A 57,671-nucleotide genomic window follows, 5' to 3' on the forward strand; every position below is an offset into this window, starting at 1 on the left:
CTTTACTAAAACCATTTCTAATGCTGAGATGATGCGTAAGGCCGTCATGATGTTTAAAGACTCCTACATGCTGGATTTTATTAATGTGGAGGAGATTGGTGTGCGTGACAGTATTGATGTGGATGAGCGTGTAGTTGAAAGGGAAATAGTGAATAAGGTGAAGAATTTCATCATGACTATAGGGCGCGACTTTACGTTTATGGGAAACCAACAGCTGTTGGAGGTATATGGCGTAGAGCAGTTCCCCGACTTGTTGTTCTTCAATCGCGAGCTGAATGCTATGGTGGTGATAGAACTGAAGACAGGTGAATTCAAAACCAGCTATCTTGGTCAGCTGATGGGCTATCTTACTATTCTGGACGAGAAAGTCAGAAAACCACATGAGAACCCTAGTATTGGTATGGTATTGTGCAAGTCGGCCAATCGTGAGTACGTGGAGTTCATGATTCGCGACTATTCAAAGCCAATGGGTGTGGCTACTTATAAAACGGCTGATGATATGCCAGAGAAATTCCGTAAAGCATTGCCTGATATTGATGCTTTGAAGAAATTGATGAGCGAAGGGCAAGATAAGGATGAATAGATTCTAATTGTACTGAAATCGGTGCATTTAACTAAGATATATGGATAGAAGTAAGTGGGAATATAAGAAACTTGGAGAGGTAGCTAAGTTTGTCGGAGGAGGAACGCCTTCAAAAGCAAATGAGGATTATTACACTGGTAATATCCCCTGGGCAACCGTGCGTGATATGGTGAATTTTAATCTATCGAAAACTGAATTGTGCATCACAGACCAGGCAGTCAAAGAAAGTGCAACAAATATTATTCCTAAAGATACTATTATAATTTCAACTCATGTAGGGTTAGGTAAGATATGTCTGTTAATGCAAGACACAGCGATCAATCAGGATTTGAAAGGTGTAATCCTCCCTCAATCAGTCGATAAAATGTTCTTTGCTGCATGGTATAAAAGTATTGCAGATTATGTCATATCTAATGGAAAAGGCGCAACCGTCAAGGGGGTGACTATGAAATTTGTAAATGACTTGAAGATTCCTATACCACCTATTAATGACCAGCAGCGGATTGTGGCGGAGTTGGATTGCTTGAACGAAATGATTGCTTTAAAGCAAGAGCAGTTAAAGGAGTTCGATAAACTCGCTCAGTCTATCTTCTATAATATGTTTGGGGATCCTGTTACTAATGAAAAGGAATGGGATGTTATTGAATTAGGGGATAAATGTGAGGTGACATCGTTTAAAAGAGTACTAATCGAGGATGTCGTTGATTCTGGAGTTCCTTTTATAAGAGGTACTGAATTAATGGCACTAAGCAAGGCTACTAAAGGTGAAAAAATAGAATTTACTTTATTCATAACACCAGAACATTATGAGCAAGTAAAAGCAATATCTGGCGTTCCCGCTGTTGGCGATTTGCTTATTCCATCAATTAATTCTGAAGGAAATATATGGATTCTTGACACTGACGAACCTCGATATTATAAAGACGGACGAGTCTTATGGGTGCATGTAAATCACGATGCTTACACAAGTGAAGCGTTGAAATTTATTATGCATATTTTGCTTAAGAAGACTTATTCTGTAATGGCCACAGGTGCCACATTTGCAGAACTTAAGTTATTTGTGTTGCGAGAACTAAAGACAATTCTTCCCCCTCTCGCTCTGCAGCAGCAATTCGCTGAAAAGATTCAGGCGATTGAGGCACAGAAGGAACTGGTAAAAAAGAGCATTGCTGAAACTCAGCAGTTGCTTGATAGTAGAATGGATTATTATTTTGATTAAGATATTTTGAATATTATGAATAAGGAACAAAAAATACATGAAGAAATGATGCGTATGAAGGTCAATAATGCTACGATGGACATTATACGCGCAGTAAAGGTACAAGGTCTTGATCCGCAAGCAACTATTGTCTCTATCGTGAAAGCTTCGGCAGTTCTTATAGAGGGCTACGCTTCTATAGGCGGAGATGCTGATTCGTTAGAAATGATGATGAAGGAAATGATAAGGCCTGCGAGGAAGGAAGCGAAAAAGATGTATAAAGACGCGAAGGATTTATTTAAAAACTAAACGTGCAATGTCCCAGGTATGTCCTAAGTTGTAAATAGATAAATAAAACGATAACGACTATGGCTAAAGAACCGACTATGTCGCTTGGCTCGTCCAAGAACTTCGACTACCTAAAAGAACTGCCGCTATTTACGACGCTGTATAATCAGTGCGACAAAGCGGAAAGTTGCTGCAAGACTGACCCAGATAAATCGGCAATGGCTTGCAGACGTTCATTAGAGTGGACTGTCGACCTGATTTATCGGGTACAGCATTGGGAAGTAGCGCCCCGTGCAACGCTCTTTGAAAAGGTAAAGGACTCGAAGTTTACCGATTTTATCAATTCGCGCGATTTGATGCAGAAACTGCATTTTGTGCGCAGCGTGGGCAATCGTGCTGCACATGCCGGCGGTGTGTCGAAAAAGGATAGCGAGTACGCCGTGATAGATATCTACTACTTTGTAGGCGACGTGCTGATGCTACTAGGCTACATTGAGTGTTATCCTAAGTTTGATAAAGCGCTGATTCCTGATAAGGGTACACCAGTAATGGTGATTAGTGCTACCAGCGAAGAAATAGCCAAACAGCAGGAAGAGGCTGCTAAAACAGCTAAACCCGTAACTACTCCTGCATCGCAGGTGGTGGTAGCGCATAATCCTGAGAACCTATCCGAAGCCGAAACACGCAAGTTGTATATCGACGAGATGCTACGCGAGGCAGGGTGGGAGATATCAGAAACCGATAATGCTATCGTGAGCGGAAAGGCTTGCATCGAAATCGAGGTGCATGGTATGCCAAACGCATCGGGCATAGGTTATGCCGACTATGTGCTGTTTGATACCAACGGTATGCCTTTGGCTGTAGTTGAGGCTAAGAAAACAACGGTGGATCCCATAGTGGGCAAAGCCCAAGCCGAACTCTATGCCAAGTGCCTGGAGGCAAAATATGGTGTAAAACCAGTAGTTTACTATACCAACGGATTCGAAACCAATATCATCGACGGATTGGGTTATCCAGCTCGCACTATCTACGGTTTCCATAGTCGACAGGATCTTCAGAAACTGATACAGAAGCGTGGCCGTCAGGATATCATCGATATGCAGGCCAAGGACGAGATTGTGAACCGTCCATATCAAACCAGAGCCGTAAAACGTGTCTGCGAGCACTTTAATCTGAAGCATCGCCGCGCATTGCTGGTAATGGCTACGGGTACAGGTAAAACGCGCGTATCTATAGCAATGGTAGAGGTGCTGCTGCGTAACAATTGGGTAAAGAATGTGCTGTTCTTAGCTGATCGTACAGCACTGGTAGAGCAGGCTTTTGGTAAGTTTAATACCTATCTGCCTGATGAGACCAAGTGTAATCTGTGCGACCCGCTGCAAGGCCGCAACCTTGATGCACGTATATTGTTCTCTACCTACCAGACGATGATCAACTTCATCGATATCGAGGAGAAGACATTCAGTGTAGGTCGTTTCGATTTGATTATCATCGATGAGGCTCACCGCTCGGTATTTGGTAAGTATGGTGCTATATTCGACTATTTCGACTCGTTGCTGGTAGGACTTACCGCCACGCCACGCGAGGAAATCGACCGCAGCACCTACCGCCTGTTGGAGCTGGAGGATGGTGTGCCTAACGATTATTATGAGTATAGCGAGGCCGTAAGAGATGGGCATCTGGTAGATTTCGAGGCTCTTAGATACGATTCAGATATCCTGAAGCATGGTATCAGATACAACGACCGTACGGAAGAAGAAAAGGAACAATTAGATACCATCTTTGAGGAAGAGGGTACTGGCGAACGCGATATCGACAACAACGAGATATTCCGTTATATCTATAATACAGATACCATCGACAAGGTGCTGCAGGAACTGATGGAAAAGGGACTGCGTGTGGATAGCGGCGAGAATATAGGTAAGACCATTATATTTGCTTACAACCATAAGCATGCAGCAAAGATAGCCGAGCGGTTTGCTGTACTGTATCCGCAACTGGGCGCTGACTATTGCGAGGTAATCGACTATCAGGAAACTCAGAAAAAGTATTTGCTTGGTGAGTTTGAGAAGGTAGATCACGAACCACGTATAGCCGTAAGTGTGGACATGCTTGATACAGGCATCGATGTGCCCGAAATACTGAATCTGGTATTCTTTAAACCGGTACACTCGAAGATTAAGTTCGAACAGATGAAGGGACGTGGAACCCGACTGTGCGAGAACCTGTTAGGACCAGGCAAACATAAGGAGAAATTCCTGATTTTCGACTTCTGTAACAACTTTGATTACTTCGACGAGAATCCGAATGGTGCCACTACTTCAAGGCCAGTATCGCTTACAGAGCGTATTTTCGGTATGAAGTCGGATATGACTTTGCTGTTGCAGCGCGAGGGTAATAAAGACTTTGAGCGCCAGCTGCATAGTGAGATGAAACACGAGTTATGGCAGCAGGTAGATGGGCTTGGATTTGAGCGAATACTGGTGCGTAAGAATGGGGCAGAGATCGACCCGTTCCGAGCCGAAAAATATTGGGATGACCTGAAGGAAGCCGATATCGCTGTACTAAAGCATACCATCGGCCCATTGCTGGTAGCTTCGGGTGACGAAATGGCTATGATGCTGGATGTGATGATGTATGCCTGCGAACTGGCATATCTCAGAAAGGTAGCTATGCCATCAGCTGTTGTCGAGAAACTTAAGCAACTGTGTTACTTCTTGAAAGCTAAGAAGAGTAACATCCCACAAGTAAGAGAGCAAATGGCAACCTTAGATGAGGTGATGACCGACGAGTTCTGGCAGAAGGCTACGCTTGAGGATATGGAACGTGTGCGCAAGGTGCTGAGGGAACTGATGCGCTTTGCCATCGATAAGAACGATAACAAAACGTTTGATGTTGACATCAAGGATATCATAGATGCCCCACGCGTAGATACGCCTAAACCACAGAATGTAACTTATAGTCAGAAAGTGTTCGACTATCTGGCTGAGCATCGCAACGACGAGGTGTTCCAGAAGATATATAATATGGAGCAGTTGACTATTGCTGATGTACACGAGCTGGAGCGTATCATGTGGGAAGAGTTAGGTAGCAAGGAACAGTATGAAGAATACTGCAAACGAGAGCGCAAGATATATGGTGGCAATGTAGCTGCATTGATTCGTTCGCTGTGCGGTATCGACAGGGCAAAGGCTCATCAGAAGTTCTACGAGTTTATCCGTTCTGAGCAGCTAACAGCCATACAAGAGGAATATCTGGATAGCATACTGAACTATGTATGTGCCAATGGCGATATGGAACGCCGCACCTTAGGTCAGGATCCGTATCGTGAGTTTAACTGGCAACTGGCTTTTGGCGACAATCGCGCCAAAGTGGCCAACTACGTAGATTTTATGCACCATCTGATAGAGGGCGTCATACCATACCCCAAACTCGACGAAGAAACCTCTCTCCCCATGGCCGCCGAAGAGTAAGAATAAAAAAGCGAGGAGCGAACATCACTGTTGGCTCCTCGTATTACTTAAACTATAAAATTGAATTAATCAACCATAAATCTTAACTAATGCTCAGCGCATCGCTGCGAATAATGGGCATTAAAACAAATTCCTAGGTGCAAATATAATACTATTTTTTGAACCATCAATAATTAATCGGGAAAAATTTTGTTAATTCTATTAAATTTATTACCTTTGCATTCGTATTAGTAAACCTAACTTAAGTTATTTATTGAGAGTTGTTAACATGTTGAATTACTTAAAATCAGAAAGGAGGGCAAAGAGATGATGATAACATAAGATTTTCCGTTTAATATTTGGGCGGAAAGTCTTTATTACGAAAGATGCACCGCCTGTGATAAATGTATGAAGACTAATATCAAACCTATTCTATAAAAGCTAAGACTGAATAAAATGAAATTCAAGGTCTTTTTCGTCAGGTATGTACAAAGCATGCCTGATCTCTTCGGGAATGTCGTGGCCGTAGATGGTACCGATGCTCTCAAACCCGTGATTGTCAACGACTTCTTGAAACGCAAGGAGCTAACTTTTATCAACCCCAGAAATGGAAAAACCTATCACCGACATTATGCCATTATGCCTCAGGGTGGAGTGGCTGTGATTGATGTGGGAAAATATGTGGATGGCAACTTTGTGTATGCTACCGTAGGCATTAATCTGAGCGGTAACCAGTACCAACCATATATAGTGATAGGATGCCACCATAAAGAGTTTAGCGATACAAACCTGATAGCTAATATGGTAACACAATCGCTTAACTGGGCGCTGGCTGGTACCAATACAACCGTAAAGCTTGAGGCCTGCCATAAGCCAATAGCCTGGGAAAAGGATATCTTGCATTCGTATATGAAGGGTATGGATAACCGTATGTTTAACCCCATGAATGTTTTTGGATATGAGATGCTTGAAGAGCGGTTTGAAGAAATCGGTAAAAGTAAGGGGCGACCAAGAAAATCGATTAATATAGACGATTATCTGCCCAAGGCTATGCGACAGAAAATTAAAGACTGGCTACATGAGGAGACTGATCAATATCAGTATCCGATTGATATGATGAGGGCTATAAGAGTTCTGTTTGAACTGGAGATTATTAAGAGGCCTACTTACGAGGCATTTGTGAGAGCGTTTGATAAAGAACAACTGATAGCGCCATCGACCTATAATAGTTATATGAACCTGAATAATAATCCCTATGAACACGATGCTACTTACGTAAGTATGAAAGCTGATGCAAGGAGAAAGTTCTTTCTTGATAGCGTTTGATAGCGTTTGATAGCATTTAATAGCATTAGATAGCGTTTAATAGCGCTTGATAGCATTATCCATTATTTCATATTTCGCTATGAAATGATGGATATTTTTTGTTTTATTTTTAGCTGGATACTTTACTTTTGCAAGCGGATTTCCAACCATTAGTAATAATGTCTAAGCAGAAACATGTGTGGGCCTATTCTGTTTCGCAAACGTGAAGCAAGAATGAAACAAATTGTGATAGAAATTGAGGATGAGGCTTACGAGCCTTTTATGGGAATGTTGCGCCTTTGTCCTGCTGCAAAGGTGGTGGGCACGAACAGCTTTGCTGAAACACGCGATGTGATTGATCGGTGTTTTGCTGAAGCTATTAGGGAGTTGCAAGCCGATAAAAAGGTGTATAAGCGTCCCAGCGACCTGGCTTACATCATGATAGGTGTAAACGATGGTGCTATTAATGGTGTGGATTATTATCTAACGCCTGATGACTTTACTGGCTATCTGTTACAGGTTGGTATTAATCAACTGCCTAAACGCTCAACAATCTACAATAAGGTGAATGACACCGTTGGCAAATTTCCTGATTGGAGCTTTGTACATGATGTGAAACCTAAAGAAAAGATAAGGAGAAAAAATCTGTTTTTGCGTTTTTCGAGTGCTTTCGGAAGGGCTAAACGCCAAAAGTTGGACGGATTTTTGGACAAGTAACCGAAAGCTGGACAGGTTTCTGGACAATCGAAAAAACGGCCATTGTCGGCTCGAAAACTTGCTATACTTTTGCCGACGGAAATCAGATGATAGTCGTCTGATATGGTTTAAATTAAAGAATAAAAAATGAGAAAGAAGATGAACATTATCGGTTACTTTACTGTACCGATAAAAGTGATTGAGGGTGAAATGAGTTGCGATCAGGACATCGACAGCTACGCACTCAACGTTAAGGATCTGTTGGACCAACAGGTGAGTCAAGAACTGAGTGAAAAACTTACTGAGATGCTACTTGGTTTTAATGAAGATGTGCAACTGGAAATGGTTGAGAACATGCTTAGTTTTATCTGTGCTAAGGTGCTGCACACTACGGGGTGTTATTCGGTTGATACAGCATTGGAATTGTGCTATAAGTGGATTGGCGAGGAGCTAGGAATAGCTACCAGCGGGTTCGGTAAACTGATGAATAAGCTGATTTAACGATGGCGGAGAAGAAAATTAGAATAGAAGGCCGGGTGAAACGGATAGAGTATCTGAGATACCTGGCTAATGTGAGAGCTGAAGAACACCAGGCGGTGGATATGGGATACCGCATCACGCGCAAAAGTATCGAAGAGATTAGGGAGGAATTCGTTAGAGTTTCAAATTTTGATTCAATCTATTTGGAAATTTAAAAATGTAACAATGAAATAATGTAACAATTTTAAAAAGTAAAAGAATTATGAACACAATGATTTTAAGAGTGAAAAAGTGCGGGGTAATGACTACCGTACAGAGTGAGAAAAGTGAGAATGGCGTACTTGACAAGCGTACACTGGTACTGCAGATGTTGGGTGGCAAGTATGAGGACAGCTTTGTGGTAACAGCCCTGGGCAGTTTGGCCACCATCGAGTGGACCGAGGGCGAGTTGGTTGCCTGTAGCATGAGCTTCAGAACCCGAGAGCACAACGGACAGGTGTACATGGACGTGATTGCGAACGAAATCCAAAAGATTAAACGTTGAACATTAAACATTAAAGATTAAACATTAAAGATTAAAAAAGTTATGTATTTAAGTGAAGCAATTAAAGCAATGGAGATGAACCTCCGCAGCACATGTATGATGCTGGAGGCTGTAAGAAACAATCAAGTGGACAAGGCAATAGATTATGACTGGCTGCCGATGCAGGACCATCTGGCCTTGTGTATTCCAACGATTACTATTAGCGAGGAATCAAGTGTGGAGGACTGCTTAAAGTACCTAGGTCAGCTGTACAAAGGGCTTACCAAAGCTATGGCCCACTATAAGAAGGGCAATCGTATAGTAGGAGATGTGGATCGCAATGTAGTGTATATGGTTGACATGCTGTATGGGTTAATAGGGCACCAGTTTAACGAGGACTATGTGAACTGTGCCAGAGAGTGTGTTAAGGCATATAACCAGACACCTATCGATCCTAACGAAGAAAAGAACGATGAGAACGCTCGTATCTGGCGACGCAAGGTGCTTGATAAGTTCGGTGTTATCCTGAAGAAGTACGATATCGACATTACCGAAAAAGGTGAGTGGAGTATCAGAGAGGGGTATCTGGTGGAATGGTTAGATAGAAAGTACTGGAAATAAACAATTTTGAGTTGAGGTGAGGAGGATATTCTCGAGTAAATGGCCAAAGAATCCGAAACTTCTTCTCGCTTTAAAACTCAAAAACAAAATGAAAACAAATAACAAATTAAACAAGACCGTAACTGTTAACGGCATGATGGCCGTTACAAAGAGTGATTTAGAAATGGATTATGTGCAGTTTTTGCCTGATAATCCGAGTATAGGACAAGTGGAGGCTTTTCGTGGTCGTGGATTAGGTCAATTGTTGACCAACGGATCATTTGAGTTTGTGAGAACCAAACGATTGCGCCATAAACCTGAATTCAAAGGTGGTTACGCCAGTTTGTCGTTTGGCGCAGATGGCAATGATCGCGTAACTTTTGTGGTGCCTAACGAACTGCGCGCCCAGTTGCCAACCATCCTGCGAAAGGGTATTTGTCCAATCATTAAACACCTGCAAAAGAAAGGATTTAGTAAATGATTTACCGTATCATAAATAAGGGTAAGAAGTTTGCTTATCTGGTAAAGAATCGTGAAGATTTCTTGGCGCTTAGAAACACCAAGGAGAATCTGGAGAACTTAGCCAAAGCGCGCAAAGGCGATGAGAAAGCTAAGGCCCAATTGGTGCAGTTTGCCTACAATATCGGTGTGCTAAAAAGTTCGGCTTTGGCTGGTTGCAAGAGCATTGGTAGCTACTTTTTTCATGATGTGGATTGCTACGATGCTGAACAGAGTGCAGCGATTGCAAAGCAGATATTGGCCAAGAAGGATGAGATTGGCTTGATGATGCTGGAGAAAAGTGCGAGTGGAGGATATCATTTGGTTTGTAAGCGCCAGCCTGGTACTACTCTTCTCGAGAATCAAGTGCGCATTGCGACCATTCTGCAGATTGAGATGGATACTAACGTGCATGATTTGCAAAGGGTGGTCTATTCGACTAGTGGTGATGAAAAAGATTTACTTTATCTTGACGACGAGCTGTTTGGTGAACCGATGACGGTTGAGGAGTGCGAGGCGGAATATGCTAGATTGAAAGAGCGTGAACGTAAAGGTGAAGAGCAGGTGCCGGCTGGGGCTAAGAAGGCGAGGAAGCACTATAAGCCTTGGACTGAATTATTAGCAACGGACAACAGGACTAACAGGTCTGATTCTGCTGCTGAAAATACTACTGAAGAAAAAATCCTAAAGTCCTGTAGTCCGTTGCAAAATAAACCAATCGATGAAAGGGTAAGGTTTGTGATGGAGGCGGTTTTGAAGGCGAAGGGGCTGGAGAAGTCGGACTTTACGGATATTGGCGGTAGGCATAATGCGGTGAAGATATTCCTGAGTGGCTGTAACCAGTTATTAAGTAAGGAGGAGGCAAACGGAGCTTTGGCGGAACTGATGCCCGAACATTGGGCCGATGCGAATGTACAGAAATGCCTGAGTGATTTTTATGCCAAGTATTACAATCCTGAACGAAAACTGAATAAGGATGAAGAGGCAATATTTACGAAGAGTAGGAGACTGGGGGATGATAAAGAATCAGAAGTGAGTGATCGTTCTGCTCCTATTCCTCCTGAGATGCCGGCAAAACTGCCGAAACTGATTAAACTACTTACCAAGAATACCCCCAACCAATACAAAGCTGCGGTGGCGCATGCGGTGTTTCCATCGCTTGGAACACACTTGAAAGAAGTGGAGTTTGAGTACACCGATTACGTGAAGCATGAGGCCACGCTGATGAACTGTCTGATGGCGCATACGGGCGCAGGTAAAGGCTGTATAGATGAGCCCATCCGCCACATTATGGCCGATATTAAAGCCCGCGATGCCGAGAACACCCGACGTGAAGCCGAATGGAAAAAGGATTGCCAAAAGAAGGGCGCCAATAAGGACAAGCAGGTTCGCCCCGAAGGACTGGTGATACAAGAGATTGATCCCGATATGACCAAGCCTGCATTGGTTACCCGTATGGACGAAGCTGAAGGCCACTTTGTATATGTAAAGCTGAACGAGATTGACCTGTTTGAGCAGCTGAAAGGTCAGACTGGCAAGCAGCATTTCCAGCTGATGTGCTTGGCTTTCGATCCAGGTGCTGAGTTCGGTCAAACACGTATCGGTACACAGAGTGTAACTGCCAGACCTAAGTGTAGGTTCAACTGGAACGCCTGTACTACCATCCAAAAAGGTCGTCGCTTCTTCAGTCGTGTACTCACCGATGGTCCTATCAGCCGAATTAACTTCTGTACCATCCCTGAGATGGAAATTGGAGCTGAACAACCTATCTATGGCAAGTACGACGAGGCGTTTGATGCTGAGCTGAAAACGTATATCGACAACCTTGTGTCGGCTCATGGTGTGGTGGATTGTCCGCAGGCATTCAAACTGGCTAAAAAGCTACAAGAGGAGTGCGCTGAATTTGCCCGATTGTCGCAGGATGAAACCTACTGGAACCTGTCGCATCGTGCCATTGTGATAGCCTGGTTAAAGGCCTGTGTGCTGTATGTGGCCAATGGCTGCCAATGGGAAAAGACGATTGAAGATTTTGTCCGTTGGAGCCTGCAGTACGATCTGTGGTGCAAAATGCAGTTCTTTGGTGAGGACATTGAAAAAGCCAACCAAGAAGGCGAGCGCATAGGAACTCGAGGCCCTCGTAATCTGCTGGAGCTGTTGCCTGATGAGTTTAGATTAGAAGATATTCAGCGTGTGCGCATCAAGCAGGGTATGTCTGGTGATAAACATAAATGCGGTCAGATGATTCGTCAGTGGGTTCATCGCAAATATGTGTTACAGGTGACAGATGACAGTTTTGTTAAGAGCGAAAAGTTTAGGAAACGTTAAACATTAAACATTAAACATTAAAGATTAAACATTAAAATGGAACAGATAGTACAATTGAATAGTAAAGCAAACCTCTCCGAGCACTTCTTGCTCGGGGAGTTCACCAGGAGTAAGTATCCTGAAGTGTATAACATCCCTAGTCATGAGGTTATAGCCCATTTGAAGAACCTCTGCACTTGGCTGGAGGTTTTGCGAGAGAAAGCCTCGCAACCTATCATCATTAACTCGGGTTATCGATCGCCGCAGTTGAATCGGAAGGTTGGTGGAGCACCCACTAGTAATCACTTAACGGGATGCGCTGTAGATATTCGTACTTCGGGGTATGAACAGGCGATAGTGTATGCGGCCATCCTCATCAATTATGCTAAAGAATCGCAGCAGGAGTTTGATGAACTGCTGATAGAGAAGCGCTCGGCTTTGCCGCTTGGCTCGTCCAAGAATCGCTATGGTGCCGTGTGGCTGCACTTTGCGGTTAGACCGAAAGATAATCGGCATAAAGTGAATTTTTTGACTACATGATGTAGTAATTCCGAAGAAAGTAGTAATTTTGCAATCGAAAAATTATTTATCTAAATTAATGAGACGAAGAATATTATTACTATTCATCATACCTGCATTCCTGCGCGTTTTTGCGCAGGAATCGCATGGATGGGAGACGTACTTGAATCAGGTGATGACGGCTGAGGATGCGGCATCGGAGGGGTGGCAGCAGACGTACGATCTGCTGAGCGACCTGGTGCAGCACCCCATCAACATTAATACCGCCACACGTGAACAGCTGGAGGCCATCCCCTTTTTGTCGGCACAACAGGTAGAGGAGCTGATGGCCTACCTGTACCGCTATGCACCGATGCAATCGACTGCCGAACTGCGTATGATGACACTGTTGACACCTGCCCAGCGCGAACTGCTGAGCTACTGCGTTTATACAGGTGATAGCAAACCCAAACGCTACTTACACCACGAACTGACAGCCACCGCCAAGCTGCCACTAAGCAACGGGCACTGGTTTCGCTACCAGCTGCAATATGGCGACCGGCTGAAGGCGGGGCTGGTGGGTGATTTGGATGCTGACGAACCCTTTATGAAGGGCCCCAACCGATGGGGATACGACTACTATGCACCGTATGTGCAGCTGAACCACTGGGGACGTATAGAGACACTGGTGCTGGGTAGCTACAGAGTGAGCATGGGTATGGGCTTGGTGATGAACAACAGCTTTAGTTTAGGCAAGATAGCCATGCTACAGAACTTGGGGCGCAGCACAAACACCTTGCGGGCACACGCCTCGAGAACGGAGAACGCACTTCAAGGTGCAGGTATAACCCTGAAGTTAGGGCGCGGTTGGCAGACTACTGCGTTTGTGGGGTATGTGCCGATGGATGCCACGCTGAATAAGGACGGTAGCGCACGTACGATACTAACCACTGGCTACCACCGTACGGAAGCCGAAATAGCTAAGAAATATAATTTGCACGCCCTGAAAACGGGTGGTAGTGTGCGTTATACGGGACATGGACTGCACATAGGGCTGAACGGGCTTTACGTGCATCTGGACCGGCCGCTGCAACCTAACACCAAACAGCTATACAACCTGTATAAACCGCAGGGCAGTAGTTTTGTGAACATGAGCACGGACTACGGCTATGCCAATAGCAAATGGTCACTGAACGGTGAAACGGCTGTGGATGGGCACGGGCATATAGCCACTATCAACAGTGTGAGCGTGGCGATGGGTAGTAACCTGACGCTGATGGCACTGCAGCGCTATTACCAGTACCGTTATACCTCGCTGGATGCACAGAGCTATAGCGATGGGGGCAGCGTGCAGAACGAAAGCGGCGTGTATGTGGGAGCTACCTGGCAGCCATCCTCTAAATGGCAGGTGGCGGCTTATGCCGACTGGGCTTACTTTCCGTGGGTAAGGTACCGACAGCAGGCGGGTACTTACACAATGGACTATCTGCTACAGACAACCTATACCAGCAGCCGCTGGAAACTGAGCGGCAGGTACCGACTGAAAGCCAAGCAACAGGAACACCGCACCAGACTGGCAGCTGAATACAACTGGGACTGCGGCTTGGGTATGCGCACCCAGCTGGATGGCAACTATGGTGCGGATGGAGGAACGGAGATAGGTGCTATGCTGAGTGAGAGCATGGCCTACACTTATAAGTGGTTGCGACTGAACGCTGGAGCGGGCTATTACCATACGGATGGTTATAATAGCCGACTGTATGTGTATGAGAACGGACCGCTATATACCTATGCCATGCAGCAGCTGTATGGCGAGGGCGTACGTTATTGGCTGATGCTACGCGCTAATGCAGGAAAACACTTGCTGCTGACTGCCAAAATGGGCGTAAACAACAACTTTGAACGCGAATCGAAAACGGATATGATGCTTCAGCTGCGGCTTAAGATCTGATGATAGAGCTGATAAACCTGGCCGGCGACATCGGTGCCAGCGAAACGCTGCACATAGGTCTGGCTGCGCTGGATGCGGGCCTCGCGATGGGCTGAACCAATCAGCGAGCGGCGGATGGCATTGGCCATACCTAACACATCGCCTGGCGACACATAGATGTTGTCGGGGCCGCCAGCCTCTTCGAGACAGGAACCGCTGCAAGCCACTACTGGCAAACCGCAACGGATGGCCTCGATGATAGGTATGCCGAAACCCTCGTAAACACTGGGATAAACAAACACTTCGGCCATAGCATAAAGGGCGGGCAGGTGCTCGTCGGGGACACCATGCAGGATACGTACACGCTGCTGCAGGTTCTGACGCTGTGCGTAGGCCATCACCTTATGGGTGTAATCGGTGGGGCGGCCGATGATGACCAGCGACACATCGGAGGGCAGATAGAGCAGCGCCTGAACGGCCTGCAGCACATTCTTGCGCGTTTCGATAGAACCCACATTCAGGATGTAACGCTGGGGTAACTGGTAATGCTGGGCTACCTGCTGCAGCACGGCGGCATCGGTCTCGGCACCGAAACGCTGGGCACAACTCTGGTAGATGAGCGAGATTTTCTCGTCGGGTACCTGACCGTACTGGATGATATCGTGCTTGGTACGCTCGCTGATGGCAATGATATGGGTGGCCTCGCGCAGGGTGCGACGGAACTTCCAGGTGTAGAGCTTGACATCGATGGGATTGTAAAACTCAGGATGGCGCAGGAATATCAAATCGTGGATGGTAACTACGCTGGGGATGCCGCTCTGACTGATGCCAAGGGGCAGTTCGCCCGATAAGCCATGATAGAGCTGGATGCCATCGCGCTTAAGATCGGCTACGATACCCTTGGTACGCCAGTAGGCGTTGCCCAACGGCCATCGTTTGTTGGCAAACTTAAATGCTACATTGGGGCGCTCTATGATTTGGTTGCGCAGAGGGGCGCGACCGGCATCTGGGGCATAGAGGCTGAGCTGCAGGGGATACTGGGCCAGATCGTTGACCAACGTGCGGCCATAGGCACCAAGGCCTGTGCCGTTGCGAACAATGCGCTTGGCATCGAAACCGATATGAAGGGGCGTGTTACTCATGATAATACTATTGCTTTTTAAAGTGCTTGAATACAAAACGAACCATGATGAAATTGGCGGGCACAGCGATGGCCAGTACTGCCAATGGGGCCACAGCACGACTGAGACCCAACCACAGGAAGAAATTGAACAGCACGATGTGCAGCACGTAGTTGACTGCATGGGCGCCGCCAAAACCTATGCCGTTGCGGGCTGAGGTTTTTTCGCGGAAGGTGAAGTGGGCCGACAGGTAGTAGTTGACTAAGAAACTAACGATATAGCCCACCGTATAGGCAATGTTAACCTCGATAAAGTGCTGCAGCAACCAGTACACACCGTAGTGGATGGCGGCGGCAGTGGTGCCCACAATACCGAAGCGAACAATCTGACCAAATGTTTCCTTTTTATCCATGAACATGAAATTTTGGTGCAAAGATACAAATAATTCGGTATAATTGTGTACCTTTGCACCAAATTATACCAATTATTATCATGATACTATTGAGTTTTGATACCGAAGAGTTTGATGTGCCCCGCGAACATGGCGTGGATTTTACATTACAACAAGGTATGGAAGTTTCGAAGGAAGGCACGCGCCGCATATTGGACTGCTTGAAGCAGAACGGCGTGAAGGCTACCTTTTTTTGCACAGGCAATTTTGCAGAGAATGCACCCGAACTGATGCAACGGATTATGGACGAAGGGCACGAGGTGGCCTGTCATGGCGTGGATCACTTTGAGCCGAAAGAGACTGACTTTGCCCGATCGAAGGAAATAGTGGAACGGGTAACCGGACGAACGGTGTACGGCTACCGACAGCCACGTATGTTCCCCGTGGTGGAGAGCGAAATAAAGCGTGCGGGCTATCGCTATAACTCGAGTTTGAACCCTGCGTTCATTCCCGGCAGATACATGCATCTGACTGAACCCAGAACCTGGTTTATGAAGGATGGGGTGATGCAGATACCGGCTTCGGTAACACCGCTGATACGATTCCCGCTGTTCTGGCTGGCACTGCACAACCTGCCACAGAGCGTGTACCACTGGCTGGTGAGAAGGGTGCTGAAGCACGATGGCTACTTTGTGACCTACTTTCACCCATGGGAGTTTTACGACCTGAAGGAGCACCCCGAGTTTAAGATGCCCTTTATTATCAAGAACCACAGCGGACGTGAGATGGCTGGGCGACTTGACAAGCTGATAAAGATGCTGAAAGCCCACGGCCACGAATTTATAACTTACACGGAATTTACTGACAAGCAACTATAAGATAACAACAAACGAATGTATGAAAACGGTAACAATTATACTGCCTGCCTATAACGAGGAGTCGTCGTTCGAGCTACTGAAAGAACGGATGGGCGAGGTGCTGAAACAGAACCCGGACTACAACTGGGAGTTTCTGCTGGTAAACGATGGCAGTAGCGACCATACGCTGCAGCAGATGATGCGACTGCACCGCGAAGACCTGCATTACAACTATCTGGACCTGAGCCGCAACTACGGCAAGGAGATAGCGATGATGGCTGGTTTTGACTATGCCAAAGGCGATGCCGTAATAGTGATGGACGCCGACATGCAGCACCCGATAGACGTGATACCCGAGATGCTGCAATACTGGGAGCAGGGTTACGACGACGTGTATGCCACCCGACAGGACAGTAAGGAGAGTTGGCTGAAGCGTAAGACATCGCACTGGTACTACGAGGTGCTGCAATCGGTTACCAAGGTGCCCATACAGAAGGATACCGGTGACTTCAGACTGCTGGACCGCTCGTGTGTGGAGGCCTTGAAACAGATGCGCGAAACCGAACGTAACACCAAGGGTATGTACTCGTGGATAGGATTCCGCAAAAAGGGCATCGGCTACAAGCAGCTGGAGCGACAGACGGGTGAGAGCAAATGGAGCACACGCGCGCTGATGCACCTGGCACTGAACGGTATCATGTCGTACACCACCGCACCGCTGCGACTGGCATCGGTACTGGGACTGATCGTATCGTTTGCGGCTTTCCTGTATCTGATATACATTATTGTGATTACCAATTTGTATGGCGAGCCGGTTCAGGGTTATCCTACGATGATGGTAACGATACTCTTCTTAGGTGGCATACAGCTGCTGAGCTTGGGCATCCTGGGTGAGTATGTGGCAAAGATTTTTAATGAAGTGAAGGGCCGACCGGGCTACTTCCTGAACTCGTATAATGGCGAACGAAACCATGTGGCAAAAAATTAAGCATATCAAAAACAAAGAACAGATATTATTTTGGTTGGGACTGATTATCATGGTGGCAGCAACTGCCATCGAAACGCTGCGTGGCAGGGCCAGCAACTACTATGTGTATAGCGATGCCACCAGCATGTTCTGGCACGGACTGACACCTTACACCCAGCAGTTTATTACCGACCATGGGCGCTATTTTCTTTATACACCCGTGTTTACCACCCTGTATGCACCTATCCTGCTGCTGCCCAAATGGTTAGGGCCGTTTGCATGGAACGGCATGCTGTATGCCCTGATGGTAACGGCCATCAGAACGCTGCCGGGCGAGGTGAACAAATACCGCACTAAGATTTTCGGATTCCTGCTGTTGCTGATAGTGCAGGGCACCTTCTGTTTTCAGTATAACCTGGTGGTGTGCGCGCTGTTCCTGTTGGCCTTTACGCTGCTGGAGCGTAACAAGCCGCTGTGGGCGGTACTGCTGATTATGATTTCGGCTACCACTAAGATTTATGGCGGTATAGAGTTGGCGCTGCTGTTGTGCTATCCCAAAATGTGGCGTAACCTTGGCGCTGCGGTGCTGATGGGCGTGGGATTGCTGTTGCTGCCAGCCTTGAACCCGATGTTTGAGCACCCGCTTGACCTGTACCGACAGATGGGCGAGATGCTGACACAGCACGGCGATTCGGGTACCTGGGCAGGACTGCTGTTTGCACCCGTACTGCGCGATGTGCTGCTGCCAAACATGCGAGCCATACAGTTGGGTGTGCTGGCCGTATTGGCTGCCATCTTCTTCTGGAAGTACCGTTTGTGGAACAATTACAGATTCAGAGTAACGGCCTTAGCAGTGATGATGGGCTACGTGATACTGTTTAGCGACAGTCCGGAAACACATACGTACCTGATTGCCTTGGCTGGCTACCAGATGGTGTTCTGGTTGCAACCCAAACGTACCACGATAGACTGGGTGATATTCTGGCTACTGTTCGTAAACTTCTGCATCTTCCCTGTAGATGCACTCTGTCCTGTAGCAGTATATAAATTCTTCCACAATAACTTCTGGTTTGATATCTATTGCATGACGCTGGCCTGGGTGCGCATGGTTTGGGCTGTGGTGAAGGCATAATCCTTGGTGAGCATCTCGTAAATGAGCTTAAACCAGATGATAGCTACAGGCAGGGCCTTGAGCGAATAGGGCTTGATGAGCTGGCTCCATACTACCTTTGGAAAGAGGTCGGATGGCGACATCGACGTGATGATAAAGGCGAAGATGATGAGTGCCAGATCGCAGCGGTTGCGCTGCCAAGGACTGGTGAGATACCAGATGGCTACACCGGGCATGGCGATGATGTAGCTGTACGACTCGGAACCGGTGCTGAACAGCACAATCGTCATGAGCGCTGAGGCTACGGCTGCCAGGCGGAACCCCTGATGGCGATACTGATCGAGTCGCAGATAAGGCAGAGCGAAGAGAATGGCACCAGGCAGGATAAGCCAGATATCGTTGTAACTGGCGATGCCTGATATCTTACGTACCATACCCAATAGTGAGATGTTCTGACCGGCGGCAAACTGGTTGAGGTCGTTCTTATGTACCAGCACATCGTACCAGGCACCGTACTGGCCGCACACGTAATCGAACCCGAATACGAACATGGGCAGTACCGACAGAATGACCATCCAGGCTACAAACCAGCCTAAGAACTGGCGCTTATGGTGCGAGAAGGGGAAGAACGCCAAGCCCGCAATACCGTAGATTTTGGTGACAGTGCCCAAGGCGATGAGAAACGCCGCCCAGCAATCCTTCTGCTTCTGGGTGAGGTAATAGGTGAACAGGATGCAGGCTAAGATGAGACTGTTGCTCTCGGAATCGAGTATGCAGGTATAGGCTTCGACGGCCACAAACCACAGGATGAACAGCTGCTGACTGCGGGTGAAGAACGACTGGCGTATGCTCCAATAAGGCACAAACGTGATGAGCAGCATCCAGATCAGTCGGCCTAACTGATAGGGCAGCACTGCCATGGGTGCCATGAGCAGCGGGAAGAGCGGTCCGTATAGAAAATAATTACCATCCTCGGGGTAGATAATATACAGTGGCATTTGTTGCCAGGCATGCCAGAACGAGTGGTAGAAGATGGAATAATCGAGGTCGAACTTACCCTTGAGCCAAATGCGCAGCCAAGGGATGATGGCCATGATGAGCCATACGAAAAACACGACACGAAAGTCGGCCAGATAGTGTTTAATCTTAGAGGTTAATACAGATAGTTTCATGATCAAAAGGTAAATAATTCTTTGCAAAGGTATAAAAATTTTAGTAGTTTTGGTATAAAAAGCTAAAAAAATTGTAACTTTGCACCCAAATAAAATAAATTATGGAGAAGGAAATGAATTTTCTGGATAGAAATGAGTTTAATTTCGAACCCAGTGAGAAGGTGGTAGAAGCTATCCGCAATTTTGACCCAAAGACATTGTGTTTTTATACCCGCATTTACGATCAAGGCAAGAAAAGCGTTGTATCGGTAAAGTTGAGCGAGATATACGGCGTACCCGAAGAGCAGGTACTGCTGGCTTATGGTGGTGAGGACATTCTGAAGAATGCCATTCACTACTACCTGATGAAAGGCGACAACAAGAAAATACTGATACCCGAATACTCATGGTGGTACTACAACAAGGTGGCTGCTGAGTGCTACGGTACCTTTGAGATGTACCCCCTGCACGAACAGGAGGATACCTTTGCCTATGATGTGGATGAGGTGATAGAATATACCAACCGCATTCATCCCCGTATGCTGCTGTTGGCATCGCCTAACAACCCCACGGGTAACTGCTTGACACCCGAGGAGATCGGACGTATCATGGAGAACATCCCCAGCGATACAATGGTGCTGATAGATGAGGCTTATGCCAGCTTTATTACCAGCGATACCGACTATATCGCACCACTGGTAAACAAATACCGCAACCTGATTATATCGCGTACGCTGAGTAAGTTCTACGGACTGCCCGGACTGCGTTGTGGCTTTGGCTTTATCGGTGCCGGACACGATCATTTTGTAAGCTATATCAACAAGTACTTGGGTTACAACCGCTTCTCGGAGGCTGTGGCTTTGGCTGCGCTCGATAGCGATGAGCACTACCGTAAGGTGGCCGACGATATGGAGTGGGGCCGACAGCTGTACAAGAAAGCACTGGGCGACAAGCCTGGCTTTAAGGTGTATAAGAGTGTGGCCAACTTTATCCTGATAAAATATCCTGTAGAGATTAAGGAGGCCCTGCAGAAGGCGCTGGCCGACCAGAACTACAAGATTAAGTTTATGAGCGATAAGGGCCTGGAGGAGTGTGTGCGTATTACCTTGGGTCGCAAGGAGCAGACACAGGTTGTAGTGGATACCATACTGAGAGTAATTGAACATTGACCATTGACCATTGAACATTATGATAGGTGTGATATTGGCGGCGGGAATGGCCAAGAGACTGCGCCCGCTTACTGACGAGAAACCCAAATGCCTGCTGGAGGTTGGTGGTAAAACGCTGTTGCAGCGTACGGTTGACGCGATGATAAGCGCCGGCGTAAAGGAGTTTGTGGTAGTAACAGGCTATCGCGAAAACATGATTCGTGAATTCCTAACTGTCAATTATCAATTGTCAATTATCAATTATATCGACAACGTCGATTTTGAGCATAACAACAACATTTTCTCGTTGTGGCTGGCCATGCAGAAACTGCACGGACAAGAGGTGCTGCTGATGGATAGCGACATACTGTGCGATCCAGAGGCTGTGCGCCGTGTGGCCCGTAAAACCAACCCCGCCTTGGCCATGCAGCAGCACGAGCTGGGCGAGGAGGAGATGAAGATTGTGGTTGACGAGGCCGGACGTATTACTGAGATAAGCAAAACCTGCAGTCCTGCCGACGCCATTGGCGAGAGTGTGGGTATCGAGAAGATGACACCCGCCTATACCGAGGCCATCTATCAGGAACTGCGCAAGATGATATTGGATGAGAACCTGATAGATATCTTCTACGAGCGCGCCTTTGAGCGACTGATTCCACAAGGACATACGTTTGAAGTGGTAGATACCACCGACCTGTTCAGTTACGAGCTCGACACCCCCGAGGACTTGGAAAAAGCTTCGGCTGCATTACCAAAAGAATTGTATTAATATGGATAAACCTCTGTTCTCGATATTGATCCCTACCTGGAACAACCTGAAGTTCCTGAAGATTTGTGTGGATAGCATCCGCAAAAACTCGACGTATCCGCACGAGATTCTGATTCATGTGAACGATGGTAGCGACGGCACGCTGGAGTGGGTAAAGGCCGAGGGACTGAAATATACGCACTCGCCCGAGAACATCGGTGTGTGCTTTGCACTGAACGGTTTGCGCCCATTGGCCACCACCGACTACATACTGTTTATGAACGACGATATGTATGTGTTGCCCGACTGGGATAAGAACCTGTACGAGGAGATAGAGCGTATCGGACATAAGATGTTCTTCCTGTCATCTACCCTGATTCAGCCACGCCCATTCTTCTGTAAGAGCGTGATTGCACCAGCCGACTTTGGACAGACCGTAGAGACCTTTGACGAACAGAGACTGCTGAACGAATATAAGAACCTGCCACACTACGATTGGAAGGGCGCTACATGGCCACCAAACGTGGTGCATAAGGATATCTGGGACTTGGTAGGCGGCTACTCGATTGAGTATTCGCCAGGCATGTATAGCGATCCCGACTTCTCGGCTAAGCTGTGGAAGGCGGGTGTAAGAATCTTCAAAGGCATTGATAAGAGTCGTGTGTACCATTTTGAGGCACGCTCAACCCATCGCATTGTGAAGAACGATGGCAGTACGCAGTTTCTGAGAAAATGGGGCATCACATCGGCATCGTTTATGCGCGATGTGCTGCAGCGCGGCGAACGCTGGGACAGCCAGAACGACACCAGTGCCGCCCTGAAGAAAGACCTGACAAGAAGTAAGCTGAAGAAAGCCCTGACGATATTCCGTGATGTGAAAATCAAGAATATCTGGGAGGATTAACCCTTCATATTGGCACGCTGATCATCGTACTGGCGATAGGGCAGCTGATAGTCGAGATAATGAAAATCGTGCTGTCGCTGTTCGTCGTGCTTTGGGATGGTCATATAATCGCCGTATTTGGTAGCCAGGTAGGTATCGAAATGCTCAACGCCCATAAACGTGATATCCTCGAACTTGATGGGTGTGGGTTGACCTAATACAGCCTTGTTGATGATGCCGTTCTTGCCATCATCGTAATCGGCTATCAAATCGCACTTGTCGTAATCGTAGTGCATCATAATGCGGCGCATCTTCTGCTGCACATAGTGGTTGGTAAACAGCTTCTGGCACAGCAAAGGCACTACGGCACTGAGATCCTTACCATGTTTGAACGGATCGCGGTGGATGTAGTAGATAACACGCTTCCAGAACTCGTAGCGCGCAAAGTTAAGGCGCTGCAACAGTTTGTTGGCACAAACACCATCCAAGGGGAACACATCGATATACAAACCACCGATATAGTTGATATGCTCGCGTTCAATCAGCGTGGTGCTGGCATCCTGGATTTTACCGAAGGGACCTGGGTAGTTGGGATCGGTCTCGGCACAAACGGCCTCGAATGGCTTGGGCAGCCACTCGTGGGCATGAGCCATCAGTGTGTCGTAATCCTTACGGGGCATGGCGATATCCATATCATCATCCCAGGGAATAAAGCCCTTGTGGCGCACTGCACCCAGCATGGTGCCTGCCCAGAGATAATAGCGCAGGTTGTGTTCCTGACATACTTTATCGACGGCCTGAAGAATCTTCAGGATGTGGAGTTGAAGGGGACGGATATCGTAACTTGCCATAAAACTATTGTTATTTGTTTATATTTCGTGGCAAAGGTACGCAAAAAACTGCATATTTCAATAAAAACGCTTGTGAGATTGCAAATAATTATATAATTTTGCATCCATGAAGGTTCTCTACTATATTGTTTTAGCCGTTTGGTATGTGTTCTCATTACTGCCATTACGTGTACATTACTTCATCAGCGACCTGCTGTTCTGGTTGCTGTATGGCGTATTGGGCTATCGTAAGAAGGTGATAAGAAGAAACATCAAAGAGTCGTTCCCCGAGAAAACTGATGACGAGAGATACAGGATAGAACGCGGATTCTACCACTTTTTCTGTGATTACATCGTGGAGAGTGTGAAACTGATGACGATGACACCCGAGAACCTGAAGCGCCGTATGGTGTTTAAGGGGGTAGAGCAGATTGATGAGGCTATCAATTCGGGGCAGTCGTGCGCCGTGTATCTGGGGCATCTGTGCAACTGGGAGTGGATAACATCGTTGCCACTCTGGATGAAGTCGGACGCGCAATTAGGACAGATTTATCATCCTATCGAGAATAAGGATTTCGACCGCTTGTTCCTGCGCTCGCGCCAGCGTATGGGAGCCGTTTGTATCCCCATGCAGGATACGCTGCGAAGAATGGTGGAGTACCGCAGGGCTAAGCAGCCTATCGTTATCGGATTTATCTCGGACCAGAAGCCCCATTGGGTGAATATCCACCACTGGATAGATTTCCTGCATCACGATACACCCGTGCTCACTGGTACTGAGCGTATTGCCAAGAAGATGAATTATGCGGTGTTCTTCATGGATGTGCGTCGTGTAAAGCGTGGCTACTATGAGGCCGAAGTGATTCCTATGACCCGCGAGCCACAGCAGCTGAAGGATTACGAACTCACAGATATGTACTTTGATTTGTTGGAGAAGAGCATCAAGCGTGCGCCTGAGTTCTGGTTGTGGAGTCACGACCGCTGGAAGCGTACACGTGCTGAGTTTAACGAGCGTTTCGAGGTGATCGACGGTAAGGTGATAGCTAAGGATCATCCCGACAATAAGCCCGCGCCTCCCAAGAAACCTTGGTATAAGTTCTAAAGCAACTTGTTTTTGGTCATGCGCATCATATATTGTTGTATGATGGCTTTCAGCTCGCGTTCCATCTGCGCCTGCTGAGGTACCTTGCCCTTCAGGTTGTGCTGCATCAGACGGTCGGTTAACTGGTAAACACCCTTGGTTTGTTTGCCGTCGAACTGAAGCACATAACCGTATTTAGCGTACTGATAAATGCCGTTGAGGTAGTTAACCGCCCACGTATCGTTGGTGGGCGTGCTGAGCACGTCGATACCAAAGGCCATATAGGGCTTAGAGTAGCCTAACATGCCTAAGATGGTGGGCATGATATCTATCTGCTGGGCAATCTTCTCTTCCATTCGGCCTACAGGCTGCGAAGGATCGTAGATGATGATGGGCGAACAGAATCCACCCAGATCGCTCTGATATTCAGCGTGGTCGCTCTGGTTGGTATGGTCGCTGGTAAGCACAAAGATGGTGTTATCAAACCAAGGCTGCTTACGGGCGGTGGCAAAGAACTTGCCAAGGGCCATATCGGTATAGCGGATGCACTTCTGGATGGGCAGATGCTCCTCGGGGAACTGTGCCTTATACTGCTCGGGGATGGCGAATGGATGGTGACTGGAAGCTGAGAAGATAGCTGTCATAAACGGCTGCTGCATCTTACTCATCTCCTCAGCATAATACTGGAAGAAAGGCTCGTCCCAGATGGCCCAGGTACCATCGAAATCGTTAGTGCCACGAGCAGCCTCGTATTCGGTACGACCGTAATAACGCTGGAAGCCCGTCTTCTTGGCAAAGGCCTCGAAGCCCATCGAACCATTCTGGGCCCCATGGAAGAAAGCTGTCTGGTATCCCTCGTTACCCAAGATGCCAGCCAGACCGGTATAATCGTTCATCGAGGCTGGGGTGAGGAAGAACGGCTCAACAAACATAGGGATGCTGGAGAGGATGCTGGGCATGCCGTCGATACTCTTTCGGCCGTTACAGAAACTGTAGCGGAAGGTGGTGCTGTGGGCAATGAGCGAATCAACACAAGGGGTATAGCCCTTGTACTTTCCGCCTTCCAAATCGTGATTGAGTGCACCGATATACTCGCGACCAAAACTCTCGATAATCAAAACAACAACGTTCTTTTTTACCAATGTATCGGTCTGGGCTTTATGCTGTGGGGTGTAGATAGCTTCTAATTCAGTCTCGCTCTGATAATAGTTGGGCACAGTGAATACGCTTTTGCCAATGGTGCGGATGAGCGAGAAGGGGGTGTTGAGCACCAAGGCGGCATCGGTAGGATGCTGGGCGTACTGGTTGGCATTTGATACGGTGATGGGGCGAACGGCTGTGGTAAAACCACCGCGCATGCCGGCAATACTCAGAGGTGCGATAAGCAGCAAGCTGGCTAAGTTGGCTGCATGCTTGCGTCGGGGTAGGGCATATAGCTTGTAAAGGGCTATCATCACTACTACAAACAGCAGTACCAGATACCAGTGGTTGATGAACTCGGTGCCAAAAATGCTACCTAAGTTGCCCTCGTTCGAGAACTCGCCGAACACCGTTGTAGTGGTGCGGCGCATGGTGTATTGGAAATAAACCGCATCGCCTAAGTTGATGGCTAAAGCAAGACCGTTGATGATGAGATACAGCCACTTAAGGGCTTTCTGACCTTTCAGCGTAAATGCCCCAACGGCTATCATCAGCACCACATAAAGCGCATTGGTATAAACAATGGCTGAGGTGTCGAACAAGAGTCCGCCACAGAATACATCACTGTTATAATGGAGCAGTTGGGCGTTTTCGAAGAAATATGCCAATCGGGCTATCTGGTAAACCACATAGACTAACAGGATGTTCCAGATAACGGCCACGATAGGGGCGTAGGGCTTGCTGAGAAGATGTTTCATCGTTGATTTAAATCTTTTGTAGCGGCTTGCAGAATGGCTTGGGCAATAGTGATATCGCCCTTACCTGTGGTAACACGCTGACTGTACAGGTCGAATACCGTCAATCCCGTACTATCTACCATCGAATATCCTTCGGTAAAGGTATGCATGGCCACGGGGTGGGTATAGGTGCTGCTGAGCACATCGCGACTAAACGTGTAATCGCTATGCGACAGACCTAACTGGGCTAACAGCGTAGCGGGCAGGTCGGTCTGATTGCAGATGGTATCGATACGGCGAGGCGCTTTTACGGCGCCGCCAACCCAAATCATCGGGATGCGATTGCGTAGCGGATGCTGTTCGTCGTACGCTTTGTAGTTGATGCCGTGATCGGGCAGCAGCACAATCAGCGTATTCTTCCAGGCCTCTGTGCGGCGCAGTTTGGTTACGAAATCGCCAATACACTGGTCGAGATAATAGAAAGCATTCAGAATCTCGTCGTCGAAATGCTTGATGGGCACATCCCAAGGCTCATGACTGCTCAGCGAAGAGTAGCCAATGAGATAAGGCGATGGGAGGGTGGTGGCCATATCATACAGGGTGCCGAAGGTGATGTCATCGCGTACACCCCATTCGGCTGATTTCTGTTCGGCTGTTGTATAGTCGGCCTTCCAGGTAAGCTGGTCGAACCCGCCGCTAATCAGATAGCTGCGCATGTTGGTAAAATTGATGTCGCCACCATACAGATAGTGGGTGTTGTACTGCTTCTCGTCGCGTAGCGAACGGGCGATACAAGGCAGGGTGCGCGATTTGGCGGGCAACTTCATTACCGACGTGTTGGGGAACGAGGGGTAGCCGCTATAGGTACACAGGGTGCCGCGATCGGTGCGCCATGAGTTGGCATAGCAGTTGGTAAAGTAAACACCTTCGGTAGCCAACTTGTTGAGGTTGGGGGTGATATCCTGGCGACCGCTGAGTTCGGTAAACTCACCGCCGAGACTCTCCATCAGTATCACAATGATGTTAGGGGTTGGGGTGTTCAACAGGGTATCGCTATCTACACTCTCGGTGTTATACAGCTTGTTGATAATCTGTTGGCAGTCCTCGTCGCTCATGTAGTTGTAGCTCTCTACCTCGCCCGTTTTCTCTAGCGAAGCCAGGAAACTGAAAACGGGATTAACAGCCGAGTGGTTGAGGAACTGATTCTGTGAATAGTACACCTGACCGATATTGGTGGTTGATTCGTCTAAGCCACCACGAATACCGATAACTATCAATGGTGCCATGACCAGGAAAGTAACCAGGCTGATGACTGCTGTTTTGAGTGAACTCTTCAGTGGGCTGGTGCCTTTCAGACTGCATAAGGCGTTAGCATAACCCTTATAGATAATTACAGCCGTAACTACTAATGCTACGAATCGCCAGATGAGATAGACGATAGAGACGCTGGCTGTAGCCTCGTTGGGTGTTTCGAGATACTGCAGGCACGAGGCATCGAGCTTGAATGCCCAGAAGGGATAAAGACTGGTGTCGGCCACAAAAGCCAAAGCAAAGGCGATGGCTATCAGGGCGTAATACCCTTTCAGAATGCGGAACAGCCATTGGCCTGTGTACCACATGCTGACGATGGTGGCGAGAAAAGGTACAATAAAGAAATAAAGGGCTGTTGATAAGTCGAGCGACAGTCCGTGCTGTACCACCTGCCACATATCGATAAACACGAACTCGTGTCCCTCTCGGCAGAAAAGCATAAATGCCAACTTGGCCAAGACGAACACAAGAACCGTCCAGAGGTACGTCTTTATCAGATAACTAACTCTGCATTTCATGTAACTTCTTGTAATAACCGTCGATATTCAACAGTTCATCGTGGGTGCCACGTTCTACTATCTTACCCTCGTGCAGTACGCAAATCTCGTCGGCATTCTTAATGGTGCTCAAACGGTGTGCGATGGCTACGGTAGTGCGGGTCTTCATCAGGCGCTCTAAGGCATCCTGCACCAGGCGCTCGCTCTCGGTATCGAGGGCCGAGGTGGCCTCGTCGAGAATCAGGATAGGTGGATTCTTCAGAATGGCACGAGCGATGCTGACACGCTGGCGCTGACCACCTGACAAACGACCACCGCGATCGCCTATATTGGTATCGAAACCGTTCTCGGATGCCATGATGAAATCGTAGGCGTTGGCAATCTTGGCTGCTTCCTCAATCTGCTGCTGGGTGGCGTTATCCACACCGAACGAGATGTTATTGCGGAACGAATCGTTAAAGAGAATAGCCTCCTGATTTACATTACCAATCAGCTGGCGCAGATCGTGAATGCCCAACTCCTTCACGTTGATGCCATCGATGAGCACCTCGCCCTCCTGAACATCATAGTAACGGGGAATGAGATCTACCATCGTAGATTTTCCGCTACCACTCTGACCTACCAAAGCGATGGTCTTGCCCTTGGGGATTACCAGGTTGATATCCTTCAATACCCACTGCTCGCCGTATTTGAACGATACGTGGCGGAACTCTATCTGGTGCTCGAAGTTAGCGATATGCTTGGGGGCTGCTGGCTCCTTAATGGTGTTCTCGGCCATCAGAATCTTATCAACACGTTCCATCGAAGCCAGTCCCTTGGGGATGTTATAACCGGCTTTCGAGAAATCCTTCAATGGGTTGATAATCGAGTAGAGCATCACCATATAATAAATAAAGATAGGACCAGAGAGTGTGTGGTTGTTGAGTACCAATACACCACCGAACCACAACACAATCACAATCATCACGGTACCCAGGAACTCCGACATAGGATGGGCCGACGACTGGCGGATGTTTACACGCATGATGTCGTTGCGATAGGCCGAGTTGATGGTGTCGAAACGCTTGTTCATCTTATCTTCGGCGCAGAAGGCCTTGATGATGCGCAAACCACCTAAGGTTTCCTCGACCTGACTCATGGTATCGCTCCAAAGCGCCTGAGCCTTGACCGATTGGGCTTTGAGCTTTCGACCAACCCAACCCATAAACCAACCCATGATGGGTACGATAACCAGGGTGAACACGGTGAGCTGCCATGAGATAAACAGCAGCATGGTGAAATAGCCTACAATCAGGATGGGGTTCTTGAACAGCATCTCGAGACTCGACATGATAGAGTTCTCAATCTCCTGTACATCGCCGCTCATACGAGCAATGATGTCGCCCTTGCGCTCCTCGCTGAAGAAACCTAATGGCAGGGTGTTTATCTTCTGGTACAACTGGTTGCGGATGTCGCGAACCACACCTGTGCGGATGGGCACGATGGTGGCCGACGACAGGAAGTAAGCACCCGTCTTCAGGAAAGTCATAAAGGCCAGGAAGAGGCCGATGATGAGCAGGGTGGTGGTAGGACCAAGATCGGCAATGAGGCTGTTAACGTAGTAGTTCATGTTGTTCATCAACACCTCCTGCGCATTTGCCCAATCCCATGCCATCAGTGCGGTTGCTGTGTCGCCATCGCCTGTCTTGAAGATAATCTGCAAGATAGGTATCAGGGCTGCAAACGAGAAGACATTCAGGATAACCGATAGGATATTGAACACTACCGATGCCACCAGATATTTTTTGTAAGGAGGTACAAACCGCCTCAGTACGTTCAGGAACTCTTTCATTTATCTATTTGACGATTTACTATTTGACGATTGCTTCGCCCAGAAGCGTGGCGCTGGTGCTACCAGTGATTCTTACGCGAACGGTTTCGCCGATATGGTGAGTACCCTTATCGAAGACTACCATCTTGTTCTGTTCGGTACGACCGCAAAGCTGCTCACGACTGCGCTTTGAGAAGCCCTCAACCAGCACGTCGAACTCCTTGCCCTCGTCCTTCTTGTTCTGGATGGCACTCATCTCGGTCTGTAGCGCGATGAGCTCGTTCAGTCTGCGAATCTTCTCCTCCTCGGGCACATCGTCGGGCAGGTGCTTCGAAGCGTAAGTGCCTGGGCGCTCGGAGTATTTGAACATAAAGGCAGAATCGTAACCCACCTCGCGCATCAGGTCGAGCGACAGCTGGTGGTCTTCCTCTGTCTCGGAGTGATAACCTACAAAGATATCGGTAGAAAGACCGCAATCGGGGATGATACGACGGATGGCATGTACGCGATCCATGTACCACTCGCGGGTGTATTTGCGGTTCATCAACTTCAAGATACGATCGCTACCACTCTGTACAGGCAGGTGGATGTGCTTGCAAACGTTGGGCACTTCGGCAATCACCTTCAGGGTTTCATCGCTCATATCCTTAGGGTGCGAAGTGGTGAAGCGCACACGCATGGTGGGCACCTCTTCGGCCACTCTGCGCAATAGGGTGGGGAAGTCGGTATCCTCGAACTTATACGAGTTTACGTTCTGTCCCAACAGGGTTACCTCCTTAAATCCCTTATCGCGCAGGTCGCGAACCTCACGCAGGATGCTCTCTACATCGCGACTGCGCTCACGACCACGGGTGTAAGGCACAATGCAGTAGTGGCAGAAATTGTTGCAACCACGCATAATACTTACAAAACCGCCAATCTTATGTCCGATGCCGATACGCTGTGGTACCACATCCTTATAAGTCTCGCTGGTAGAGAGTTCGGTATTCATGGCTTTGTGTCCCAGTTCGGCCTGAGCAATCAGGTCGGGCAGCGACAGATAAGCGTCGGGACCTGCCACCAGGTCGGCAAAGTGATTATCAAGCAAATCGCGCTGAGCTCTCTCTGCCATACAACCAAGTACACCAAGAATCATTTTGGGAGCTTCGGGATTGCTCTTCAGTCGGCGGCGACGCTCAGCATCCAGCGCTTCCAAACGGTGATAAATCTTCTGCTCGGCGTTATCTCTAACAGAGCAGGTGTTCAGGAATACAGCATCGGCCTCGTCGATGGTCTCGGTGGTTTCGTAACCAGCCATCTGCATCACCGATGCAACAACTTCAGAATCGGCCACATTCATCTGGCAGCCATACGTTTCAATATATAACTTCTTCATCATGCAAAGTATAAACAGGTTAAATAATAGGTAGCGATATACCGTTAATCTTCTGGAACACATCAAGTGCATACACATCGGTCATACCGCTGATATAATCGATAATCGCCATGATACGCGTTTCAAGGTCGGGCGCATCAATATCATACTGACTCGACACACGACTGATCAGGTGCTTAGAGTAAAAACGCTCGGGATGAACAGCGGCATTGATAAACTTCTCCATCAGCGTCTGGATAATCTGATAACCCGACAGCTCTACATCGAGTACGGGACGACTCTTGTAGATGTGCTGAACCGAGAGCTCGCAACAACGCTTATAGGCATTCTGCGGCAGGTCGCTGATATGATCAATCAAACTGCCTTGGAAATCGCCGCTCAATATCTCGTCCTCGTGCTCAACAAACACGCGTACACACTCATTCTCGAGTTTGCCAATCACGCAGGCTCGCAGATATACAATCTTTTCGTTATTATCATTTACACCTTCCTCAACAATGCGGTTCTGGATACGGGCCTGGGTCTCCTCGTCGAAGAATCCCAACAGCAACTGCATGGTGTCGGCGTGCGAAATAATTTTAAGTTTGTGGGCATCCTCAAGGTCCATAATCTCGTAGCAGATATCGTCGGCTGCCTCAACAAGATACACCAGCGGATGACGGGCATAACGCAAGGGTTCGCCCACTTCTGATTTACAAGGGATGCCTAATTCGTCGGCAATGCGACGGTAATATGTCTTCTCGGAATCAAAGAATCCGAACTTGCCTTTCTTGCCGGCAGCACTCGATGAGAATGGATACTTAACAATGCTAGCAAGTGTAGAATAAGTCATGACAAATCCTCCCGGACGGCGACCTTTGAACTGATGCGTTAACAAACGGAACGCATTGGCGTTACCCTCAAAATGGGTAAGGTCGTTCCAGAAGTTGGCACTTACCTGGCGCTGCAGGTCGTAACCGGCACCTTCGGTAAAGAACGACTGGATGGCTTTCTCGCCGCTATGACCAAAGGGCGGGTTGCCTAAATCGTGTGCCAAGCAGGCGGTGGCTACAATCTGACCAATCTCCTGAAACAGCTGGTCCTTCAGCTCAGGATGCTTCTTGGTAAGTTGGGCAGCCACATCGTTTCCAAGCGACATACCCACGCTGGCCACCTCGAGTGAGTGGGTCAGACGGTTGTGCACAAAGATACTTCCCGGGAGTGGAAATACCTGGGTTTTGTTCTGCAAACGACGGAACGGAGCAGAGAAAATCAAACGGTCGTAATCGCGCTTGAACTCTGTTCGGTCGTCGTGGCGCTCAGGATGACGATGCTCCTGACCGAGACGCTTGTTCGATATCAGTTGTTGCCAATTCATCATAATCAGGGTGCAAAGGTACGAAAAATACGCGCAGTAGCGGCATATTTCGCAGAAATTAACGAAAAAATCAAAAAATTAGTCGCCGAAAGGGTGATTTCTAAGCTAAAAGCACTACCTTTGCACGTGGATTAAAATATTATTTTAAAAGATGCTGAAAATTAAAGTCGTAAACAAAGGTCACCAGCCCTTGCCGCAGTATGCTACTGCGCAGAGTGCCGGTATGGATCTGAGAGCTAATATAGATGAACCCATCACCCTGAAACCGCTGGAGCGCCGACTCATCCCAACAGGCTTGCATATTGCTTTGCCTGTAGGTTATGAGGCACAGGTACGTCCTCGTAGCGGTTTGGCATTAAAGAAGGGTATCACCGTACTGAACACCCCAGGTACTATCGATGCCGACTATCGTGGCGAGATAGGTGTGGTTCTTATCAACCTGTCGAACGAGGACTTTGTTGTTGAGGATGGTGAGCGTATTGCCCAGATGGTGATTGCACGTCACGAGCAGGGTGAGTTCGTATCGGTAGAGGTTCTGGATGAGACCGAACGTGGCGAAGGTGGTTATGGTCATACTGGCGTGAAGTAGAATCATGATGCGAATGAAGAAAATCGGACTGTCGTTATTGTTACTGCTTTCTGTAACCACTGGTTACGGACAGCGTGAGTACGACCAGTTCTTTCTTGAAGCCATGATGCAGCGCCAGAAGGGTAACAACGATGCAGCCTTTGATTTGCTGCGTCATTGTCTGGAGATTAATCCCGATGCCCCCGAGGCGTACTACTTTTTGGCACAGTACTATAACGCCCTGAAGGATGGCGAGAAAAGTCTGGCATATATCCAGAAGGCGGCTGCACTCGATCCGGATAACGCTACCTATATGGAAACATTGGCACAGGCGTACATCCGTCAGCAGGATTATGAAGCTGCCATCCCTGTTGTGGAGAAGATCTATGAGCGCGACAAAGAGCGTGAGGACTTGCTGGAGATGCTGTTCCAACTGTATCAGCAGGTGGGCGATTTCGATTCGGCCGTAGAGGTGCTGAACCGTATCGAAGCCATCGATGGCAAGAGCGAACGCCTGTCGGTAGCCAAGAGCGAGATATATACCCGTCAGGGGAACAAGAAAGCGGCCATTGCCGAGATAAAGGCTTTGGCAGAGAAATTCCCCAACGATGGTAATTATCAGGCTTTGTATGGTGAGACGCTGATGATGAACGGACAGCTGAAAAAGGCACTGAAGGTGTACGACAAGATTCTGAAAGATGAACCTGATAACAATCGTGTGCTGATGTCGCTGCGTACCTATCATCAGGCTTTAGGGCATCGTGAGATAGCCGACTCGCTGACTGAACGTGTGCTGCTGAATCGTAATGCCACCATTGAGGAAAAGATACTGCTGTTGCGACAGGAGATTTCGGCCAGCGAGAATGCGGGCGGCGATAGTACCCGTGTGCTGCAGCTGTTTGATAAGATTCTGAAACAGCCTCAGACCGATGAGCACATGGCTATTCTCTGTGCCTCGTATATGAACGTGAAGAAGATGCCGAAGGATACCATCGCTACGGTGCTGACGAAGGCTTTGCAACTGGCGCCCGATAACTCGTCGGCCCGTTTGCAGTTGATTGGTTATGCCTGGGAGGCTGATGATATGGAGCGCGTGATTGCACTCTGTCAGGATGCCCGACAGTATAATCCCGACGAGATGGCCTTTTATTACTATCAAGGTATCGCCTACTATCGTCGTGACAGTCTTGATGCCGCCCTTTCTACCTTTAAGAATGGTATCGGCGTGATTAAGGAGGACAGTGATCCTGCTATCGTATCCGATTTCTATGCGGTGATGGGCGACATCCTGCATCAGAAGGGCTTGATGAAAGAGGCCTACGAGGCTTATGATAGTTGCTTGCAATGGAAAGATGATAATATGGGCTGTTTAAATAACTATGCCTACTTCTTAAGCGAAAGTGGTGAGCAGTTGGCTAAGGCCGAGCAGATGAGTTTTAAAACCGTGAAGGCTGAGCCTAAGAATGCTACCTACTTAGATACCTACGCTTGGATACTGTATATGCTGGGCCGCTACTCTGAGGCCAAGATATATATCGACCAGGCGTTACAGAATCTGGATGAGTCGATCGACAACTCTGTGATTCAGGAACATGCAGAAAAAATAAAACAAAAAGCAAATCAATAATGAAACTGAAAAGTATCGTAAGAATTGCCGTATTGGCATTGCCATTGATGTTTAGTTCATGTGGTATATTCAAGAAATCGAAAGAGGTGAAGCCAATCATTGAACAGCGTCAGACTACCGACTTTGTGAGTCAGGTGCGTGATAACCAGCAAACCAATAAGTTCATCACCTCGAAGGTGAAGTTCTCGGTTGAGGTTGGTCCGCAGAAGATTACACTGACGGGTAATCTGAAAATGCGTCGTGACGATGTAATCCGTTTGCAGCTGATGGCCTTTGGATTTGTTGAGGCCGGACGTCTTGAATTCACCAAGGATTACGTGCTGATTATGGACCGTATCAATAAGCAGTACCTGAAGGCTCCTTACCGCCAGGTAGATTTCCTGCGTAATAGCGGTTTGAACTTCTCGGCTATTCAGGCATTGTTCTGGAACGAGCTTTTCAAGCCCAATCAGGGTAGCGAGGCAGTTGTGCTTGCAAAGAATAACAAGGAGGGCGAAGGCAAGTTTACCACCATTGAGAGTGGCGACGATATGATTATCAATCTCGAAGAGGGAAAGATGGACTACAGTTGGTTGGCCAGCAAGAATACCGCACTGATTCGTATGGCTAACATCCTTTATAAGGACCGCTTTAATGGTAACACCCAGCTTAACTGGGACTATTCCGAATACGATGTGTTTGGACGTAAGATGTTCCCCAAGAAGCATCTCATTACACTTACCACTCCTGATAAGGAAGTGAAGTTGGGTATGACCCTGAATTATCTGGGTAATGATACCGAATGGGATGCACGAACCGAAGTTTCTAACAAGTATCGCGAGGTAACAGTTGACGAGATACTCCGCCGCTTCATGGCTCTATGATGAATAGAGTGTTACGTATGCGATATATCGCGATGGTGCTGATGGCACTCATCACGTTTTCTTCGCCTGCTATTGCACAGCTGGCGAAAAAAAAGTCTGTGCAAAAACGTACGGCTACCACAACTAAGAAGTCGGGCAGCAAGAAATCTACAGGTAAGAAGACAACCACCAAGAGTTCTGCATCCAAGCAGTCGGTAACGGTTAACAGTTTGAAGACCGAGCAGCAGAGGGTGCGTAAGCAGATTGAGGAGCAGCAGCGTAAGTTGAAAGCCAACGAGCGCGATGTGAAGAAACGTTTGCAGAACCTGCTGATTATCAACAATGAGATTGCCGATAAGCGTAAGTCGATTGATACCATCCGTCATGATATCAATCGTCTTGATGGTAATATCCATACGCTGGAGGTACAGCTGGTAACACTCGAGAAGGAACTCGAAGAGCGTAAGCTGCGTTTCATCAAGTCGATGAAATACATGCATCGCAACCGAAATCTGCAGAGTCGCCTGATGTTTGTGTTCAGTGCTAAGAACCTGTCGCAGATGTACCGACGACTGCGTTTTGTGCGTGAATATGCGGCCTATCAGCAGAATCAGGCCGAAGCGGTGAAGTCGATGAAGGATCAGGTGACTGAGGCGCATAGCGAACTCACCGACACCAAGCGACAGAAGAGCGACTTGTTGGTGAGAGGCGAACGGGAGCGCCGTTCGCTCGAAGGCAAACAGGAAGAGCAGCAGAAGATGGTGTCATCTCTGCAGAAACAGCAGAAAACCATTCAGGGCATCATCGAAAAACAGAAAAAGCGCGATGCTGAGTTGAATGCACAGATCGACCGACTGATTGCTCAGGAGATAGCCCGTGCGAAGGCGCGTGCCGAAGCCGAAGCCCGGCGCAAAGCTGCCGAGGCCGAAGCAAAACGTAAGGCTGAGGAACTGGCCCGCAAACAGGCTGCAGCCGAAGCGGCTCGTAAGGAGAACGAGCGACGTATTGCTGAGGCTAAGGCTCGCGAGGAGAAAGCCAAGGCCGAAGCCCGTGCGGCTGCTGCCCGTAAGAATGCCGAAGAGAAAGCGGCTGCCGAGCGTGCTGCTGCTGAGGCTGAGCGTGCCCGATTGGCAGCTGAGCGAAAGGCGGCTGCCGATGCGAAAGCACACGAGAAGGAGGTGGCCGAAGCCCGTAAATCAGAGGCTGCAGTTTATACTGTTTCGTCCGAAGACCGTATGCTGAGTGGTAACTTTGAGAGCAATCGCGGTAGATTGCCTATGCCTATTGCTGGCGGCTATCGTATTGTGAACCACTTTGGTACCAACCACGTAACAGATGTGAAGGGACATGTAACACTCGATAAGAAAGGTATCGATATCAAGGGTCAGCCTGGTGCTGCAGTTCGTTGTGTGTTCGATGGCGAGGTGAGTGCTGTATTCAGCTATGCTGGCACCACAGTAGTCATCGTGCGTCATGGTAGCTACCTGTCGGTTTATTGCGACTTGGCTTCGGTTAACGTGAGTCGAGGACAAAAAGTAAGCACCCGACAGACACTTGGTCGTGTGGGTGCTGAGGGTTTGATGCAGTTCCAGTTGCGCAAAGGCAGCGCTAAACTGAACCCTGAGGGCTGGTTGGCGCGATAGGGTCGACACGCTGAGTGTCAACTCTGGCCACACGGCCAGATAGGCACTTATAGTGTCAATCCGTCCAACAATCCTATATAGGTATCGATGGCATGTTCCATCTCCGAAATCTTTATGAACTCATTGGCTGAGTGCGAGCGACTTGATTCGCCTGGTCCCAGCTTAAATGATGGGAATGGCATCAGCGCCTGATCGCTCAGTGTGGGCGAACCGAATGGCTGCATGCCTCTGTCGATACATCTCTTAATGAGCGGATGCTCGGGTGAGATGGCCGATGAGTGCAGGCGGAACGAACGGGCACGCAACTCGCACTTGGTCATCTTCTTGCACAGGAAGTTAAACAGATATTCGTTCTGATAGAACTCGTTGGTGCGTACATCAATAACAAAATGCAGTGTATCAGGCACTACGTTATGCTGGGTACCGCCTTCAACTACGGTCACCGTCATCTTTGTGGGGCCTAAGAGCGGACTTACCTTGCGGAATTTATAATCGCGAAGCCAAACCAGATCGTCGAGTGCTTCGTAGATAGCATTTATGCCTTCGTTACGGGCAGCATGGCCCGATTTGCCGTGAGCATAACCATCAATTACCATCAGTCCTTTTTCTGCAATGGCGGGTTGCATGCCTGTAGGCTCACCCACAATGGCTACGTCAATCTTGGGCAACAAAGGCAGCACGCGACTCAGTCCGTTCTGTCCCGATATCTCTTCTTCGGCCGAAGCTACCCACAACAGATTATAGTTGCGAGGACGATACAGCATGATGCGATAGGCTTGCAATAACGAAACCAGTCCGCCGCCACAGTCGTTTGAGCCCAGACCATATATCACGTCGTATTCCTGATCTGGTGAAAATGGATCGCGTGTCCACGAGCTAACGGGTTTTACGGTGTCGATATGGGCGTTGAGCATCACGGTAGGTCGATTGTTGTCCCAATCAGGACAGCCCACCCAGAGGTTGTTACCCTCGCGACCGAATGGTAGATTCCACATGTTCAGGAAATCAGCCAGTTTATCGGCAGCTCTCGTCTCGTCTCTACTAACCGAAGGAATGGCAATCAGCTCCTTCAGCAAGGCTACGGCGTCGTAAAGATAGTTTTTGTTTTCCATATTTTATTTGGTTTTTGCTTTTGATACACATACGGATAGTAGCATCGATAATACCAAAACACCGAAGATGATGGCCAACGAAAGTGTGGTGGGTACTTCGATGTGTGGCATGTCGATATTTAATCCTATCATCTCGCCGAATGCGTTCACGTACTCGTTCATGGCTAATAGCATCTTTACGCCTACAAAGCTCAGGATGATACCTAAGCCATATTTAAGATAGGTGAAGTATTTGGCTACTGCTGCCAGCGCAAAGTATAGGGCACGCAGACCCAGAATGGCGAAGATATTGGAGGTGAGCACGATAAACGGATCGCGGCTCACTGAGAATACGGCAGGGATTGAATCAACGGCAAAGGCCACATCGGTTGTCTCGATTACCAATAAGGCAATAAACAATGGAGTTGCTAATCGCTTACCGTTCTCGATGATAAAGAACTTTCCCTCGTGCATCTGGTCGGTCACAGGGAAGAATTTCTTGAATATCTTTACGAAGAAATTGTTCGAGGGGTCGACCTGCTCGTCGTTATGTCCGAACATCTTGATGCCCGTATAAATCAGGAATAATCCAAACAATCCTAATATCCATTCAAACTGGGCAATCATCGCTGTACCTGCAAAAATAAAGATACTGCGCAGTACTAAAGCACCAAAAATACCCCAGAACAATACCTCGTGCTGGTATTTTCGCTGTACGCCGAAGAACGAGAAAAGCATCAGGAATACAAACAGATTATCCATCGATAAGGATTTCTCAATCAGATAACCTGCCAAGAACTCCATTGCTTTCTCATGAGAGTTAACAGGATATAACAGATAGATGCCACCGCAGAAAACAAGCGATACACCAATCCATACGGCTGTCATCTTCAGAGCTTCGGATACGCTCACTTCATGTTGACCTTTCTTACCGAACGATTTCAGGTCGATCAGCAACATAATGAATACCAGTATGTAGAACAAAATCCACGCCCAGATGGGGATATTTACCATTTCCATTCTTTCTTTATTCTTTGATTACGGCGACAAAGTTACGAAATAATTCTTATATTCCCAAAAATAGTTGTATTTTTGTACCTTGGTATGCAAAGTCGATTATTCGATAAATGTCCCGTAGCGGCTTTAACGGTGAGTATGATTCTTGGCATTATCATCGCTCACTACGTGTCGCTTCCCATCACCATATTACCTGTGCTGGCTGGTATGGTGGTTGTGGCTTTGCTGCTTTATAAGTTTGCCAATGCGCAGTCGGTAGCTATTCTGGTATGTTGCCTGTTGCTGGGGATGTGTGTGATGCAGCACCATCAGCAAACCACCAATCAACCGCAAACCGAAACCCGATTAGATCGTTCCAGAAACTTTTTCCTTCAGCAACGCGAGCAGTTGTTGCAGCGTTTTAATGATAGTGGGCTTGATGGCGATGCTTATGCGGTGGTGGCAGCCATGTCGTTAGGCGATAAGTCGGCTTTGACTCGAGATGTGAAAAGTGCATATTCTGTCAGCGGTGCCTCGCATGTGTTGGCTCTCAGTGGTCTGCACCTTGGTATTATCTATATGCTGTTGTCGTTGTTCCTGCCACGAAGACGGTGGCCGGCTTTGTCGCAGTTGTTGATGATCCTGGTGGTATGGGCGTTTGTGCTGCTGGTTGGTATGCCTGTTAGTGCTGTACGCTCGGCCGTCATGCTTACCATCTATGGCGTTTTGTCGATTGGGCGTCGTAATAAGATGTCGGTCAACGTTCTGGCTTTTACAGCTTTTTTGATGTTGATGTGGAATCCTGCCTGGCTGTTTGATGTGGGATTTCAGATGTCGTTTATGGCCGTATGGGCTATCCTGCTGTTTGTGCCCTTGTTTACCAGCGTGTTTTCCGACCAGTATTATATGGAGCACCCCTGGGTGGCAAAGGTTTGGGGCATGGTGGCTGTCTCTATTGCGGCTCAGTTGGGTGTGGCACCATTAATCGCCTATTACTTCGGACAGTTCTCTACCTGTTTTCTGCTTACCAACTTCCTGGTGGTGCCTGCGGCATTCATTATTCTATGTCTGTCGATAGCCGTTCTGTTGTTTCCGCCCCTCGCGTACCTATTATTATATATAGTGAATGGGTTGAATGCGTCGTTGAATACCATCGCCACCTTTCCGGGCGCCAGTATCGGTAACTTGCATCCAACCATCCTTCAGGTTGTGCTTATCTATGTGTTGATTGTTTGTTGCTATCTGCTTATAGAAAGAATAAAACCAATAATGGGATGGACACCATGGAGATGAGGGTGGTAATAAATGTTACCTCGGTTATCATCGTGGTATCTTTGCCGTATTTTAAGCACAGAATAGTACCGTAAGTAGCCACAGGCATGGCAATTACTACCGTATTGATGTTTACTACAAACTGCGAGAAGCCTAAAAGCGTGCACAGATAGTAGATGCCGATGGGCAGTATGGCCAGTCGGAAAAGTGTGGTAGCATAAACGCTGGTGTTACCTAACAGCGATTTGATGGGGAGGTTCGACATCGATGAACCGATAATCAGCAGCGCGGCAGGTACGGTGATGTTACCAATCATGGTGAGTGGTGCGCTGATGGCTTCGGGGATATTATCGATGCGCAATGCTACTATCAGCATGGTCAGGTAGCAGGCCAACATCGGGGTAGAGTAGAGCACCTTTTTTTCAAAACGGCTTTCCTCTACTTCATTTTTACCTGTTATCAGGATAGTACCTACAGTAAACACTGCAAATGTATTTACAACATTCAGCACAGCAGCATAGAAAACGGCCTCGTGTCCGAATATCGATGCCACCACAGGGTAGCCCATAAAGCCCACGTTACCAAACATCAGAGCAAAACCGATAGCGCCTTCGTCGTCTTTCTTCTTGGTAAGGTAGCGTGGCAACAGAAAGGCGATACCTGTAAGCACCGCATAGGTAATCACGCTGATGAGTAATAACGGTAGAATATACTCACGGTCAGGCAGTTCGCCTGTCATAGCCGACGACAGAATCAGCGCCGGACAGGTCATATTAATTACCAACCTCGACAGCTGTCTGTCAAAGTCGCCTCCCAAATATCCCAATTTGCCTGCCCCGTATCCCACGAGCACAATGGCAAACAAAGTCATCATCACTACAAACATAGAGTAAAGGCATTAAAAAAGCCCCAGTGAGTGGGGCTTTTTGTTTACATATATCCTAACCACCGCAATATATCATTGAGGTTCGCGAATACCATCAGGAGTATCAGCAGACCGAAACCGAAGTATTCGGCACGGATCATGAAGGTCTCTGAAGGCTTTCTGCGGGTAATCATCTCATAAATCAGGAACAGTACATGTCCACCATCCAAGGCTGGGATGGGCAGAATGTTCATGAAGGCGAGGATGATTGAGAGGAAGGCGGTCATCTTCCAGAACAGATACCAATCCCACATGGGAGGGAACAGACTGCCGATAGCGCCGAAACCACCAATCGACTTCGCACCGTCGGCTGTGAACACATACTTCATGTCGCCCACATAACCCTTCAGCACGTTGATGCCGTATGCTATTCCGGCAGGGAAACTCTCAAAGAAACCATATTCCTTGGTGACGGGCTGGTAGATGCCAGCGATGGTCTGCACCATGAAACCGAGTTTCAAATCAGGAGTCAAGGTGATGGTGGCTGTATCCTGTACCTCGTTACGTGCATAAACGATGGTGGCTGTGCGCACCTTCAGGCTGTCGGCCTGAGTCTTGGCGGCTGTCATCATATCCTCGAGTACACCCAGCTGGTCGGTAAACTCATTGTAGCTGTCAACAGGCTTGCCGTTGATACCTACAATCTTATCGCCTTTCTGCAATCCCATCTTGGCGGCAGGTGTATTCTCCATTACACTGTCTATCACAGCAGGAATCAGTGGACGAACGAACGATGGCTCTGCCTTAAGCATACCTAACAGGTTGATGTCGCCAGGCAACTTGATACTCATGGCTTTACCATCACGAATAATGTCGGCACGGGTAGCCTCGCTCAGGGCGCGGTACATATCTGCGCTGAAGTCCTTGAACTCACCGTTCTCGGTACCTACCAGGATATCACCATCCTTAAAACCATACTGCTTAGCCTCGGTGTTGAACTTCATACCCAAGGTCATGTTCTTGGTGGGGATATAGGTGTCGCCCCAGTAGAACAGAATCATTGAGTAGATGAACAGGGCCAGCAGGAAGTTTACCAATACACCGCCAATCATCACCAGCAGGCGCTGCCATGCTGGTTTCGAGCGGAACTCCCATGGCTGCATGGGCTGTTTCATCTGTTCGGTATCAAAACTCTCGTCGATCATACCGGCAATCTTACAGTAGCCGCCCAATGGCAACCAACCTACACCATACTGTGTGTCGCTGTTCTTAGGCTTGATCTTAAACAGACTGCCGTCCCATTTCCAAATGCTGGGATCGAAGAAGAGATAGAACTTCTCTACGCGGATGCCAAAAAGCTTGGCAAAGAAGAAGTGGCCACCCTCGTGGAGCAGCACTAGCAGGCCAATGGCCAGCATGAATTGCAAAAGTCTAATTAAAAAGATATCCATTGTTGATTATTTATTCATGAGTTCTGTAGCGATACGACGGGCTTCGGCATCGGTAGCGATGTAGGTGTCGTAGCTGGGGTTCTTATCGAAGGTTGCACGCTGCATGGTCTCGGCAATGATGTCGCCCATCTGCAGGAATCCGCACTTATCCTCCAGGAATCCACGGTTCACAATCTCGTTAGCAGCATTCACGATACATGGCATGTTACCGCCCTTGTCGATAGCTTCGAACGCCAAAGCTAAGCAACGGAACTTCTCCAAGTCGGGTTCGAAGAACTCCAGGTGCTGGGCCTTGAACAGGTCGAGGCGCTCGCCACTCAGGTGCAAACGCTGTGGGAACGAGAAGGCATACTGGATAGGCAGACGCATATCGGGTACACCCAGTTGGGCTTTTACACTACCATCCTGGAACTGAACGGCGCTGTGAACAATACTCTGTGGGTGAACCAAAACCTGAATCTGCTTAGCGTCCACACCAAACAGCCACTTGGCCTCGATGACCTCGAAGCCCTTGTTCATCATCGAAGCTGAATCGATGGTGATCTTAGCACCCATGTCCCATGTTGGATGGCGCAGGGCATCAGCCTTAGTTACGTGAGCAATCTCTTCCATCGACTTCAAGCGGAAAGGACCACCAGATGCTGTGAGCAGAATCTTTTCGATGGGATTCTGATCCTCGCCAACCAAACTCTGGAAGATAGCTGAGTGCTCGCTGTCGACAGGCAGGATGGGGGTATGGTACTGCTGGGCCAGCTGCAGAATCAGCTCACCGGCAACTACCAGTGTCTCCTTATTTGCCAAGCAGATGGTCTTACCTGCCTTGATGGCATGGATGGTGGGATTCAATCCCGAGAAACCTACCATCGCTGTGAGTACCATGTTGATGGGACCGGCTTCTACAATCTCGTTCAGTGCCTGGGCACCGGCATATACTTTTACGTCGGGCATGTCGCTCATCAGGCTCTTCAGCTCGTCGTAACGTGCCTCGTTGGCAATCACGATGGCGGCGGGCTTGAACTTATGAGCTTGCTCGGCCAGCAACTCTACCTTATTATTAGCAGTCAAACAATAGACCTCGTACAGGTCGCTATGTTCCTCGATAACCTCGAGTGCTTGTGTTCCTATCGACCCCGTAGAGCCGAGAATGGCTATTTGTTTCTTCATAACTCTAAAATGCCTTCAGGCAGTTTTACTATTATTTGTTGTTTCTTTGTATCTACATTGGTAATCAGCTCTTCTGAAGCAGGAATCAGTTTACCGTCTTCCAGTTCGAAGAGGATATTGATGGTGGTGTCATCCACCGAGGCAATTTTACCTGCGGCCTTACCGGTGTTGGAATCGATGAGCTCAAAGCCCACAATGGCTGCCCACGAAAGCTGCTCATCATCGTCTTCTGCCATCTCACGGGGAAAGTAAACCTCGCAACCGGTTAGTTCTCTGGCACGCTCCTGGGTGTCGATACCCTCAAACTTCATCAGGGCATTGTCGTCGGTCTTAAAACGGTACTCCTCAATAAAGAAAGGTACCAGGATACCATCCATATCAAGTATCAGGTAGTCGGCATCTGTGCGGTCGAACACGTCGTCGTCGAAGAGAAAACTAATCTCTCCTTTCACGCCGTGCGCTTTACCTAACTTACCTATCTTATATACGTCCTCGCGTTTTATCATATCTCTAACCTCTAACAATATTCGCGCCCAGAGCATTCAAACGGGCTTCGATATTCTCGTAGCCGCGGTCAATCTGCTCGATGTTGTCGATACGGCTGGTTCCTTTAGCGCTCATGGCTGCAATCAGCAGAGCGATACCAGCACGGATATCAGGACTCGACATGCGACCGCCGCGCAGGGTAATCTTTCTGTCGTGACCAACCACTACGGCACGGTGTGGGTCGCAAAGAATAATCTGGGCACCCATGTCAATCAACTTATCCACGAAGAACAGTCTGCTTTCAAACATCTTCTGGTGGAACAGCACGCTACCGCGAGCCTGGGTGGCAACCACAATCAGTACCGATAGCAGGTCGGGGGTCAAGCCGGGCCAAGGGGCGTCGGCCAGCGTCATGATAGTACCATCCATAAATGATTGTATCTCGTAGTGATCCTGGCGAGGTATCCACAGGTCGTCGCCTTCAACCTTGATTTCTACACCTAACCTACGGAAAGCATCGGGGATGATTCCTAAGTTCTCGACACTTACATCTTTGATGCGAACGCCATTACCGCACATTGCTGCCATACCAATAAACGAGCCTACCTCGATCATATCGGGCAGGATCAGGTGGTCGGTGCCATGCAAACTGTCAACACCCTCGATGGTGAGCAGGTTCGATGCAATACCGCTGATGCGGGCACCCATACTGTTCAGCATCTTACAGAGCTGTTGCAGATAGGGTTCACAAGCTGCATTGTAAATGGTGGTGGTACCTTTGGCAAAAACGGCGGCCATGATGATGTTGGCTGTACCTGTTACCGATGCCTCGTCGAGCAACATATAGGTACCCTTCAGCTGTTTGGCCGAAATCTCATACACATCGCGACCTTCCACACGGTTGAAGGTGGCGCCGAGTTTCTCGAATCCTAAGAAGTGGGTGTCCAAACGGCGACGACCAATCTTATCGCCACCAGGTTTGGTGATAACGGCTTTACCCATGCGGGCCAAAAGCGGACCAATCATCATCACGCTGCCACGCAGTGCAGCACACTTCTTCACAAACTCGTCGCTCTGCAAGTAATCCAGGTTCAGCTCGTCGGCTTTAAAGGTATAGGTGTTTTCTTCCTTTTTCGATACCTTCACACCAATATCACGCAGCAGCTGGATGAGGTTGTTCACATCGCGAATGTTCGGGATGTTACGGATAATCACCTCCTCCTCTGTCAACAATGTGGCACAGATTACCTGCAGGGCCTCGTTCTTAGCACCCTGTGGTGTGATAGTTCCTTGCAGCAGATGGCCGCCTTCAATGATAAATGATGCCATATAGGTTACTTCTTTTTCTTCTTTTTCTCATCAGTCTGAGCCACTTTCTCAAATCTGAAAGCGTTCAGGTCAATCTGGATGGCGCCGTCGGTAAAGCGAGCCAGGTCGCTGGCCACGCGCTCATCGTCCATCGAGCCGTGTCCGAACTGAGCCAGATCGCGCTTCATCTGGTTGGCTGTATATCTTACCAACGCATCGCGCTCCTCGCCATCGGGCATAGTCTTCAGCTTTTTAAACAGCTCCTCTACCAATCTGCCGTAGTGGCGCAGTCGTACGCTCTCCTTGGGTAGTTTCATGGGCTGGGGCTTCGATAGAATCTTGTCGGCTTCGCTGATATCATAAGGCCAGTCGATCTCCAGCTCTCTGTGACTCATCAGGTACAGATGGTTCCAGAGTGTCTGCTCGTAGTCATCGTTCTCTTTCAGCTGTGGGTTCTTAGTCTCCATCAGCTTCACGATGGTCTGGGCACACTGCAGGCGCTCCTCTCTGTTGGGCAGCTCGCAAGCCAACTCAATCATCTTCTGGATCTCACGTCCGTATTCCGACATCACCAGCTTCTCGCGCTGGGTGTTGTAATCTAATCCTTTTATATCCATAAACTCTTCACTATTCACTTATCACTATTCACTAAAGAAGTTTCTTGGGAAGTTTGGCCACAAAGTCCTTCAGATAGTAAGGCACAAAGTAAGCTACATCCTCAGTCTGGTTGTTCAACAATCGTTTCTCGGCCAGGGGCTGCATCCATTTGGCCAGTGGCTCTATGCCCTCAATCAGGTGGGCGTTGGGATGATTGATGGTCTCCATGCACTTCTTGGCACCGTTACCGAAGAAGTACACAGGGTGCTTATCCAGATACTCTTTGTAAGTCTCGGCCGTTACTACATCGGCGCCAATCTCACGAACAGGTTTCAAGGCGCGATCGTAGATACCGGCATACACCTCCATGCGTCGGGCATCGAGCATGGGGCAGAGCAGGGCATCTTCTTCAGGAATCTCTCTTAATAATACAGGTACGCACAGCAGCTCCAGTGTTGGAACAGCTATCAGCTTCAGGTTGCGACCGTAGCAGATACCCTTAGCCATCGATACGCCAATACGCAGTCCAGTGTACGAACCAGGACCGCAACTTACAGCCACCGCATCAAAAGGGATGGCGTGATTATCGGTAAACGAGAGTGCCTCGTCAACCATGGTACCTAAACTTTCTGCGTGGTTAGGTCCGCTATGATCTTCTTGCTGGAAGATAACATGCGAATCCTCCGAAACAGCAACGGAACAAACATCCGTACTGGTTTCAATATGTAATATCGTCGACATACTTTTTAATTAACCTATACTAATAAAGTGCAAAGGTACGCAAATTTTTCCCAATCACCATCGTTTTATCAGAAATTAACGTGTGAGTTAATTCAAAAAGGGCAATGAATTAATTCACGAGGGGTTTTGAATTAACTCACGGTTTTTGTGCTAAGTGTCGTCGGCTCTATATAATATATAATAATGTGAAGCCGTTTTTGTGATTGATATCCATCAAGAGCAACCAAAAAAATGCATGAAAAATGAAAATTTCTCTCGAAAAGTTTTGGTAGTTTCAAAAAAAGCCGTACCTTTGCACCCGCAAATCAGGAACACCACCTGACAAGCACTGAAAGAAAGAGTTCTTTGAAAGATTTACATAGACAGAAGTAGTACAAGAAGCAAGAGCAGAAATGCTCTTGGGTAAATGAACAAACCGTTTCAATTTCGTGAATTTGGATAGTTGTTCTGAGACAGATATAATTCTTATTTATTAAGAATAAACAAACAAATTTTTTACAGTGAAGAGTTTGATCCTGGCTCAGGATGAACGCTAGCTACAGGCTTAACACATGCAAGTCGAGGGGCAGCATGATCGAAGCTTGCTTTGATTGATGGCGACCGGCGCACGGGTGAGTAACGCGTATCCAACCTTCCCTATAGTAGAGAATAGCCCGGCGAAAGTCGGATTAATGCTCTATGTTGTATTTAGAGGACATCTGAAGAATACCAAAGGTTTACCGCTATAGGATGGGGATGCGTCTGATTAGGTAGTAGGCGGGGTAACGGCCCACCTAGCCGACGATCAGTAGGGGTTCTGAGAGGAAGGTCCCCCACATTGGAACTGAGACACGGTCCAAACTCCTACGGGAGGCAGCAGTGAGGAATATTGGTCAATGGACGGAAGTCTGAACCAGCCAAGTAGCGTGCAGGATGACGGCCCTATGGGTTGTAAACTGCTTTTATATAGGGATAAAGTCGGGGACGTGTCCCCGTTTGTAGGTACTATATGAATAAGGACCGGCTAATTCCGTGCCAGCAGCCGCGGTAATACGGAAGGTCCAGGCGTTATCCGGATTTATTGGGTTTAAAGGGAGCGCAGGCTGATGATTAAGCGTGACGTGAAATGTAGCCGCTCAACGGCTGAACTGCGTCGCGAACTGGTTATCTTGAGTGAGTTCGATGTTGGCGGAATTCGTGGTGTAGCGGTGAAATGCTTAGATATCACGAAGAACTCCGATTGCGAAGGCAGCCAACAAGGCCTTTACTGACGCTAAAGCTCGAAGGTGCGGGTATCGAACAGGATTAGATACCCTGGTAGTCCGCACGGTAAACGATGGATGCCCGCTGTTTGCGATATACTGTGAGCGGCCAAGAGAAATCGTTAAGCATCCCACCTGGGGAGTACGCCGGCAACGGTGAAACTCAAAGGAATTGACGGGGGCCCGCACAAGCGGAGGAACATGTGGTTTAATTCGATGATACGCGAGGAACCTTACCCGGGCTTGAACTGCCAGCGAACGATTCAGAGATGATGAGGTCCTTCGGGACGCTGGTGGAGGTGCTGCATGGTTGTCGTCAGCTCGTGCCGTGAGGTGTCGGCTTAAGTGCCATAACGAGCGCAACCCTTTTCTTTAGTTGCCATCAGGTAATGCTGGGCACTCTGGAGATACTGCCACCGTAAGGTGTGAGGAAGGTGGGGATGACGTCAAATCAGCACGGCCCTTACGTCCGGGGCTACACACGTGTTACAATGGGGGGTACAGAGAGTCGGATATACGCAAGTATGTTCTAATCCTTAAAGCCTTCCTCAGTTCGGATTGGGGTCTGCAACCCGACCCCATGAAGCTGGATTCGCTAGTAATCGCGCATCAGCCATGGCGCGGTGAATACGTTCCCGGGCCTTGTACACACCGCCCGTCAAGCCATGAAAGCCGGGGGCGCTTGAAGTCCGTGACCGCAAGGATCGGCCTAGAGCGAAACTGGTAATTGGGGCTAAGTCGTAACAAGGTAGCCGTACCGGAAGGTGCGGCTGGAACACCTCCTTTCTGGAGAATCCTGAAAGAGGTTCTTGACGCAGCTCGGCGCAAGCCAAGCAAATCAAGGAACACCTCCTTTCTGGAGAGAACACTATTTCAAAAGGTTTGATTTCAAACCCAGTGCTTCTTTACTACCAATGTTTATTAATATAAGAGAAGTATGAGGCTGGGCAGAGGAACCCCCTCTGACCAAAATAGAGTCCTATAGCTCAGTTGGTTAGAGCGCCACACTGATAATGTGGAGGTCGGCAGTTCAAGTCTGCCTGGGACTACTCAAGGTAATTGTCAATTATCAATTTTCAATTATCAATTCTCGTTATGGGGGATTAGCTCAGTTGGCTAGAGCGCTTGCATGGCATGCAAGAGGTCATCGGTTCGACCCCGATATTCTCCACTAAGTACAGACAACCTCTGAAATTTAATGTTTCATGTTTAATGTTTAATGTACAACGATCTTTGACATGTTGATACACAAGAAACTGTAAGTAAAAGACTTTGTTTTTAGAAACTGAGTAGATTTTTTCTAAAATCTCAATTACAGCTGATAGTATGAGCTACTTCACATTAATATTTAATCTTTAATGTTTAATGTTTAATGTAAGTAAATAGGCGAAAGAAAGTTAGGGCGTCTGGTGGATGCCTTGGCTCTCGGAGGCGATGAAGGACGTGATAAGCTGCGATAAGCCTCGGGTAGATGCAAATAATCTTTGATCCGAGGATTTCCGAATGGGACAACCCAGCTGGCTGAAGGCCAGTTATCACTACCTAAGTAGTGAGGCAAACGCAGGGAACTGAAACATCTTAGTACCTGTAGGAAGAGAAAATAAACTAATGATTCCCCCAGTAGTGGCGAGCGACCGGGGAATAGCCCAAACCGCATGTGTAGCAATGCATATACGGGGTTGTAGGACCACGCCGTAGTACTTGAATCGTGAGGAGAATCTTCTGGAAAGTTGATCCACAGAGGGTGAAAGGCCCGTAACCGAAGCGAGACGAGACTTAGTGGTATCCTGAGTAACGCGGAGCACGAGGAATTCTGCGCGAATCTGCCGGGACCATCCGGTAAGGCTAAATACTCCCGAGAGACCGATAGCGTACCAGTACCGTGAGGGAAAGGTGAAAAGCACCCCGAGTAGGGGAGTGAAATAGTACCTGAAACCAGACGCCTACAAGCGGTCGGAGCTAGTTTAACTAGTGACGGCGTGCCTTTTGCATAATGATCCTACGAGTTACCATCACCAGCAAGGTTAAGTATTTAAGATACGTAAGCCGCAGTGAAAGCGAGCCTGAACAGGGCGTCAAGTTGGTGGGGGTAGACGCGAAACCGAGTGATCTACACATGGTCAGGATGAAGTCCCGGTAACACGGGATGGAGGTCCGCACCGATAAGCGTTGAAAAGCTTCCGGATGAACTGTGTGTAGGAGTGAAAGGCCAATCAAACTCGGAGATAGCTCGTACTCCCCGAAAGGCATTTAGGTGCCGCGTCGGATGGTCACCGTGAGAGGTAGAGCGACCGATAGGTCAAGAGGGCTTCACCGCCTATCGAGACCTGACGAACTCCGAATGCTCACGGTCTGCAGTCCGGCAGTAAGGGCATGGGTGCTAAGGTCCGTGCCCGAGAGGAGAAGAATCCAGACCGCCGTCTAAGGTCCCGGAATCCTGTCTGAGTTAGTCTAACGAAGTCTGGTCTCGATGACAGCTAGGATGTTGGCTTGGAAGCAGCCATTCATTCAAAGAGTGCGTAACAGCTCACTAGTCGAGAGACCGGGCGTGGATAATAATCGGGTATAAGACAGGTACCGAAGGCGCGGGATAGCATTAAAAAGTATCGGTAGGGGAGCATTCTTGCGGCGCTGAAGCCAGTGGATGACTGCTGGTGGAGCTTCAAGAAAAGCAAATGTAGGAATAAGTAACGATAAGGGGGATGAGATTTCCCCCCGCCGAAAGACTAAGGTTTCCCGGGCGATGTCAATCACCCCGGGGTAAGTCGGGTCCTAAGCATAAGCCGAACGGCGAGGGCGATGGCTGACACGGTTAATATTCCGTGACTTCCATAATGGGCGATTTGTGGTGACGGAGCAGTGACACTGCCGCGCGGCGACGGATGTCCGCGTTGAAGGATGTAGGCGTTGAGGAAGGCAGGCAAATCCACCTTCCGAGCTGAACTCTGACAGTACAGGATCCTCTTCGGAGGAACTTGATAGCGCAGGTAATCAGACTCCCGAGAAAAACCGCTAAGCTTAACCATTATGGAACCCGTACCGCAAACGGACACACGTAGTCGGGTAGAATATACTAAGGCGTTGAGAGATTCGCGGTTAAGGAACTAGGCAAACTGACCCTGTAACTTCGGGATAAAGGGTCCTCCAGTAATGGAGGCGCAGAGAATAGGTCCAGGCAACTGTTTAACAAAAACACAGGGCTGTGCAAACTCGAAGGATGAAGTATACAGCCTGACACCTGCCCGGTGCTGGAAGGTTAAGAGGAGATGTCAGTCGCAAGATGAAGCATTGAATTGAAGCCCCAGTAAACGGCGGCCGTAACTATAACGGTCCTAAGGTAGCGAAATTCCTTGTCGGGTAAGTTCCGACCTGCACGAATGGTGTAATGATCCGGACGCTGTCTCAACCGCGAGCTCAGTGAAATTGTAGTATCGGTGAAGATGCCGATTACCCGCGATGGGACGAAAAGACCCCGTGAACCTTTACTACAGCTTAGCACTGACCTTGGTCATCGGATGTGTAGGATAGGCCGGAGGCTTTGAAGCGGGCGCGCCAGCGTTCGTGGAGCCATCCTTGAAATACGGCCCTTCTGCTGCCTGAGGTCTAACTTGCGATGCAAGGACACTGTTTGGTGGGTAGTTTGACTGGGGTGGTCGCCTCCAAAAGCGTAACGGAGGCTTCCAAAGGTGCCCTCGGGCCGATTGGTAACCGGCCTAATAGAGTGCAATGGCATAAGGGCGCTTGACTGGGAGGCAGACATGCCGAGCAGGTAGGAAACTAGGGCATAGTGATCCGGCGGATCCGTATGGAAGGTCCGTCGCTCAAAGGATAAAAGGTACTCCGGGGATAACAGGCTGATCCCCCCCAAGAGCTCATATCGACGGGGTGGTTTGGCACCTCGATGTCGGCTCGTCACATCCTGGGGCTGGAGAAGGTCCCAAGGGTTGGGCTGTTCGCCCATTAAAGTGGCACGCGAGCTGGGTTCAGAACGTCGTGAGACAGTTCGGTCTCTATCTATCGTGGGCGCAGGAGTCTTGCGTGGTGCTGACACTAGTACGAGAGGACCGTGTTGGACAGACCTCCGGTTTACCGGTTGTACCGCCAGGTGCACCGCCGGGTATCCGAGTCTGGATTGGATAAGCGCTGAAAGCATCTAAGTGCGAAGCCAGCCGCAAGATGAGGACTCCATTGAGGGTCGTCATAGACGATGACGTTGATAGGGTGCAGGTGTAAAGACGGTGACGTCAAAGCCGAGCACTACTAATTGCCCGAAATCTTTCGCTTCATGCTGATATTATCAGATGTAGTTGTTTCCAAGAGCAATCTTGAACTACGTTTCTTGTGTCGACAATGTCAATAACCTATATTAGGTGGTTATTGCAGTGGGGTCCCACCTCTTCCCATTCCGAACAGAGAAGTTAAGCCCACCTGCGCCGATGGTACTGCAATGCAATGCGGGAGAGTAGGAAGCCGCCGTCTTTTTTAAAGAAGAGCCTCGAGAATACAATATTCTCGGGGCTTTTTCGTTTATATATATGTATGCAATGGACAGACAGAATTAGACAAACCAAAATACTCCTGGTAATAGCAGCTGTAATTATAGCTGTTACCTCTTTGTTGATATCGCATTTTCTGGTAAAAGACCTCTCTAACGAAGAGCGAAAGAAGATGGAAGTATGGGCGCAGGCACTTCATGCCTTGAACCATGCCGATGAGAATACCGACCTTTCATTGGTTCTTGACGTAATGCAAGGTAACACGACCATTCCTGTGATTGTGTTGAACGATAAAGGTGGAATTGATGATTACCGTAATATCCAGGATACGCTGCATCTGGATCAGATAGCCCAGCGAATGCTGAAGGCTGGTGATACGATTGTTGTAGGTAGTCAGATTGTGTGTTACGATGAGTCGGTACTGCTTAAACGCCTGTCACAGTATCCCTATTGGCAGTTAGGTGTGGTGATGATTTTTGTGGTGGTTGCCATCTTTGCCTTACTCTCATCTAAGAAGGCTGAACAGAATAAGGTTTGGGTTGGACTATCTAAAGAAACGGCTCATCAGTTGGGTACGCCTATCTCCAGTTTGATGGCATGGGTTGAAATCTTGAAAGAGAATCATCCAGATGATGACCTGATACCCGAGATGGATAAGGATGTAAAGCGTTTGGAACGTATTGCGGAACGATTCTCGAAGATAGGTTCTTTGCCCGAACCAACACCAGGCTCGATGAACGAGGTGATTGCACATGTGGTTGATTATATGCGTAGGCGTACTTCAAATAAAGTAGAAATTACCACACAAATTCCTGATCACGACGTGGTTGTTAATATGAATGCTTCGCTTTTTGAGTGGGTGATTGAGAACCTCTGTAAGAATGCGGTAGATGCGATGGAAGGTGCTGGTAAGATTTCTATCCAGTTGATTGACGATGACCATCGTGTGGCTATCGAAATTACGGATACAGGTAAAGGTATCCGCAAAAAGGATATCAACCATGTGTTCACCCCAGGTTTTACCACCAAGCAACGTGGTTGGGGATTGGGACTTTCATTGGCGCGTCGTATTGTTGAAGACTATCATAAAGGTAAGATTTTTGTGAAGTCATCCGAAGTCGGAAAAGGCACCACTTTTCGCGTAGAATTGCACAAATAACCCTCGTTTTGTGTAATATAAGGGCCTGATAACTAAGGAATTTGCACTAAAATGATAAAAAAATAAAATAAGCGTGCTTTCATTGAAAAAAAAGTTGTAACTTTGCAGCCCGTATAGCGCATTATTGCGTTTAAAAGTGTAGAATAATGAATAGTCTGGAGTCGTTGAAGATAGATCTGAAGAGTTTGGTAAGCGAGGAAACATCCTTGGCTTTCGACTTGAACGATACTTACTTCGAGGCTTTGGATGGTGCTGAAGTGAAGAGGGGCTCTTTGCACGTGTCGGTGTCTATACGCAAGGCAACCGGCTTTTTCGAACTCCTGTTCCATACCGAAGGCACCGTTATTGTACAGTGCGACCGATGCTTAGACGATATGGAACAGCCGGTAGAAACCGACAACCGTTTGATTGTCAAGCTCGGTAGCGAATATTCAGAGGAAGATGATATCATCGTAGTGCCTGAGGACGAAGGAATACTCGACACCTCGTGGATCATCTATGAGTTTGTGGCCCTGGTAATACCCATCAGGCATGTGCATGCACCTGGCAAGTGCAACCCTGCCATGACGAAAGCTCTGGAAGAGCTGTCAGCTGACCGAAGCAGCGATGAGGAGTCCGACCAGCCCATCGACCCCCGCTGGGAAAAATTAAAGAATTTAAAAGTTTAAACATTTAAAAGTATTATAGAATTATGGCACATCCTAAAAGAAGACAGTCAAAGACTCGTACACTCAAGCGTCGTACTCATGACAAGGCAGTAGCTCCCACACTGGCAGTATGTCCTAACTGTGGTGCATATTATGTTTATCACACTGTATGCCCCACTTGCGGTTACTATCGTGGTAAGGTAGCTATCAAGATCGAGGAAAGCGTAGCTGAGTAATGGATAGAATCAATGCGATAATCACTGGTGTAGGCGGTTATGTGCCCGACTATATTCTGAACAACGATGAGTTGTCACGTATGGTCGACACCAACGATGAGTGGATTATGACGCGCGTTGGTATCAAGGAGCGTCACATACTTACGGAGGAAGGTCTCGGCACCAGCTACATGGCGCGTAAGGCTGCCAAGCAGCTGATGCAGAAGACCGGAGTCGATCCCGACTCTATCGATGCCGTCATCGTAACCACCTCAACAGCTGATTATAAGTTCCCTTCCACAGCCTCTATCGTATTAGGCAAACTCGGATTGAAGAATGCATTCGCATTCGATTTCTGGGGTGCTTGCTGTGGATTCCTCTACACACTCGACGTGGCAGCTACGATGATTCAGAGCGGACGCTACAAGAAAATCATCGTAATCGGTGCCGATAAGATGTCGTCGGTTGTTGACTATAAGGATCGTCAGACCTGTCCTCTCTTCGGAGATGGTGCAGCTGCCGTTCTGCTCGAGGCTACCGAGGAACAGAATATCGGTGTGATGGATTCTTATTTCCGCACAGATGGTAAGGGACTTCCATTCCTGCACCTGAAGGCTGGAGGTTCGGTCTGCCCACCGTCGCATTTCACTGTTGATCATCGTCTGCACTACCTCTATCAGGAGGGTCGCACTGTGTTCCGTTATGCAGTGACGAACATGAGTAACGACTGCGCGATCATCGCTGAGCGCAACGGTCTGAACAAGGACAACATCCAGTGGGTGGTTCCTCATCAGGCAAACATGCGTATCATCGAGGCAGTAGCCAAGCGCCTGGAGTTGCCAATGGAGCAGGTGATGGTAAACATCGAACGCTACGGAAACACGAGTGCCGCTACGATACCGCTGGCTATCTGGGAATACGAGAATAAGTTGAAGAAGGGCGACAACCTGATCCTCACCGCCTTTGGTGCTGGATTCGTTCACGGAGCTTCTTATTACAAGTGGGCCTATGATGGCAGCAAGTAAATTGACAAAGGATAATGGACAATTGAGAATTAATGCATAAAGCAGGATTCGTAAATATTGTTGGAAATCCCAACGTAGGCAAAAGTACGCTCATGAACCAGCTGGTTGGTGAGCGTATTTCTATTGCCACATTTAAGGCCCAGACCACCCGTCATCGTATCATGGGTATCGTGAATACACCCGAGATGCAGATTGTGTTCTCGGATACCCCAGGTGTGCTGAAGCCTAATTACAAATTACAGGAGTCGATGTTGGCGTTCTCTGAGTCGGCCCTCCAGGATGCGGATGTGCTGCTCTACGTGACCGACGTGGTAGAGAACCCCGAAAAGAATATGGACTTCCTTGCAAAGGTGCAGAAACTGGATATGCCGGTATTGCTGCTCATTAACAAGATCGATGAGCTTACTGGTGGTAATGCACAATTGGCAGCCATTGTTGAGAAATGGCATGCCCTGCTGCCAAAGGCAGAGATTCTGCCTATTTCGGCAAAGAATAAGTTCGGTGTGGATATGTTGCTGAAGCGTATCCAGGAGCTCCTGCCCGAGAGCCCCGCTTATTTCGATAAAGATCAGTTAACCGATAAGCCCGCACGATTCTTCGTGTCGGAGATTATCCGCGAAAAGATACTGCTCTACTACGATAAGGAGATACCTTACAGTGTAGAGGTAGCTGTGGAGCGATTCAAAGAGGATGATAAGCACATCCACATCAATGCTATTATTTATGTGGAGCGCGACTCACAGAAGGGTATCATCATCGGTCACCAGGGTGTAGCCCTCAAAAAGGTAAGTACCGAGGCCCGTAAATCGCTCGAAAAGTTCTTCGCCAAGCCTATCTTCCTCGAGATTTTCGTGAAAGTAGATAAGGACTGGCGTTCATCAGAGAAGGAACTCAATCACTTCGGGTACAACCCCGAGTAGGTTCTTCCGTGTTAATCCGTGTAATCCGTGCCAAAATAAATATAGTATGGGAAATTTAGTAGCAATCGTAGGACGCCCTAATGTGGGTAAGTCTACACTGTTCAACCGACTGACAAAAACGCGCCATGCGATTGTCAGCGACGAGGCTGGTACCACTCGCGACCGCCAGTATGGCAAGTGCGAATGGAACGGTCGCGAGTTCTCAGTTGTCGATACCGGCGGCTGGGTCGTCAACAGCGACGATGTATTCGAAGAGGAGATCCGCAAGCAGGTGATTATTGCCACCGAAGAGGCCGATCTCGTACTCTTCCTCTGCGATATTAATAATGGTGTCACTGGATGGGATATGGACGTAGCGCAGATTCTGCGCCGTGCCAAACTGCCCGTTATCCTGGTGGCCAACAAAGCCGACGATGGTAAGGACCTGTACGACCAGTACGAGTTCTA

The 57,671-nt window shown here is 48.2% G+C and carries 50 protein-coding genes, 2 tRNA genes and 3 rRNA genes (2 of these 55 only partly in view); 37 read left to right on the forward strand and 18 right to left on the reverse strand.

Annotation, left to right across the window (positions count from 1 at the left end; translation table 11 throughout):
- From PRU_RS14815 to PRU_RS14880, 14 genes are all read left to right on the forward strand, one after another.
- On the forward strand, positions 1–583 hold the 3' portion of the coding sequence (locus PRU_RS14815; RefSeq protein ID WP_013064864.1) for a PDDEXK nuclease domain-containing protein. It extends 632 nt beyond the left edge of the window; the window shows 583 of its 1,215 coding nt (coding positions 633–1,215); its start codon lies off the left edge, out of view; it ends in the stop codon at positions 581–583.
- Positions 584–623: 40 nt separating this feature from the next.
- Positions 624–1,802 (forward strand): restriction endonuclease subunit S, encoded by a 1,179-nt coding sequence (locus PRU_RS15510; RefSeq protein ID WP_013064409.1) that lies wholly within the window; start codon positions 624–626, stop codon positions 1,800–1,802.
- Between the two features lie 15 nt (positions 1,803–1,817).
- Positions 1,818–2,090 carry a hypothetical protein gene (locus PRU_RS14825; RefSeq protein WP_041386419.1) on the forward strand — a complete coding sequence of 91 codons (273 nt, stop codon included), beginning with the start codon at positions 1,818–1,820 and terminating at the stop codon, positions 2,088–2,090.
- A gap of 59 nt (positions 2,091–2,149) precedes the next feature.
- Positions 2,150–5,542, forward strand: coding sequence for a DEAD/DEAH box helicase family protein (locus PRU_RS14830; protein ID WP_013063518.1), 3,393 nt, complete (start codon positions 2,150–2,152; stop codon positions 5,540–5,542).
- A gap of 435 nt (positions 5,543–5,977) precedes the next feature.
- The gene (locus tag PRU_RS14835) at positions 5,978–6,847 is read left to right on the forward strand and encodes a hypothetical protein (RefSeq protein ID WP_013065508.1); all 870 of its coding nucleotides are present in this window, start codon (positions 5,978–5,980) and stop codon (positions 6,845–6,847) included.
- A 213-nt stretch (positions 6,848–7,060) separates the two neighbouring features.
- On the forward strand, positions 7,061–7,543 hold the full coding sequence (locus PRU_RS14840; protein WP_013064724.1) for a hypothetical protein: 483 nt from the start codon (positions 7,061–7,063) through the stop codon (positions 7,541–7,543).
- A gap of 126 nt (positions 7,544–7,669) precedes the next feature.
- Positions 7,670–8,023, forward strand: coding sequence for a hypothetical protein (locus PRU_RS14845; RefSeq protein ID WP_041386421.1), 354 nt, complete (start codon positions 7,670–7,672; stop codon positions 8,021–8,023).
- A gap of 2 nt (positions 8,024–8,025) precedes the next feature.
- The gene (locus PRU_RS14850; RefSeq protein WP_041386423.1) at positions 8,026–8,217 is read left to right on the forward strand and encodes a hypothetical protein; all 192 of its coding nucleotides are present in this window, start codon (positions 8,026–8,028) and stop codon (positions 8,215–8,217) included.
- 47 nt (positions 8,218–8,264) lie between these two features.
- On the forward strand, positions 8,265–8,546 hold the full coding sequence (locus tag PRU_RS14855; RefSeq protein WP_013065214.1) for a DUF3127 domain-containing protein: 282 nt from the start codon (positions 8,265–8,267) through the stop codon (positions 8,544–8,546).
- 42 nt (positions 8,547–8,588) lie between these two features.
- Positions 8,589–9,146 carry a hypothetical protein gene (locus PRU_RS14860; protein WP_224083000.1) on the forward strand — a complete coding sequence of 186 codons (558 nt, stop codon included), beginning with the start codon at positions 8,589–8,591 and terminating at the stop codon, positions 9,144–9,146.
- A gap of 88 nt (positions 9,147–9,234) precedes the next feature.
- Complete coding sequence (locus PRU_RS14865) at positions 9,235–9,606, forward strand: hypothetical protein (RefSeq protein ID WP_041386427.1); 372 nt, start codon at positions 9,235–9,237, stop codon at positions 9,604–9,606.
- On the forward strand, positions 9,603–11,948 hold the full coding sequence (locus tag PRU_RS15515) for a hypothetical protein (RefSeq protein ID WP_013064262.1): 2,346 nt from the start codon (positions 9,603–9,605) through the stop codon (positions 11,946–11,948). The genes PRU_RS14865 and PRU_RS15515 overlap by 4 nt, the downstream gene beginning before the upstream one ends.
- A 36-nt stretch (positions 11,949–11,984) precedes the next feature.
- Complete coding sequence (locus PRU_RS14875; RefSeq protein ID WP_013063064.1) at positions 11,985–12,467, forward strand: YcbK family protein; 483 nt, start codon at positions 11,985–11,987, stop codon at positions 12,465–12,467.
- Between the two features lie 58 nt (positions 12,468–12,525).
- Positions 12,526–14,376 (forward strand): helix-hairpin-helix domain-containing protein, encoded by a 1,851-nt coding sequence (locus PRU_RS14880; protein ID WP_041386429.1) that lies wholly within the window; start codon positions 12,526–12,528, stop codon positions 14,374–14,376.
- Here PRU_RS14880 and PRU_RS14885 read toward each other — a convergent pair.
- Positions 14,355–15,497: a glycosyltransferase family 4 protein gene (locus tag PRU_RS14885; protein WP_041386431.1), complete on the reverse strand. Its 1,143-nt coding sequence runs from the start codon at positions 15,495–15,497 to the stop codon at positions 14,355–14,357. The genes PRU_RS14880 and PRU_RS14885 overlap by 22 nt on opposite strands.
- A gap of 7 nt (positions 15,498–15,504) precedes the next feature.
- The gene (locus tag PRU_RS14890; RefSeq protein ID WP_013065338.1) at positions 15,505–15,888 is read right to left on the reverse strand and encodes a GtrA family protein; all 384 of its coding nucleotides are present in this window, start codon (positions 15,886–15,888) and stop codon (positions 15,505–15,507) included.
- Positions 15,889–15,968: 80 nt separating this feature from the next.
- Here PRU_RS14890 and PRU_RS14895 point away from each other — a divergent pair, with 80 nt between their 5' ends.
- From PRU_RS14895 to PRU_RS14905, 3 genes are read left to right on the forward strand one after another with little or no spacing between them, the layout of a single operon-like run.
- Positions 15,969–16,745 carry a polysaccharide deacetylase family protein gene (locus PRU_RS14895; protein WP_013064083.1) on the forward strand — a complete coding sequence of 259 codons (777 nt, stop codon included), beginning with the start codon at positions 15,969–15,971 and terminating at the stop codon, positions 16,743–16,745.
- A 19-nt stretch (positions 16,746–16,764) separates the two neighbouring features.
- Positions 16,765–17,712, forward strand: coding sequence for a glycosyltransferase family 2 protein (locus tag PRU_RS14900; RefSeq protein WP_013064394.1), 948 nt, complete (start codon positions 16,765–16,767; stop codon positions 17,710–17,712).
- Positions 17,696–18,823 carry a glycosyltransferase family 87 protein gene (locus PRU_RS14905; RefSeq protein ID WP_013063235.1) on the forward strand — a complete coding sequence of 376 codons (1,128 nt, stop codon included), beginning with the start codon at positions 17,696–17,698 and terminating at the stop codon, positions 18,821–18,823. The genes PRU_RS14900 and PRU_RS14905 overlap by 17 nt, the downstream gene beginning before the upstream one ends.
- Here the strand turns inward: PRU_RS14905 and PRU_RS14910 are convergent.
- Positions 18,769–19,974, reverse strand: coding sequence for a glycosyltransferase family 87 protein (locus tag PRU_RS14910; protein ID WP_013065402.1), 1,206 nt, complete (start codon positions 19,972–19,974; stop codon positions 18,769–18,771). The two genes, PRU_RS14905 and PRU_RS14910, sit on opposite strands and share 55 nt — an antisense overlap.
- A 101-nt stretch (positions 19,975–20,075) precedes the next feature.
- On the opposite strand from PRU_RS14910, the gene PRU_RS14915 reads away from it, so the two are divergent.
- Genes PRU_RS14915 through PRU_RS14925 form a run of 3 tightly spaced genes read left to right on the forward strand, consistent with a single transcriptional unit; the run spans position 20,076 to position 22,753 of the window.
- Positions 20,076–21,122, forward strand: a complete 1,047-nt coding sequence (locus PRU_RS14915) for a pyridoxal phosphate-dependent aminotransferase (protein ID WP_041386433.1) — start codon at positions 20,076–20,078, stop codon at positions 21,120–21,122.
- A gap of 19 nt (positions 21,123–21,141) precedes the next feature.
- Complete coding sequence (locus PRU_RS14920; RefSeq protein WP_013065005.1) at positions 21,142–21,870, forward strand: phosphocholine cytidylyltransferase family protein; 729 nt, start codon at positions 21,142–21,144, stop codon at positions 21,868–21,870.
- 1 nt (position 21,871) lies between these two features.
- Entirely contained in the window at positions 21,872–22,753 is an 882-nt protein-coding gene (locus PRU_RS14925) for a glycosyltransferase family 2 protein (RefSeq protein ID WP_013064231.1), read from the forward strand.
- Here PRU_RS14925 and PRU_RS14930 read toward each other — a convergent pair.
- Entirely contained in the window at positions 22,750–23,583 is an 834-nt protein-coding gene (locus PRU_RS14930; RefSeq protein WP_013063417.1) for a LicD family protein, read from the reverse strand. The genes PRU_RS14925 and PRU_RS14930 overlap by 4 nt on opposite strands.
- 106 nt (positions 23,584–23,689) lie before the next feature.
- Between PRU_RS14930 and PRU_RS14935 the strand changes: the two genes are divergently transcribed.
- On the forward strand, positions 23,690–24,664 hold the full coding sequence (locus tag PRU_RS14935; protein ID WP_013065734.1) for a lysophospholipid acyltransferase family protein: 975 nt from the start codon (positions 23,690–23,692) through the stop codon (positions 24,662–24,664).
- Here PRU_RS14935 and PRU_RS14940 read toward each other — a convergent pair.
- The 5 genes from PRU_RS14940 to dgt form a co-directional block, all read right to left on the reverse strand.
- Positions 24,661–26,541, reverse strand: a complete 1,881-nt coding sequence (locus PRU_RS14940) for an LTA synthase family protein (protein WP_013064971.1) — start codon at positions 26,539–26,541, stop codon at positions 24,661–24,663. The two genes, PRU_RS14935 and PRU_RS14940, sit on opposite strands and share 4 nt — an antisense overlap.
- Positions 26,538–28,271 carry an LTA synthase family protein gene (locus PRU_RS14945; RefSeq protein WP_049769203.1) on the reverse strand — a complete coding sequence of 578 codons (1,734 nt, stop codon included), beginning with the start codon at positions 28,269–28,271 and terminating at the stop codon, positions 26,538–26,540. The genes PRU_RS14940 and PRU_RS14945 overlap by 4 nt, the downstream gene beginning before the upstream one ends.
- A gap of 61 nt (positions 28,272–28,332) precedes the next feature.
- On the reverse strand, positions 28,333–30,159 hold the full coding sequence (locus PRU_RS14950; protein WP_013064344.1) for an ABC transporter ATP-binding protein: 1,827 nt from the start codon (positions 30,157–30,159) through the stop codon (positions 28,333–28,335).
- A 19-nt stretch (positions 30,160–30,178) separates the two neighbouring features.
- Positions 30,179–31,513, reverse strand: coding sequence for a tRNA (N6-isopentenyl adenosine(37)-C2)-methylthiotransferase MiaB (miaB, locus tag PRU_RS14955; protein ID WP_041386435.1), 1,335 nt, complete (start codon positions 31,511–31,513; stop codon positions 30,179–30,181).
- Positions 31,514–31,532: 19 nt separating this feature from the next.
- Positions 31,533–32,870, reverse strand: a complete 1,338-nt coding sequence (dgt, locus tag PRU_RS14960) for a dGTP triphosphohydrolase (protein WP_041386952.1) — start codon at positions 32,868–32,870, stop codon at positions 31,533–31,535.
- A 151-nt stretch (positions 32,871–33,021) separates the two neighbouring features.
- On the opposite strand from dgt, the gene dut reads away from it, so the two are divergent.
- From dut to PRU_RS14980, 4 genes are read left to right on the forward strand one after another with little or no spacing between them, the layout of a single operon-like run.
- Positions 33,022–33,459: a dUTP diphosphatase gene (dut, locus tag PRU_RS14965; RefSeq protein WP_013063840.1), complete on the forward strand. Its 438-nt coding sequence runs from the start codon at positions 33,022–33,024 to the stop codon at positions 33,457–33,459.
- 13 nt (positions 33,460–33,472) lie between these two features.
- On the forward strand, positions 33,473–35,065 hold the full coding sequence (locus PRU_RS14970) for a tetratricopeptide repeat protein (protein ID WP_177168162.1): 1,593 nt from the start codon (positions 33,473–33,475) through the stop codon (positions 35,063–35,065).
- On the forward strand, positions 35,065–35,928 hold the full coding sequence (locus PRU_RS14975) for a DUF4292 domain-containing protein (RefSeq protein WP_013064731.1): 864 nt from the start codon (positions 35,065–35,067) through the stop codon (positions 35,926–35,928). Before PRU_RS14970 ends, PRU_RS14975 begins: the two co-directional genes overlap by 1 nt.
- 17 nt (positions 35,929–35,945) lie before the next feature.
- Complete coding sequence (locus PRU_RS14980; protein WP_013064274.1) at positions 35,946–37,550, forward strand: murein hydrolase activator EnvC family protein; 1,605 nt, start codon at positions 35,946–35,948, stop codon at positions 37,548–37,550.
- A gap of 47 nt (positions 37,551–37,597) precedes the next feature.
- Here PRU_RS14980 and PRU_RS14985 read toward each other — a convergent pair whose 3' ends face one another.
- Together PRU_RS14985 and PRU_RS14990 are read right to left on the reverse strand one after the other, a co-directional pair.
- Positions 37,598–38,662, reverse strand: coding sequence for a M20 family metallo-hydrolase (locus tag PRU_RS14985; protein ID WP_013064815.1), 1,065 nt, complete (start codon positions 38,660–38,662; stop codon positions 37,598–37,600).
- Between the two features lie 3 nt (positions 38,663–38,665).
- Complete coding sequence (locus PRU_RS14990; protein WP_013065417.1) at positions 38,666–39,661, reverse strand: TerC family protein; 996 nt, start codon at positions 39,659–39,661, stop codon at positions 38,666–38,668.
- A gap of 84 nt (positions 39,662–39,745) precedes the next feature.
- On the opposite strand from PRU_RS14990, the gene PRU_RS14995 reads away from it, so the two are divergent.
- Entirely contained in the window at positions 39,746–40,930 is a 1,185-nt protein-coding gene (locus PRU_RS14995) for a ComEC/Rec2 family competence protein (protein WP_080517220.1), read from the forward strand.
- Here PRU_RS14995 and PRU_RS15000 read toward each other — a convergent pair.
- From PRU_RS15000 to tsaB, 7 genes are read right to left on the reverse strand one after another with little or no spacing between them, the layout of a single operon-like run.
- A complete protein-coding gene (locus PRU_RS15000) occupies positions 40,884–41,783 on the reverse strand; it encodes an AEC family transporter (protein ID WP_232221077.1) in 900 nt (299 codons plus the stop codon). The genes PRU_RS14995 and PRU_RS15000 overlap by 47 nt on opposite strands.
- 56 nt (positions 41,784–41,839) lie before the next feature.
- Positions 41,840–43,225 (reverse strand): RIP metalloprotease RseP, encoded by a 1,386-nt coding sequence (gene rseP, locus PRU_RS15005; RefSeq protein ID WP_013064296.1) that lies wholly within the window; start codon positions 43,223–43,225, stop codon positions 41,840–41,842.
- A gap of 6 nt (positions 43,226–43,231) precedes the next feature.
- Positions 43,232–44,389 carry a 1-deoxy-D-xylulose-5-phosphate reductoisomerase gene (locus tag PRU_RS15010; RefSeq protein ID WP_013065072.1) on the reverse strand — a complete coding sequence of 386 codons (1,158 nt, stop codon included), beginning with the start codon at positions 44,387–44,389 and terminating at the stop codon, positions 43,232–43,234.
- Positions 44,386–44,895 (reverse strand): ribosome maturation factor RimM, encoded by a 510-nt coding sequence (gene rimM / locus PRU_RS15015; protein WP_041386437.1) that lies wholly within the window; start codon positions 44,893–44,895, stop codon positions 44,386–44,388. Before rimM ends, PRU_RS15010 begins: the two co-directional genes overlap by 4 nt.
- Positions 44,896–44,899: 4 nt before the next feature.
- A complete protein-coding gene (gene murA, locus PRU_RS15020) occupies positions 44,900–46,204 on the reverse strand; it encodes a UDP-N-acetylglucosamine 1-carboxyvinyltransferase (RefSeq protein ID WP_013064951.1) in 1,305 nt (434 codons plus the stop codon).
- Between the two features lie 5 nt (positions 46,205–46,209).
- Positions 46,210–46,800 (reverse strand): DUF4290 domain-containing protein, encoded by a 591-nt coding sequence (locus PRU_RS15025; protein WP_013064173.1) that lies wholly within the window; start codon positions 46,798–46,800, stop codon positions 46,210–46,212.
- A gap of 31 nt (positions 46,801–46,831) precedes the next feature.
- Positions 46,832–47,521 carry a tRNA (adenosine(37)-N6)-threonylcarbamoyltransferase complex dimerization subunit type 1 TsaB gene (gene tsaB, locus PRU_RS15030; RefSeq protein WP_013063291.1) on the reverse strand — a complete coding sequence of 230 codons (690 nt, stop codon included), beginning with the start codon at positions 47,519–47,521 and terminating at the stop codon, positions 46,832–46,834.
- 497 nt (positions 47,522–48,018) lie between these two features.
- Between tsaB and PRU_RS15035 the strand changes: the two genes are divergently transcribed.
- The 11 genes from PRU_RS15035 to der all read left to right on the forward strand — a co-directional run.
- Positions 48,019–49,548 (forward strand): 16S ribosomal RNA (locus PRU_RS15035).
- 189 nt (positions 49,549–49,737) lie between these two features.
- A tRNA-Ile gene (locus tag PRU_RS15040) sits at positions 49,738–49,811 on the forward strand.
- 48 nt (positions 49,812–49,859) lie between these two features.
- A tRNA-Ala gene (locus tag PRU_RS15045) sits at positions 49,860–49,933 on the forward strand.
- Positions 49,934–50,148: 215 nt separating this feature from the next.
- Positions 50,149–53,046: ribosomal RNA gene (locus tag PRU_RS15050) — 23S ribosomal RNA — on the forward strand.
- Positions 53,047–53,128: 82 nt separating this feature from the next.
- Positions 53,129–53,241 (forward strand): 5S ribosomal RNA (gene rrf / locus PRU_RS15055).
- The 16S, 23S and 5S rRNA genes sit together here with 2 tRNA genes alongside, the layout of an rRNA operon.
- 60 nt (positions 53,242–53,301) lie before the next feature.
- Positions 53,302–54,417 carry a sensor histidine kinase gene (locus tag PRU_RS15060; protein WP_013065296.1) on the forward strand — a complete coding sequence of 372 codons (1,116 nt, stop codon included), beginning with the start codon at positions 53,302–53,304 and terminating at the stop codon, positions 54,415–54,417.
- A 146-nt stretch (positions 54,418–54,563) separates the two neighbouring features.
- A complete protein-coding gene (locus PRU_RS15065; RefSeq protein WP_013064530.1) occupies positions 54,564–55,085 on the forward strand; it encodes a YceD family protein in 522 nt (173 codons plus the stop codon).
- A 23-nt stretch (positions 55,086–55,108) separates the two neighbouring features.
- The gene (gene rpmF, locus PRU_RS15070) at positions 55,109–55,300 is read left to right on the forward strand and encodes a 50S ribosomal protein L32 (protein WP_013063689.1); all 192 of its coding nucleotides are present in this window, start codon (positions 55,109–55,111) and stop codon (positions 55,298–55,300) included.
- Positions 55,300–56,304 carry a beta-ketoacyl-ACP synthase III gene (locus PRU_RS15075; protein WP_013064343.1) on the forward strand — a complete coding sequence of 335 codons (1,005 nt, stop codon included), beginning with the start codon at positions 55,300–55,302 and terminating at the stop codon, positions 56,302–56,304. Before rpmF ends, PRU_RS15075 begins: the two co-directional genes overlap by 1 nt.
- Before the next feature lie 32 nt (positions 56,305–56,336).
- Entirely contained in the window at positions 56,337–57,224 is an 888-nt protein-coding gene (gene era, locus PRU_RS15080) for a GTPase Era (RefSeq protein WP_013063530.1), read from the forward strand.
- A 46-nt stretch (positions 57,225–57,270) separates the two neighbouring features.
- Positions 57,271–57,671 carry the beginning of a ribosome biogenesis GTPase Der gene (gene der, locus PRU_RS15085; protein ID WP_013064317.1) on the forward strand. The gene runs 913 nt beyond the window's last position, so only the first 401 of its 1,314 coding nucleotides appear in the window; it begins with the start codon at positions 57,271–57,273; the stop codon falls past the right edge of the window.

Source organism: Xylanibacter ruminicola 23, from assembly GCF_000025925.1.
GTDB lineage: Bacteria > Bacteroidota > Bacteroidia > Bacteroidales > Bacteroidaceae > Prevotella > Prevotella ruminicola.

Excerpts from the sequence above, each read along its gene's own strand:
- PRU_RS15000 (WP_232221077.1), bottom strand. The coding sequence starts at position 41,783 with ATGATGACTTTGTTTGCCATTGTGCTCGTGGGATACGGGGCAGGCAAA.
- murA (WP_013064951.1), bottom strand. The coding sequence starts at position 46,204 with ATGGCATCATTTATCATTGAAGGCGGCCATCTGCTGCAAGGAACTATC.
- PRU_RS15010 (WP_013065072.1), bottom strand. The coding sequence starts at position 44,389 with ATGAAGAAACAAATAGCCATTCTCGGCTCTACGGGGTCGATAGGAACA.
- dgt (WP_041386952.1), bottom strand. The coding sequence starts at position 32,870 with ATGAATTGGCAACAACTGATATCGAACAAGCGTCTCGGTCAGGAGCAT.
- PRU_RS14850 (WP_041386423.1), top strand. The coding sequence starts at position 8,026 with ATGGCGGAGAAGAAAATTAGAATAGAAGGCCGGGTGAAACGGATAGAG.
- PRU_RS14995 (WP_080517220.1), top strand. The coding sequence starts at position 39,746 with ATGCAAAGTCGATTATTCGATAAATGTCCCGTAGCGGCTTTAACGGTG.
- miaB (WP_041386435.1), bottom strand. The coding sequence starts at position 31,513 with ATGAAGAAGTTATATATTGAAACGTATGGCTGCCAGATGAATGTGGCC.
- PRU_RS14900 (WP_013064394.1), top strand. The coding sequence starts at position 16,765 with ATGAAAACGGTAACAATTATACTGCCTGCCTATAACGAGGAGTCGTCG.
- PRU_RS14855 (WP_013065214.1), top strand. The coding sequence starts at position 8,265 with ATGAACACAATGATTTTAAGAGTGAAAAAGTGCGGGGTAATGACTACC.
- PRU_RS14840 (WP_013064724.1), top strand. The coding sequence starts at position 7,061 with ATGAAACAAATTGTGATAGAAATTGAGGATGAGGCTTACGAGCCTTTT.
- PRU_RS14915 (WP_041386433.1), top strand. The coding sequence starts at position 20,076 with ATGGAGAAGGAAATGAATTTTCTGGATAGAAATGAGTTTAATTTCGAA.
- PRU_RS14890 (WP_013065338.1), bottom strand. The coding sequence starts at position 15,888 with ATGGATAAAAAGGAAACATTTGGTCAGATTGTTCGCTTCGGTATTGTG.
- PRU_RS14845 (WP_041386421.1), top strand. The coding sequence starts at position 7,670 with ATGAGAAAGAAGATGAACATTATCGGTTACTTTACTGTACCGATAAAA.
- PRU_RS15075 (WP_013064343.1), top strand. The coding sequence starts at position 55,300 with ATGGATAGAATCAATGCGATAATCACTGGTGTAGGCGGTTATGTGCCC.
- rimM (WP_041386437.1), bottom strand. The coding sequence starts at position 44,895 with ATGATAAAACGCGAGGACGTATATAAGATAGGTAAGTTAGGTAAAGCG.
- PRU_RS14925 (WP_013064231.1), top strand. The coding sequence starts at position 21,872 with ATGGATAAACCTCTGTTCTCGATATTGATCCCTACCTGGAACAACCTG.
- dut (WP_013063840.1), top strand. The coding sequence starts at position 33,022 with ATGCTGAAAATTAAAGTCGTAAACAAAGGTCACCAGCCCTTGCCGCAG.
- PRU_RS15065 (WP_013064530.1), top strand. The coding sequence starts at position 54,564 with ATGAATAGTCTGGAGTCGTTGAAGATAGATCTGAAGAGTTTGGTAAGC.
- PRU_RS15060 (WP_013065296.1), top strand. The coding sequence starts at position 53,302 with ATGCAATGGACAGACAGAATTAGACAAACCAAAATACTCCTGGTAATA.
- tsaB (WP_013063291.1), bottom strand. The coding sequence starts at position 47,521 with ATGTCGACGATATTACATATTGAAACCAGTACGGATGTTTGTTCCGTT.
- PRU_RS14905 (WP_013063235.1), top strand. The coding sequence starts at position 17,696 with ATGTGGCAAAAAATTAAGCATATCAAAAACAAAGAACAGATATTATTT.
- PRU_RS14835 (WP_013065508.1), top strand. The coding sequence starts at position 5,978 with ATGAAATTCAAGGTCTTTTTCGTCAGGTATGTACAAAGCATGCCTGAT.
- rseP (WP_013064296.1), bottom strand. The coding sequence starts at position 43,225 with ATGGATATCTTTTTAATTAGACTTTTGCAATTCATGCTGGCCATTGGC.
- PRU_RS14930 (WP_013063417.1), bottom strand. The coding sequence starts at position 23,583 with ATGGCAAGTTACGATATCCGTCCCCTTCAACTCCACATCCTGAAGATT.
- PRU_RS14940 (WP_013064971.1), bottom strand. The coding sequence starts at position 26,541 with ATGAAACATCTTCTCAGCAAGCCCTACGCCCCTATCGTGGCCGTTATC.
- PRU_RS15025 (WP_013064173.1), bottom strand. The coding sequence starts at position 46,800 with ATGGATATAAAAGGATTAGATTACAACACCCAGCGCGAGAAGCTGGTG.
- PRU_RS14880 (WP_041386429.1), top strand. The coding sequence starts at position 12,526 with ATGAGACGAAGAATATTATTACTATTCATCATACCTGCATTCCTGCGC.
- PRU_RS14895 (WP_013064083.1), top strand. The coding sequence starts at position 15,969 with ATGATACTATTGAGTTTTGATACCGAAGAGTTTGATGTGCCCCGCGAA.
- PRU_RS14910 (WP_013065402.1), bottom strand. The coding sequence starts at position 19,974 with ATGAAACTATCTGTATTAACCTCTAAGATTAAACACTATCTGGCCGAC.
- PRU_RS14945 (WP_049769203.1), bottom strand. The coding sequence starts at position 28,271 with ATGCTTTTCTGCCGAGAGGGACACGAGTTCGTGTTTATCGATATGTGG.
- PRU_RS14885 (WP_041386431.1), bottom strand. The coding sequence starts at position 15,497 with ATGAGTAACACGCCCCTTCATATCGGTTTCGATGCCAAGCGCATTGTT.
- PRU_RS14975 (WP_013064731.1), top strand. The coding sequence starts at position 35,065 with ATGAAACTGAAAAGTATCGTAAGAATTGCCGTATTGGCATTGCCATTG.
- PRU_RS14935 (WP_013065734.1), top strand. The coding sequence starts at position 23,690 with ATGAAGGTTCTCTACTATATTGTTTTAGCCGTTTGGTATGTGTTCTCA.
- PRU_RS14990 (WP_013065417.1), bottom strand. The coding sequence starts at position 39,661 with ATGGAAATGGTAAATATCCCCATCTGGGCGTGGATTTTGTTCTACATA.
- PRU_RS14920 (WP_013065005.1), top strand. The coding sequence starts at position 21,142 with ATGATAGGTGTGATATTGGCGGCGGGAATGGCCAAGAGACTGCGCCCG.
- PRU_RS14985 (WP_013064815.1), bottom strand. The coding sequence starts at position 38,662 with ATGGAAAACAAAAACTATCTTTACGACGCCGTAGCCTTGCTGAAGGAG.
- PRU_RS14950 (WP_013064344.1), bottom strand. The coding sequence starts at position 30,159 with ATGAAAGAGTTCCTGAACGTACTGAGGCGGTTTGTACCTCCTTACAAA.
- rpmF (WP_013063689.1), top strand. The coding sequence starts at position 55,109 with ATGGCACATCCTAAAAGAAGACAGTCAAAGACTCGTACACTCAAGCGT.
- PRU_RS14825 (WP_041386419.1), top strand. The coding sequence starts at position 1,818 with ATGAATAAGGAACAAAAAATACATGAAGAAATGATGCGTATGAAGGTC.
- PRU_RS14830 (WP_013063518.1), top strand. The coding sequence starts at position 2,150 with ATGGCTAAAGAACCGACTATGTCGCTTGGCTCGTCCAAGAACTTCGAC.
- era (WP_013063530.1), top strand. The coding sequence starts at position 56,337 with ATGCATAAAGCAGGATTCGTAAATATTGTTGGAAATCCCAACGTAGGC.
- PRU_RS14970 (WP_177168162.1), top strand. The coding sequence starts at position 33,473 with ATGAAGAAAATCGGACTGTCGTTATTGTTACTGCTTTCTGTAACCACT.
- PRU_RS14980 (WP_013064274.1), top strand. The coding sequence starts at position 35,946 with ATGCGATATATCGCGATGGTGCTGATGGCACTCATCACGTTTTCTTCG.
- PRU_RS14860 (WP_224083000.1), top strand. The coding sequence starts at position 8,589 with ATGTATTTAAGTGAAGCAATTAAAGCAATGGAGATGAACCTCCGCAGC.
- PRU_RS15515 (WP_013064262.1), top strand. The coding sequence starts at position 9,603 with ATGATTTACCGTATCATAAATAAGGGTAAGAAGTTTGCTTATCTGGTA.
- PRU_RS14875 (WP_013063064.1), top strand. The coding sequence starts at position 11,985 with ATGGAACAGATAGTACAATTGAATAGTAAAGCAAACCTCTCCGAGCAC.
- PRU_RS14865 (WP_041386427.1), top strand. The coding sequence starts at position 9,235 with ATGAAAACAAATAACAAATTAAACAAGACCGTAACTGTTAACGGCATG.
- PRU_RS15510 (WP_013064409.1), top strand. The coding sequence starts at position 624 with ATGGATAGAAGTAAGTGGGAATATAAGAAACTTGGAGAGGTAGCTAAG.